The 53067-nt window shown below is 69.4% G+C and carries 44 protein-coding genes and 1 pseudogene; 29 read left to right on the top strand and 16 right to left on the bottom strand.

Going from position 1 to position 53067, the window contains the following annotated elements; translation table 11 throughout:
- The 7 genes from ACX9NE_RS26685 to ACX9NE_RS26655 form a co-directional block, all read left to right on the top strand.
- Positions 1-297 (top strand): acyl-CoA carboxylase subunit epsilon (locus tag ACX9NE_RS26685; RefSeq protein ID WP_459370853.1); only part of this gene is annotated, 297 nt, incomplete at its 5' end.
- Positions 294-935, top strand: coding sequence for a Maf family protein (locus ACX9NE_RS26680; protein ID WP_459364622.1), 642 nt, complete (start codon positions 294-296; stop codon positions 933-935). The genes ACX9NE_RS26685 and ACX9NE_RS26680, both read left to right, overlap by 4 nt.
- An 11-nt stretch (positions 936-946) precedes the next feature.
- The gene (locus ACX9NE_RS26675) at positions 947-1435 is read left to right on the top strand and encodes a pyridoxamine 5'-phosphate oxidase family protein (protein WP_459364623.1); all 489 of its coding nucleotides are present in this window, start codon (positions 947-949) and stop codon (positions 1433-1435) included.
- Between the two features lie 14 nt (positions 1436-1449).
- Entirely contained in the window at positions 1450-2343 is an 894-nt protein-coding gene (locus ACX9NE_RS26670) for a sulfurtransferase (RefSeq protein WP_459364624.1), read from the top strand.
- Positions 2344-2347: 4 nt separating this feature from the next.
- A complete protein-coding gene (locus tag ACX9NE_RS26665) occupies positions 2348-2767 on the top strand; it encodes a SufE family protein (RefSeq protein WP_459364625.1) in 420 nt (139 codons plus the stop codon).
- A 128-nt stretch (positions 2768-2895) separates the two neighbouring features.
- Positions 2896-4689 (top strand): acetyl/propionyl/methylcrotonyl-CoA carboxylase subunit alpha, encoded by a 1794-nt coding sequence (locus tag ACX9NE_RS26660; RefSeq protein ID WP_459364626.1) that lies wholly within the window; start codon positions 2896-2898, stop codon positions 4687-4689.
- A gap of 240 nt (positions 4690-4929) precedes the next feature.
- The gene (locus ACX9NE_RS26655; protein ID WP_459364627.1) at positions 4930-5334 is read left to right on the top strand and encodes an STAS domain-containing protein; all 405 of its coding nucleotides are present in this window, start codon (positions 4930-4932) and stop codon (positions 5332-5334) included.
- On the opposite strand, the gene ACX9NE_RS26650 is transcribed toward ACX9NE_RS26655, so the two are convergent.
- The 3 genes from ACX9NE_RS26650 to ACX9NE_RS26640 form a co-directional block, all read right to left on the bottom strand.
- Positions 5305-6093, bottom strand: a complete 789-nt coding sequence (locus ACX9NE_RS26650; RefSeq protein ID WP_459364628.1) for an RNA polymerase sigma factor SigF — start codon at positions 6091-6093, stop codon at positions 5305-5307. The two genes, ACX9NE_RS26655 and ACX9NE_RS26650, sit on opposite strands and share 30 nt — an antisense overlap.
- Before the next feature lie 7 nt (positions 6094-6100).
- Entirely contained in the window at positions 6101-6538 is a 438-nt protein-coding gene (locus ACX9NE_RS26645) for an ATP-binding protein (protein WP_459364629.1), read from the bottom strand.
- Between the two features lie 439 nt (positions 6539-6977).
- Positions 6978-7361, bottom strand: a complete 384-nt coding sequence (locus ACX9NE_RS26640) for a hypothetical protein (protein WP_459364630.1) — start codon at positions 7359-7361, stop codon at positions 6978-6980.
- A gap of 199 nt (positions 7362-7560) precedes the next feature.
- Between ACX9NE_RS26640 and ACX9NE_RS26635 the strand changes: the two genes are divergently transcribed.
- Genes ACX9NE_RS26635 through nei2 form a run of 3 tightly spaced genes read left to right on the top strand, consistent with a single transcriptional unit; the run spans position 7561 to position 13597 of the window.
- The gene (locus tag ACX9NE_RS26635; RefSeq protein WP_459364631.1) at positions 7561-8238 is read left to right on the top strand and encodes a TetR/AcrR family transcriptional regulator; all 678 of its coding nucleotides are present in this window, start codon (positions 7561-7563) and stop codon (positions 8236-8238) included.
- A 56-nt stretch (positions 8239-8294) separates the two neighbouring features.
- Positions 8295-12845, top strand: coding sequence for an ATP-dependent helicase (locus tag ACX9NE_RS26630; RefSeq protein ID WP_459364663.1), 4551 nt, complete (start codon positions 8295-8297; stop codon positions 12843-12845).
- Positions 12846-12847: 2 nt separating this feature from the next.
- A complete protein-coding gene (gene nei2 / locus ACX9NE_RS26625) occupies positions 12848-13597 on the top strand; it encodes an endonuclease VIII Nei2 (protein ID WP_459364632.1) in 750 nt (249 codons plus the stop codon).
- Positions 13598-13609: 12 nt separating this feature from the next.
- Here the strand turns inward: nei2 and ACX9NE_RS26620 are convergent, their stop codons facing one another.
- The 3 genes from ACX9NE_RS26620 to pstS form a co-directional block, all read right to left on the bottom strand.
- A complete protein-coding gene (locus ACX9NE_RS26620; RefSeq protein ID WP_459364664.1) occupies positions 13610-14527 on the bottom strand; it encodes an extracellular catalytic domain type 1 short-chain-length polyhydroxyalkanoate depolymerase in 918 nt (305 codons plus the stop codon).
- Positions 14528-14577: 50 nt separating this feature from the next.
- Complete coding sequence (locus ACX9NE_RS26615; RefSeq protein WP_459364633.1) at positions 14578-15798, bottom strand: PPE family protein; 1221 nt, start codon at positions 15796-15798, stop codon at positions 14578-14580.
- 99 nt (positions 15799-15897) lie between these two features.
- Positions 15898-17007, bottom strand: coding sequence for a phosphate ABC transporter substrate-binding protein PstS (gene pstS / locus ACX9NE_RS26610; protein ID WP_459364634.1), 1110 nt, complete (start codon positions 17005-17007; stop codon positions 15898-15900).
- Between the two features lie 275 nt (positions 17008-17282).
- Here pstS and ACX9NE_RS26605 point away from each other — a divergent pair, with 275 nt between their 5' ends.
- Both ACX9NE_RS26605 and ACX9NE_RS26600 read left to right on the top strand, forming a co-directional pair.
- Positions 17283-17630 (top strand): DUF732 domain-containing protein, encoded by a 348-nt coding sequence (locus ACX9NE_RS26605; RefSeq protein ID WP_459364635.1) that lies wholly within the window; start codon positions 17283-17285, stop codon positions 17628-17630.
- 28 nt (positions 17631-17658) lie between these two features.
- Positions 17659-17922, top strand: a complete 264-nt coding sequence (locus tag ACX9NE_RS26600; protein ID WP_459364636.1) for a hypothetical protein — start codon at positions 17659-17661, stop codon at positions 17920-17922.
- Here the strand turns inward: ACX9NE_RS26600 and ACX9NE_RS26595 are convergent.
- Genes ACX9NE_RS26595 through mgtA form a run of 3 tightly spaced genes read right to left on the bottom strand, consistent with a single transcriptional unit; the run spans position 17919 to position 24350 of the window.
- The gene (locus tag ACX9NE_RS26595; protein ID WP_459364637.1) at positions 17919-20819 is read right to left on the bottom strand and encodes an arylsulfatase; all 2901 of its coding nucleotides are present in this window, start codon (positions 20817-20819) and stop codon (positions 17919-17921) included. The two genes, ACX9NE_RS26600 and ACX9NE_RS26595, sit on opposite strands and share 4 nt — an antisense overlap.
- The gene (locus ACX9NE_RS26590) at positions 20816-21682 is read right to left on the bottom strand and encodes a pseudouridine synthase (protein WP_459364638.1); all 867 of its coding nucleotides are present in this window, start codon (positions 21680-21682) and stop codon (positions 20816-20818) included. The genes ACX9NE_RS26595 and ACX9NE_RS26590 overlap by 4 nt, the downstream gene beginning before the upstream one ends.
- Positions 21683-21728: 46 nt before the next feature.
- On the bottom strand, positions 21729-24350 hold the full coding sequence (gene mgtA / locus ACX9NE_RS26585; RefSeq protein WP_459364639.1) for a magnesium-translocating P-type ATPase: 2622 nt from the start codon (positions 24348-24350) through the stop codon (positions 21729-21731).
- 108 nt (positions 24351-24458) lie between these two features.
- Between mgtA and ACX9NE_RS26580 the strand changes: the two genes are divergently transcribed.
- Both ACX9NE_RS26580 and ACX9NE_RS26575 read left to right on the top strand, forming a co-directional pair.
- Entirely contained in the window at positions 24459-28802 is a 4344-nt protein-coding gene (locus tag ACX9NE_RS26580) for a cation-translocating P-type ATPase (RefSeq protein ID WP_459364640.1), read from the top strand.
- Positions 28803-28902: 100 nt separating this feature from the next.
- On the top strand, positions 28903-29520 hold the full coding sequence (locus tag ACX9NE_RS26575) for a DUF5994 family protein (protein WP_459364641.1): 618 nt from the start codon (positions 28903-28905) through the stop codon (positions 29518-29520).
- Between the two features lie 17 nt (positions 29521-29537).
- Here ACX9NE_RS26575 and ACX9NE_RS26570 read toward each other — a convergent pair whose 3' ends face one another.
- From ACX9NE_RS26570 to ACX9NE_RS26555, 4 genes are all read right to left on the bottom strand, one after another.
- A complete protein-coding gene (locus ACX9NE_RS26570) occupies positions 29538-32102 on the bottom strand; it encodes a PE family protein (RefSeq protein ID WP_459364642.1) in 2565 nt (854 codons plus the stop codon).
- A gap of 100 nt (positions 32103-32202) precedes the next feature.
- Positions 32203-33735, bottom strand: coding sequence for an FMN-binding glutamate synthase family protein (locus ACX9NE_RS26565; protein WP_459364643.1), 1533 nt, complete (start codon positions 33733-33735; stop codon positions 32203-32205).
- A 79-nt stretch (positions 33736-33814) separates the two neighbouring features.
- Positions 33815-35572: a glycerol-3-phosphate dehydrogenase/oxidase gene (locus ACX9NE_RS26560; protein WP_459364644.1), complete on the bottom strand. Its 1758-nt coding sequence runs from the start codon at positions 35570-35572 to the stop codon at positions 33815-33817.
- Between the two features lie 81 nt (positions 35573-35653).
- Positions 35654-37066: an NAD(P)H-quinone dehydrogenase gene (locus ACX9NE_RS26555; RefSeq protein WP_459364645.1), complete on the bottom strand. Its 1413-nt coding sequence runs from the start codon at positions 37064-37066 to the stop codon at positions 35654-35656.
- Positions 37067-37236: 170 nt separating this feature from the next.
- Between ACX9NE_RS26555 and ACX9NE_RS26550 the strand changes: the two genes are divergently transcribed.
- The 13 genes and pseudogenes from ACX9NE_RS26550 to ACX9NE_RS26490 all read left to right on the top strand — a co-directional run bounded on the left by ACX9NE_RS26550 (position 37237) and on the right by ACX9NE_RS26490 (position 47478).
- Positions 37237-37722: a gamma-glutamylcyclotransferase gene (locus ACX9NE_RS26550; RefSeq protein ID WP_459364646.1), complete on the top strand. Its 486-nt coding sequence runs from the start codon at positions 37237-37239 to the stop codon at positions 37720-37722.
- Positions 37723-38369: 647 nt separating this feature from the next.
- Complete coding sequence (locus ACX9NE_RS26545; protein ID WP_459364647.1) at positions 38370-38768, top strand: VOC family protein; 399 nt, start codon at positions 38370-38372, stop codon at positions 38766-38768.
- A gap of 130 nt (positions 38769-38898) precedes the next feature.
- Positions 38899-39051 (top strand): annotated as a pseudogene (locus ACX9NE_RS26540) (hypothetical protein); the annotation flags it as partial.
- A gap of 271 nt (positions 39052-39322) precedes the next feature.
- A complete protein-coding gene (locus tag ACX9NE_RS26535; RefSeq protein ID WP_459364648.1) occupies positions 39323-39436 on the top strand; it encodes a potassium-transporting ATPase subunit KdpA in 114 nt (37 codons plus the stop codon).
- A gap of 279 nt (positions 39437-39715) precedes the next feature.
- Positions 39716-40177, top strand: a complete 462-nt coding sequence (locus ACX9NE_RS26530; RefSeq protein WP_459364649.1) for an ATP synthase subunit B family protein — start codon at positions 39716-39718, stop codon at positions 40175-40177.
- Entirely contained in the window at positions 40174-41097 is a 924-nt protein-coding gene (locus ACX9NE_RS26525; RefSeq protein WP_459364650.1) for a hypothetical protein, read from the top strand. The genes ACX9NE_RS26530 and ACX9NE_RS26525 overlap by 4 nt, the downstream gene beginning before the upstream one ends.
- Positions 41098-41155: 58 nt before the next feature.
- Entirely contained in the window at positions 41156-42544 is a 1389-nt protein-coding gene (locus ACX9NE_RS26520) for a V-type ATPase 116kDa subunit family protein (RefSeq protein ID WP_459364651.1), read from the top strand.
- A complete protein-coding gene (locus ACX9NE_RS26515; protein WP_459364652.1) occupies positions 42538-42963 on the top strand; it encodes an ATP synthase subunit C in 426 nt (141 codons plus the stop codon). Before ACX9NE_RS26520 ends, ACX9NE_RS26515 begins: the two co-directional genes overlap by 7 nt.
- A 13-nt stretch (positions 42964-42976) precedes the next feature.
- Entirely contained in the window at positions 42977-43195 is a 219-nt protein-coding gene (locus tag ACX9NE_RS26510) for a hypothetical protein (protein WP_459364653.1), read from the top strand.
- The gene (locus ACX9NE_RS26505) at positions 43192-43716 is read left to right on the top strand and encodes a hypothetical protein (protein ID WP_459364654.1); all 525 of its coding nucleotides are present in this window, start codon (positions 43192-43194) and stop codon (positions 43714-43716) included. The genes ACX9NE_RS26510 and ACX9NE_RS26505 overlap by 4 nt, the downstream gene beginning before the upstream one ends.
- Positions 43707-45446 (top strand): V-type ATP synthase subunit A, encoded by a 1740-nt coding sequence (locus ACX9NE_RS26500; protein WP_459377743.1) that lies wholly within the window; start codon positions 43707-43709, stop codon positions 45444-45446. Before ACX9NE_RS26505 ends, ACX9NE_RS26500 begins: the two co-directional genes overlap by 10 nt.
- On the top strand, positions 45443-46840 hold the full coding sequence (locus ACX9NE_RS26495) for a V-type ATP synthase subunit B (protein WP_459364656.1): 1398 nt from the start codon (positions 45443-45445) through the stop codon (positions 46838-46840). The genes ACX9NE_RS26500 and ACX9NE_RS26495 overlap by 4 nt, the downstream gene beginning before the upstream one ends.
- Complete coding sequence (locus ACX9NE_RS26490) at positions 46840-47478, top strand: V-type ATP synthase subunit D (protein ID WP_459364657.1); 639 nt, start codon at positions 46840-46842, stop codon at positions 47476-47478. The genes ACX9NE_RS26495 and ACX9NE_RS26490 overlap by 1 nt, the downstream gene beginning before the upstream one ends.
- Positions 47479-47493: 15 nt before the next feature.
- On the opposite strand, the gene ACX9NE_RS26485 is transcribed toward ACX9NE_RS26490, so the two are convergent.
- The 3 genes from ACX9NE_RS26485 to ACX9NE_RS26475 are packed head-to-tail and all read right to left on the bottom strand — an operon-like array spanning position 47494 to position 50532.
- Complete coding sequence (locus ACX9NE_RS26485; RefSeq protein WP_459364658.1) at positions 47494-48666, bottom strand: M20 family metallopeptidase; 1173 nt, start codon at positions 48664-48666, stop codon at positions 47494-47496.
- A complete protein-coding gene (locus tag ACX9NE_RS26480; protein ID WP_459364659.1) occupies positions 48663-49847 on the bottom strand; it encodes a M20 family metallopeptidase in 1185 nt (394 codons plus the stop codon). Before ACX9NE_RS26480 ends, ACX9NE_RS26485 begins: the two co-directional genes overlap by 4 nt.
- A 22-nt stretch (positions 49848-49869) precedes the next feature.
- On the bottom strand, positions 49870-50532 hold the full coding sequence (locus ACX9NE_RS26475) for a cutinase family protein (protein WP_459364660.1): 663 nt from the start codon (positions 50530-50532) through the stop codon (positions 49870-49872).
- Here ACX9NE_RS26475 and ACX9NE_RS26470 point away from each other — a divergent pair.
- Together ACX9NE_RS26470 and ACX9NE_RS26465 are read left to right on the top strand one after the other, a co-directional pair.
- Entirely contained in the window at positions 50524-51378 is an 855-nt protein-coding gene (locus tag ACX9NE_RS26470; RefSeq protein ID WP_459364661.1) for a purine-nucleoside phosphorylase, read from the top strand. The two genes, ACX9NE_RS26475 and ACX9NE_RS26470, sit on opposite strands and share 9 nt — an antisense overlap.
- Before the next feature lie 4 nt (positions 51379-51382).
- Complete coding sequence (locus ACX9NE_RS26465; RefSeq protein ID WP_459364662.1) at positions 51383-52942, top strand: phospho-sugar mutase; 1560 nt, start codon at positions 51383-51385, stop codon at positions 52940-52942.
- Positions 52943-53067 lie beyond the last annotated feature (125 nt).

The raw sequence follows: 53067 nt of genomic DNA, 5'->3' as shown, positions 1-53067 counted from the left end.
AGCGAGATGAACGATCAAGCTGCTGTGAGTGAGGTGACTGACGTGACCGAACCGGCCGAAGGCACCGATAGCACCGAGGCGCCGCACCCGCACGACCCGCACCTCCAGGTCTTGCGCGGGCACCCCACCGACCAGGAGCTGGCCGCGCTGGTCGCGGTGCTGGGCACCATCGGCCACGCGCCGGAGCCGCCCCCGCCCGAGCCGTCCCGGTGGGGCCTACCGGTCGATAAGTTGCGCTACCCCGTCTACAGCTGGCAGCGCATCACCCTGCAGGAAATGACGCACATGCGCCAATGACGCGGCTGGTGCTCGGGTCGGCCTCTACGGGCCGGCTCAAGGTGCTGCGTCAGGCGGGGGTGGATCCGCTGGTGCGGGTCTCCGGCCTCGACGAGGACGGGCTGATCGCGGCGCTGGGACCCGGCGCCGCGCCTGAAGAGGTGGTGCGCGCGCTGGCCCGCGCCAAGGCCGAACACGTGGCGGACCTGCTCGATGAGCGCGACGTGACCGCGGATTGCGTTGTCCTGGGCTGTGATTCGATGCTCTACCTGGACGGTCAGTTGTGCGGCAAGCCGGCCTCCACCGAGGACGCCCGCCGGCAGTGGCGGTCGATGGCCGGGCGCGCCGGGCAATTGCACACCGGGCACTGCCTGATTCGTATGCAGAACCACGGCGTCGCCCGGGTGGAGGCGCAAACATCGATCACCACGGTGCATTTCGGCTCGCCGACGGAACCCGACCTGGAGGCCTACCTGGCCAGCGGTGAGCCGCTGCGGGTCGCGGGCGGGTTCACGCTCGACGGCCTGGGCGGCTGGTTCATCGACGGCGTCGACGGCGATCCGTCGACGGTGATCGGAGTGAGCCTGCCGCTGCTGCGCTCGCTGCTGGCACGGTGCGGTTTGTCGGTCGGCGACATCTGGGCGGCGAACGCGGCCTAGCCTGGCGAACCATGGCCACCTGGATCGAGTTCGTCGCGGCGGCGCCGCGGATCGCTGCAATCTTCGCCCGTCGCCATCGTGCCGCGCACAACCTGTGCATGCTGGCCACCCTGCGCTCCGACGGCTTCCCGCGGATCAGTCCGATGGAGCCCCGGATATTCGAGGACGAGTTGTGGATCTCCGGGATGCCCGACACCACCAAATACCGCGACCTGCAACGTGATCCGAGGTTGTGTCTGCACACCGCCACCGTCGACACCCAGGTGACCGAGGGCGATGCGAAGCTGTGGGGACGTGCCTACCTGGTCCCGTACGGCGCGCGCCACCAGCGCTTCGCCGATGCGCTGTTCGACGACATCGGGCTCGACCTGCGCGACCAGGAGTTCGACCTGATCGGTGTCGACATCACCGGAGCGTCGTCGGTGCAGGTGGCCGACGGCCACCTGGACATCACGATCTGGAAGCCCGGCCGGGCCGAACGGGTGGTGCGCAAACACTGAGTAGGCTTTGAGGCGTGCCGCTTCCTCCGGATCCAAGCCCCAGCCTGCAGGTCTACGCCCACCCCGAACGGCTCGTCACCGCCGACTGGCTGTCCGCCCACCTCGGGTCGCCCGGCCTGGCGATCGTCGAATCCGACGAGGACGTGCTCCTCTACGATGTCGGTCACATCCCCGGAGCCGTCAAGATCGACTGGCACACCGACCTCAACGACCCGCGCGTGCGCGACTACATCAACGGCGAGCAGTTCGCCGCGCTGATGGACAGCAAGGGCATCGCCCGCGACGACACCGTGGTGATCTACGGGGACAAGAGCAACTGGTGGGCTGCCTACGCGCTGTGGGTGTTCACCCTGTTCGGCCAGCCTGACGTGCGGTTGCTCAACGGCGGACGCGACCTCTGGCTGGCCGAGCGGCGCGACACCACGCTGGACGTCCCACACCGGACGTCGTCCGGCTACCCGGTCGTGCAACGCAACGACGCACCGATTCGCGCCTATAGAGACGACGTCCTGCAGGCCCTCGGTAGTGAGCCGCTGATCGACGTGCGCTCACCCGATGAATACACCGGCAAGCGCACCCACATGCCCGACTACCCCGAGGAAGGGGCGCTGCGCGCGGGCCACATCCCCACCGCGCGCTCCATTCCGTGGGGCAAGGCCGCCGACGAGAACGGGCGCTTTCGCAGCCGCGAGGAATTGGAAGAGCTGTATGACTTCCTGGGCCCCGACGACAAGACCATCGTCTACTGCCGCATCGGCGAGCGATCCAGCCACACCTGGTTCGTGTTGACCCACTTGCTGGGCAAGCCGGATGTGCGCAACTACGACGGCTCGTGGACCGAGTGGGGCAACACCGTGCGGGTGCCGATCGTCGCCGGTATTGAGCCAGGTGAAGCACCAGGGCGATGAACTGATGAGCATGCCAGCGCCCCTGGCCGAGGTGGTGTCCGACTTCGCCGAGGTCCAGGGTCAGGACAAACTGCAGCTCCTTCTGGAGTTCGCCGGAGACCTCCCCGCGCTGCCGCCCGAGCTGGCCGAGTCCGCGATGGAGCCGGTGCCCGAGTGCCAGTCACCGCTGTTTCTTCATGTCGACGCTTGCGATCCCGAGCGGGTGCGGCTGTATTTCAGCGCGCCGGCCGAAGCGCCCACCACCCGCGGATTCGCCGCCATACTGGCGGCCGGACTGGACGGGCAACCGGCCGACGCGATTCTCGCGGTACCCGAGGATTTCTACACAGAGCTGGGTCTGGCGGCTCTGATCAGCCCACTTCGGCTACGTGGCATGTCGGCGATGCTCGCGCGAATCAAGAGGCGGCTGCGCGACGGCGCCTGAATGGGGAACCGCGTGACCGGGTCCGCGGCGCGCCGCATAAACTGCCCACGATAAGACTTGTAAGAAATTCTCTTAGAGAGAAGTTTCTGCTACGACAGGCGAAGAAGACGTCGATACAGGAGGCGCTAGTGCCCAGCCACGCCAGCTCGAAGATCTCCAAGGTTCTGGTCGCAAACCGCGGTGAGATCGCAGTCCGGGTCATCCGGGCGGCCCGGGACGCCGGACTGGCCAGCGTGGCGGTCTACGCCGAACCCGACGCCGAGGCGCCGCACGTCCGGCTGGCCGACGAGGCGTTCGCGCTGGGCGGGCAGACCTCGGCCGAGTCCTACCTCGACTTCGGCAAGCTGCTGGACGCCGCCGCCAAGTCCGGCGCCAACGCCGTGCACCCCGGCTACGGATTCCTGTCGGAGAACGCCGGCTTCGCCCAGGCCGTGATCGACGCCGGCCTGATCTGGATCGGGCCCAGCCCGCAGTCCATCCGCGACCTCGGTGACAAGGTCACCGCCCGCCACATCGCCGCCCGCGCCCAGGCCCCGCTGGTGCCCGGCACACCGGACCCGGTCAAGGACGCCGACGAAGTCGTGGCGTTCGCCCAGGAATACGGGGTGCCGGTCGCGATCAAGGCCGCCTTCGGCGGCGGCGGCAAGGGCATGAAGGTGGCCCGCACCCTGGAAGAGATCCCGCACCTGTACGAGTCGGCGGTGCGCGAAGCGGTCGCCGCGTTCGGTCGCGGCGAGTGCTTCGTCGAGCGCTACCTGGACAAGCCCCGCCACGTCGAGGCACAGGTGATCGCCGACCAGCACGGCAATGTGGTGGTCGCGGGCACGCGGGACTGCTCGCTGCAGCGCCGCTTTCAGAAGCTGGTGGAGGAGGCCCCGGCGCCGTTCCTCACCGACGCGCAGCGCAAGGAGATCCACGAATCGGCCAAGCGGATCTGCAAGGAGGCGCACTACTACGGCGCCGGCACCGTCGAATACCTGGTCGGCCAGGACGGCCTGATCTCGTTCCTGGAGGTCAACACCCGTCTGCAGGTCGAGCACCCGGTCACCGAGGAGACCGCGGGCATCGATTTGGTGCTGCAGCAGTTCAAGATCGCCAACGGCGAGAAGCTGGACATCACCGAGGACCCGACGCCGCGCGGCCACGCCATCGAGTTCCGGATCAACGGGGAGGACGCCGGCCGCGGCTTCCTGCCCGCCCCCGGCCCGGTGACCAGGTTCCACCCGCCGAGCGGCCCCGGTGTGCGGCTGGACTCCGGCGTCGAGACGGGATCGGTGATCGGCGGGCAGTTCGATTCGATGCTGGCCAAGCTGATCGTGTACGGCGCCGACCGCCACGAGGCGCTGGCCCGGGCACGGCGCGCATTGGACGAATTCGAGGTCGAAGGCCTGGCCACGGTGATCCCGTTCCATCGTGCTGTGGTCGCCGACCCCGCGTTCATCGGCGACGACGAGGGTTTCACCGTGCACACGCGCTGGATCGAGACCGAGTGGGACAACACCATCGAGCCGTTCACCGGCGGCGAACCCGTGGACGAGGAGGAGAGCCGGCCGCGGCACAAGGTGGTCGTCGAGGTCGACGGCCGGCGCGTCGAGGTCTCGCTGCCCGGCGACCTGGCGCTGTCCAGCGGCGCGCCCGACGCCGTCGGGGTGGTGCGCCGCAAGCCCAAGCCGCGCAAGCGGGGCGCGCACGCCGGTGCGGGCGCCTCCGGTGACGCGGTGGTCGCACCGATGCAGGGCACCGTGGTCAAGGTCGCGGTCGAGGAAGGCCAGGAAGTCGCCGCGGGGGACCTGGTGGTCGTCCTGGAGGCGATGAAGATGGAGAACCCGGTCACCGCGCACAAGGACGGCGTCATCACCGGCCTGGCGGTGGAGCCCGGCGCTGCCATCACCCAGGGCACGGTGCTTGCCGAGATCAAATAGCGCTGGACAACGCCGGGTGTGTGCTGACGGCGACCGACACGCCGGCGGTTTCGCCTCAGCCGCACACTCGACCCTTCCTATGAATAGGGCCGCATCGTTTGTCGACCCTGCCCGCCGCGGGTAGGGTCGAAAGCAGGTTGAGTTCACAGCCGCCTGGAAACACCGTCTTGTAGGTGCGATTTCTGACCGCGGCGATTCGCACGCTCGATGTGATCCACAGCAACGAATGATCGTCGACTGATGGAGTTCACGATGCCCGTGACCCAAACCTGGCTGAAAGCCGATAACGCCGACTTCACCGCCCAGTGGGAAAACGGCGACGGCATGGTCAGTGCCTACGGCGAGCTCGACGCCGCCAACGCCGACCAGCTCGCGGAATACGTCGACCGCTGCCTCACGCAATGCCGTTGGCTGACCCTCGATCTCTCTGGACTGAAATTCATTGGCACTGCCGGCTTTTCGGCTCTGCACCGGATCAATGTGGCGTGTTCAGCGGCCGATGTGCGCTTGGCGATGGTGCCCAGCCTGGCCGTGTCGCGACTACTGCGGATCTGCGACCCGGATGGCGTGCTGCCGATCGCTGAGCAAAAACGCCACGGATCGGCACACCCGCGGCTACTCCAGCTGATCCCGGAGCCGAGCTAGCGACTTGGCCAGCAGCCGGGACACGTGCATCTGTGAGATGCCCACCCGCTCGGCGATCTGCGTCTGCGTCATCGACTCGAAGAACCTGAGCACCAACACCATTCGCTCCCGCTCCGGCAGCGCCTCCAGCAACGGCCGCAACGCCTCGCGGTTCTCGATACGGTCCAGACCCGAGTCGACATCCCCCAGCGTGTCAGCGATCGCGCGGGCGTCGTCGTCCTCGTTACCGCCACCGCTGTCAATGGACAGGGTGTTGTAGGAGCTGCCGGCCACCAGGCCCTCCACCACCTCGGCGCGGTCCATACCCAGCTCGGCGGCCAGCTCGGTCGCGGTGGGTGCCCGGCCCAGGCGCTGCGACAACTCTGCCGTAGCAGTGCCCAGCCGCAGGTGCAGTTCCTTCAGTCGGCGCGGCACCTTGACCGACCAGCTGTTGTCCCGGAAATGCCGCCGAACCTCGCCCATGATGGTGGGCACCGCGAAAGAGACAAAATCCGAACCGGTTTCGACATCGAACCGGACGACGGCATTGACCAGACCGACGCGAGCCACCTGGATCAAATCGTCGCGCGGTTCACCGCGACCCTCGAAGCGCCGCGCGATGTGATCGGCCAGCGGCAAGCAGCGCTCCACGATCTTGTCCTGATGACGCTGGAATTCCGCTGAACCGGCGGCGAAGCCGGCCAGCTCACGGAACATGTCCGGGACATCGGCGTATTCGTTGGGTCGCGAACTGGAACCGCCGGCAGTTTGCTCTGTCAACTGGCCGTCACTTACTGGGGGCCGCCCGCCGCGCTGTCAACGAGATGCCGAAGACACTGCCCGCTGCATCGGGCTTGCGACCGTCATGGAATGTCTGGACATCGTCGGCCAGTGAGGTCAGTACATGCCAACTGAAGCTTCCCGGCGCCACTACCTCGTGGGTATCGCACGCGGCGGACGCCTCGACCACGAGTTCGTCGTCTCGGGGGTCGACCACCAGAGTCAGGATCGCGTCGGGGGTGGCCGACCTGATCAGCCGAGTGCATGCCTCGTCCACGGCCAGGCGCAGATCGGCCACGGCGTCGAAATCCAGGTCTTCGAAGGTGCCGATGGCACCCACCAGGGTGCGCAGCATCGCCAGGTTCTCCAGGCGCGCAGCAACGTTCAGTTCGACAGCGCGATACCCGCGCTGGCGCCCGTTAGTGCGCTGATCCGCATCGGTCATGTGGCCTCCCGGCAATGTTCGACCGACACTACTCCTGGCAGAGGTCCGGTCTTCTGCGCCGGCTTGCGGCCCATTGTGGACCTCGGGGTCGAGTCGGTTGGTCATGATCGCCACCGGGTATTCAACCAGTTGCCGGCGAGGCAGACGTGACCGACATAGTACGCACGCGCCCAACGGGGCGCGCCGTGGTGGTTGCCGGGATGATGTTGCTGGTCGTTCTGGTCGTAGCGATCAGTGTCGGTGCTTTCGTGATTCTGTGCCCCACGATGGGGTGACCACGCCAATGCGAACGTGCCGGTACTCATCATGGTGCAGACCAGATACCCCGTTGTCGACGTGGATAAAACTCCGGCGAGCGAGTTTTCCGTTGTGATCTTTGCGACGCAAACCGCCCGACTGGCCGGTCGCCGACGCGGGGCACCGGTTTTGCCCGCGAACCTCAGATTGCGAGGGCCGGCCCGGCGATCGGCGGGACCCCCATCGACAGCGCGACGAGCATCAGCGTCAGCAGAAACCACCCGGCACCGTGCCAACCCCACCAGGTGCCCCGGTCGCGCCACACCCGGTAGGTGCGCACAAAAGCCCACACGCCGGCGAACAGCAGGATCAGCGGACCGCCGAACGCCAGCATCGTCCGCTCGGGCGCACCACACGCCACCGTGTCCACGCTGGCGCCGCCGCAGGTACTGACCCACAAGGCGGCGACGATCACGAAGCCCACCCCGGCGGCCGTGGCCAGCGCGGCGAACCGGAGGGCGGCGTGGACTTCCCTGTCGTCGCGACCGGCCCGGTCACCACGCAATTTCTCGTCTGCTGTATGCATCGGAGCACCTCTTGTATCTCGCGCATCGCTCGCGGCGGTTGCCGTTTGTTGATAGCCGCGACGCGTTTTTGAGTCAATACCCGGCGGGTACGCCCAGCAAACCGAGTGCGGTACGGCTCACAGCATCGCCACAGGCTGGGCCATCGCCGCCGACCTCGGGTGGCGGCAAACTTATGCCGCATGAGTAAGATCGGTTCTCATGGCGACAGCCAGGAGGCGGTTATCCCCCGAGGATCGACGCGCCGAACTGCTCGCTCTGGGGGCGGAGGTCTTCGGTAAGCGACCCTACGACGAGGTGCGGATCGACGAGATTGCCGAGCGTGCCGGGGTGTCGCGCGCGCTCATGTACCACTATTTCCCGGACAAGCGGGCATTCTTCGCCGCTGTCGTCAGGGATGAAGCGGACCGGCTGTACGCGGCAACCAACACCGAGCCGTCTCCGGGCATGACCATGTTCGAGGAGATCCGGATGGGTGTGCTGGCCTACATGGCCTACCACGAACAGAATCCGGAGGCCGCCTGGGCGGCGTACGTGGGCCTGGGCCGCTCGGACCCGGTTCTGCTCGGCATCGACGACGAAGCGAAAAACCGCCAGATGGAACACATCATGAACCGCATCACCGAGGTCGTGGGCGGGATACCGGGACAGGGCGCGCTGGAACCCGAGGTCGAACGCGACCTGCGGGTGGTCATCCACGGCTGGCTGGCGTTCACCTTCGAAACCTGTCGGCAGCGGATCATGGACCAGACGCTGGAAGCCGACCGGCTCGCGGATGCCTGCGCGCACACGCTGCTGGACTCGATCGCCAGGGTGCCGGAGATCCCGCCGCAGCTGGCCGAGGCCATGGCGACCGCCCGCTTCAAGCCGCAGGTGTAGCCGGCCGGCTCGGCTTGTCGGTACCCCTTGGCACCATGGCAGGGGTGAGCACTTCGATACCGGGCCCGGAGGTCGCATCGGCCCTGGCGCGGTTCAGCCCGATCACCCGCGATTGGTTCGCCAGCACCTTCGCCGCGCCCACCACCGCCCAGGCCCAGGCCTGGACGGCGATCGCCGACGGACACAACACGCTGGTCATCGCGCCCACCGGCTCGGGTAAGACGCTGGCGGCGTTCCTATGGGCGTTGGACAGCCTCGCCGGCCTGGCCGCACCGGACCGTCCCACCGGGACCCGGGTGTTGTATGTCTCCCCGCTCAAAGCGCTCGCCGTCGACGTCGAACGCAACCTGCGCACTCCGCTAACCGGGCTGACCCGGCTGGCGCAGGCCCGCGGCCTGCCCGCGCCCGCGATCAGTGTGGGCGTGCGTTCCGGAGATACTCCGCCCGCTCAGCGCCGCCAGCTCATCAACTCGCCGCCGGACGTGCTGATCACCACCCCCGAGTCGTTGTTCCTGATGTTGACCTCGGCGGCCCGGGAAATCCTGGCGGGCGTGCGAACCGTCATCGTCGACGAGATCCACGCGATCGCGGCCACCAAGCGCGGCGCGCACCTGGCGTTGTCGCTGGAGCGCCTGGACGAGCTGCGCAGCGGACCACCGGCCCAGCGCATCGGGCTTTCGGCCACGGTGCGACCGCCCGAAGAGCTGGCGCGGTTTCTGTCCGGGCAGTCCCCGACCACGATCGTCGCGCCGCCCTCAGCCAAGACCGTCGAGCTCTCGGTGCAGGTGCCGGTACCCGACATGGCCAACCTGACCAACAACTCGATCTGGCCGGACGTCGAGGCGCGGCTGGTCGACCTGATCGAATCGCACAACTCGACCATCGTGTTCGCCAACTCGCGGCGGCTGGCCGAGCGACTCACCGCACGGCTCAACGAGATTCACGCCGAACGCGCGGGAGTCGAGCTGCCTTCGGGCGGCAATGCGCAGGTGGCCGGTGGCGCGCCGGCCCATGTCATGGCCAGCGGCCAGACCTTCGGCGCCCCGACGCTGCTTGCCCGCGCTCACCACGGATCGGTGAGCAAGGAACAACGCGCAATCGTCGAGGAAGACCTCAAGAGCGGACAGCTCAAAGCGGTGGTGGCCACTTCCAGCCTCGAACTCGGCATCGACATGGGCGCTGTCGATCTGGTGATCCAGGTGGAGGCCCCACCATCGGTGGCCAGCGGTCTGCAGCGCATCGGGCGGGCCGGCCACCAGGTCGGTGAGGTCTCACGCGGGGTGTTGTTCCCCAAATACCGCACCGACCTGATCGGCTGCGCGGTGAGCGTGCAGCGCATGCTGACCGGGCAGATCGAAACCATGCGGGTGCCCGCCAACCCGCTGGACATCCTGGCCCAGCAGACGGTCGCGGCAGCCGCGCTCGAGCCACTTGACGCCGACCGCTGGTTCGACACCGTGCGGCGAAGCGCGCCGTTCGCGACACTGCCGCGCAGCGTGTTCGAAGCGACCCTGGATCTGCTGTCGGGCAAGTACCCGTCGACCGATTTCGCCGAGCTTCGGCCGCGGCTGGTCTACGACCGCGATCGCGGCACACTCACCGCGCGGCCCGGTGCACAGCGCCTGGCCGTCACCTCCGGCGGCGCCATACCCGACCGCGGGTTGTTCGCCGTCTACCTCGCCACCGACTCCGAGAAACCCTCGCGGGTGGGCGAACTCGACGAGGAGATGGTGTACGAGTCTCGCCCCGGTGATGTCATCTCACTGGGCGCCACCAGTTGGCGCATCGTCGAGATCACCCACGACCGCGTGCTGGTGGTACCCGCACCCGGACAGCCCGCGCGGTTGCCGTTCTGGCGCGGTGACAACGCCGGCCGTCCCGCGGAGCTCGGCGCCGCGCTCGGCGCGCTCACCGGAGAGCTGGCCGCGCTGACCCGGGAGGAATTCGACAAACGTTGTGCCGGTTTGGGTTTCGACGAGTACGCGACGGACAACCTGTGGCGGCTGCTGGACGAGCAGCGGGCCGCGACGCGAGTGGTTCCCACCGACGCCACGCTGCTGGTGGAACGGTTCCGAGACGAACTCGGTGACTGGCGGGTGGTCCTGCACTCGCCGTACGGATTGCAGGTGCACGGCCCCCTCGCGCTTGCGGTGGGGCGGCGGCTGCGCGAACGGTACGGCCTCGACGAGAAACCGACCGCGTCCGACGACGGCATCGTGGTGCGGCTGCCCGATACCGGATTCGGCGACGGGGACACCCCGCCGGCGGCCGAACTGTTCGTATTCGATCCCGACGAGATCGACCCGATCGTCACCGCGGAGGTCGGCGAGTCGGCGCTGTTCGCGTCGCGGTTCCGGGAGTCGGCCGCCCGCGCCCTGTTGCTGCCCCGCCGCCATCCCGGCCGGCGCTCCCCGCTGTGGCAGCAGCGGCAGCGTGCCGCCCGGCTGCTGGAGGTGGCGCGCAAATACCCCGACTTCCCGATCGTGCTGGAGACCATCCGGGAATGCCTGCAGGACGTGTACGACGTTCCCACCCTGTGCACCCTGATGGCGCAGATCGCCCAACGCAAGGTGCGGGTGTTTGAAGCCGAAACCGACCGTCCTTCACCGTTTGCCGCCTCACTGTTGTTCGGTTACGTCGGCGCCTTCATGTACGAGGGCGATGTCCCGCTGGCCGAGCGCCGCGCCGCGGCCCTGTCGCTGGACAGCACGCTGCTGGCCGAACTGCTGGGCCGCGTCGAACTGCGCGAGCTGCTTGATCCCGACGTCATCGCCGGCACCGGGCGCCAGCTGCAACACCTCTCGGCCGACCGGGCCGCCCGGGACGCCGAAGGCGTTGCCGATCTGCTGCGGCTGCTGGGTCCGCTGACCGAGCAGGAGGTGGCGGCCCGCGCGAACGCCGCGGACGTCGGGGGCTGGCTGGAAGGTCTGCGTGCCGCCCGCCGCGCACTGACCGTGTCGTTCGCAGGACAGCGCTGGTGGGTTGCCGTCGAGGACATCGGCCGGCTCCGCGACGGTGTCGGCGCGGCGGTGCCGGTGGGCCTGCCGGCGGCGTTCACCGAGTCGGTGGCCGATCCGCTGGGCGAGCTGCTCGGCCGCTTCGCCCGCACCAATACACCGTTCAGCACCGCACAGGCGGCCGCACGGTTCGGTTTGGGCTTGCGGGTGACCGCCGACGTGTTGGGCCGCCTGGCTGCCGACGGCCGTCTGGTGCGCGGCGAATTCGTCGCCGTGACTACCGGCGGCGCCGGATCCGAACAGTGGTGTGACGCCGACGTGTTGCGCATCCTGCGGCGCCGGTCGCTGGCCGCGCTGCGTGCTCAGGTCGAGCCGGTCAGCACCGCCGCATATGGCCGGTTCCTGCCGGCCTGGCACCAGGTGGGTACGTCCGAGGCCGGCGTGGACCGATTGGCGGCGGTCATCGATCAGCTGGCGGGGGTGCGGATCCCGGCGTCGGCGCTGGAACCGCTGGTACTTGGGCCGCGCGTACGCGACTACTCCCCCGCCCTGCTCGACGAGCTGCTGGCCACCGGTGAGGTCACCTGGTCGGGTGCCGGATCGATCTCGGGCAGCGACGGCTGGGTCGCGCTGCACCCCGCTGACTCCGCGGCGCTGACGCTGTCCCCACCTGCCGAGATCGAGTTCACCGATGTCCACCGCGGGATCTTGGACGCGCTGTCCGGCGGCGGAGCGTACTTCTTCCGCCAGCTTGCCGCGGCCGGCGGCTCGGAATCGGAGCTGAAAGCGGCGCTGTGGGAACTCGTCTGGGCCGGCTGGGTCACCGGCGACACGTTCGCCCCGGTGCGCGCGCTGCTGGGTGGCAGCACGGGCCCGCGCAGAAGGTCGGCACCCGCACACCGCACCCGGCGTGCACCGCGGCTGAGCCGTTACAGCGTCGCGCATCCGCAGCAACGCACCGCCGACCCGACGGTCGCCGGGCGATGGTCGGCGCTGCCTGCGCGAGAACCGGACTCCACGCTGCGGGCCCATTTCCAGGCCGAGTTGCTGCTGAACCGTCACGGCGTGCTGACCAAGGGCGCGGTGGCCGCCGAAGGTGTGCCGGGCGGCTTCGCCGCGCTGTACAAGGTGTTGAGCGCATTCGAAGACGCCGGCCGCTGCCAGCGCGGCTACTTCATCGAGTCCCTGGGAGGCGCGCAGTTCGCGGTCGCCTCGACCGTGGACCGGCTGCGCAGCTATCTCGACGGGGTGGATCCGCAGCGACCGGATTACCGCGCGGTGGTGCTGGCAGCCACCGACCCGGCTAATCCGTACGGCGCGGCGCTGCCGTGGCCCGATTCGGCGGCCGAGGGCTCAGCGCGGCCGGGTCGCAAAGCCGGGGCGCTGGTGGTGTTGGTGGACGGCCAGTTGTGCTGGTTCTCCGAACGCGGTGGCCGCTCCCTGCTGATGTTCACCGACGACCCCGACGCCAACCACGCGGCGGCCATCGCGCTGGCCGAACTGGTCTCCGGCCGGCGGGTGGCATCCCTGCTGGTCGAGCGGGCCAATGGGGTCTCCGTGCTGCAGCCGGACTCCCCGGCCGGGCCGGCGCTGGCCGCCCTGGCCGAGGCGGGGTTCGCGCGTACGCCCCGCGGATTGCGACTGCGGTAGTCATGCCCGAAGGTGACACCGTCTGGCACACCGCCGCCACGCTGCGCGAGCACCTGCAGGGACGCACCCTGACCCGTTGCGATGTGCGGGTGCCCAAATTCGCCACCGTAGACCTCACCGGTCACGTGGTCGACGAGGTGCTCAGCCGGGGCAAGCACCTGTTCATCCGAGTCGGGCCCGCCAGCATCCACTCCCATCTGAAAATGGACGGCAGCTGGCGGGTCGGCAGGCAGCGGGTCGATCACCGGGCACGAATCATCTTGGAAGCGGGTGAGATTCGGGCCGTCGGCATCGATCTGGGCGTGCTGGAGATCCTCGAGCGCGACCACGACACCACCGCTGTCGCGCATCTGGGGCCCGACCTGCTCGGCAACGACTGGGACGCCCGGGTTGCCGCCGCCAACCTGATCGCCGACCCGGATCGTCCGATCTCCGAGGCGTTGCTCGACCAGCGCGTGATGGCCGGGGTCGGCAACGTGTACAGCAACGAGTTGTGTTTCGTCAGCGGGCACCTGCCGACCGCGCCGGTGCGCGACATCGCCGATCCGCTGCGCCTGGTCTCGCGTGCCCGGGAGATGTTGTGGGCCAATCGCTCTCGCCGAAACCGCACCACCACCGGCGACACCCGGGCAGGCCGGCAGGTGTGGGTCTACGGGCGGGCCGGGCAACCGTGTCGGCGCTGCCGCACACCCATCGCCCACGACGGCGACGCGCAGCGGGTGCAGTACTGGTGCCCCTCCTGCCAGCGCTGAACCGGCGCCGGGTCAGTCGCGGCCGTGGCTCAGGAAGAACTCGGCGATCACCTGGGAGCCGTCGAACACCCGGGTGGTGGCCCCGATCACCGTCTTCGGCAGGTACTGCTTGCCGCCCGGCCAGGTGTGGCCACCCTTCTCGATCCGGTACAGAACCACTTCGGTGTTGTCCGCACACGCCGAGGCGGCATACCGGCGCACCACGGTTCCGTCGTTGACGCTGGGCAAATCCTCGACCGTGGGATTCCCCTGACAACGGTCGACGGCCCGCCACCGGTCCAGCAGACTAGTCACCGAGATGGCGTGGCTCAACCCGCCGCGGCCGCGAACGTCACCGCCGTTGTAGGGCACCACCGGATCACCGGTGCCGTGAGCGTCCAGCACCGACACCGGGCGGGACGGGTTGCATGCCACGCCGACGCCCAGGGTGCCGGAGATCGGTGCGATCGCGGCGAACATGTCGGCGCGGTCGCACGCCAGACGGTTGGACATGAATCCGCCGTTGGACATGCCGGTGGCGAAGATGTGCCCGGCCGGGACCTTGAAATCATCGCGAAGCTTATTCACCAGGGAGACCAGGAAACCGACGTCGTCCACACGTTTGCGGTCGGCCGGGGAGGCGCCCCGCCCGTCGGCCCAGCTCTTGTCGTAACCGTCGGGGTAAACAACCAGCAGGCCGTTGGCGTCGGCGACGGAGTCGAAGTCGGTCAGGTTACGCTGCCCGGCGCCGGTGCCGCCGCCGCCGTGCAGATTGAGCACCAACCCGACCGGCGGCCCCGGCGGCACATGTACCAGATACGTCCGGTTCAGCCCGCCATAGGGAAATATCCCCGCCTGGTCGCGCGCCCGGGCTGCCGCCACCTGCCGCTCGGTGCAGCCGGCCAGACAGGCCAGCAGCACGGTGAGCAAGAGCAATCGCGCCCATGGCATGCCGTCAAACGTACCGATCGATCCCGCGCCGTCGGTCCCGTCGTCGGCGCTCACCCCGCGGACGGCGGCCGGGTCATGAAGGTGCCCTTGAGTTCCAGCCCCATCGCGATGTCTTCGTACTTGGGCTCTTTGCGTTTCTTCCAGCCGCTGCCCGCCGAGATCGGCGGTGCCATCAGCGGCGGCAGCATCGGGAACCCGGCGCCGGCATCAGCACCGAGCTCAGCGGCGGGAATCGGGGTAGCCGCCGCCGCGAGTTGCACCGGCATGTGCGCGCCGGTCAATACCGCGGTCGCAGCCGGCGGCGCCGAAAGGTTGCCCATCGGCACGGCAACCCCCATCGCCGCTGCCGGTTCTGCCGAGCCCAGGGCGCTGACCGCGTTGGCAAAAGTCGCCGCACTCTCCCCGAAGGCTGACTCACCCTCCGACAGACCCGCCGCGATATCGGGAGCCACCGCCTGCAGCGCCTGGGCCGAGGTGTTCTGCGCCAGATAGCTAAGCATGTTGATCGGGAAACCCGACGAGATGAACTGGTTGGTGTAGGTGTTGGCCAATCCGAACCAGCCCTGGTTGGGGTCGAAGGTGACGCCGATCGCCTGCAGGATTGTGTCGATCGGGGATACCGGCGGCGCAACCGCGTCGGCGGGCGCCACTGCCGCAGCGGCATTGGCGAGCGCGGAGGACACGTTGGTGGACGTCGAGGAGGCCGACGCGGTCTGCACCGCCTGGGCCTGCGCGGCCGGCCCTTGCGGCGTTGTGATCGACGGCGGCGAGGCGAACAGCGGCAGCTGCAGGGCCTGCGCCGAAGCCGCCTGGTAGCGGTACATGGCGGCGGCGTTGTTCACCCACATGCGTTCGTACTGCGCCTCGGTCTCGGCGATCGCCGCCAGGTTCTTGCCCAGCCCGTTGGTGGCCAGCAACCGCGCGAGCTGGGCGCGGTTGGCGCTGACCGCTGACGGCGGCACCACGGCGGCGAGCACGGTACCGAACGCGCCGGCCGCGGTCCGGGCCGCCGAACCCACGGCCAGGCACTGCTGCGCGGTACCACCCAGCCAGGTGAGATAGGTCCCCACCGAGTCGATCATCGCGGTCGAGGCCGGCCCGCTCCAGGCTTCGGACACCGACGCCAGCACCGGCGAATAGGCACGGACAGACTCCTCCAGGTCGTAGCCGAGGCGCTGCCACGCATAGGAGGCCTCAACCAGAGGTTCGGCGCCCGGCCCGGAGTGAATCAGCGCCGACGTGACCTCGGGTGGCAGTCCGATGAAATCCATGCCCTACACAATGTCAACTCAGGTAAATTTTCGCGAAACATTGCGCGGACTTCGAAAGGAAATACCCAGGAACATTGCGCGTCGGTGGTCCGCCGACCCTCACGACAGCGCGTTGATCGCCGCCGCCAGCCGCGGCCGCAACCCGTCGGGTACCGGCGCGTATCCGTTGTCCGCCAGGCCGCTCTGGCCGGCACCGGTGGCGATTTTGAGGAACGCCTTCACGGCCGCACCGAGTTCGGAGTCCGGATACTTCGAGCAGACGATCTCGTACGTCGCCAGCACGATCGGATACGCGCCGGGCTGATTCGGCCGGTAGAACGAGATGGTGTCGAAGGCCAGGTCGTTGCCCTCCCTGATGAACCAGGCGGACGAGATCGTCTTGCCCACCGAATCGACGTCGACGCCGACCGGATCCGGTCCGGCTGAGGTGACGACCTTGGCTACGCTCAGGTGTTGCGCCAGGGCGAAGGACCACTCGACGTAAGTCACCGACCCTTCGGCCTGTGCCACCGCCGCGGCGACACCGTCGCTGCCCGCGGCGCCCTCCCCGACGCCGCCGTTGAACACCTTCCCCGCCCCCTTGCCCCAGGCGTCACCGCCGGCGGTATCGAGATATCTCTGGAAGTTGTCGGAGGTGCCGGACTGGTCGCTTCGAAACACCACCCGGATCGGCTCGGCGGGCAGGTTCACGCCGGCGTTGAGCGCCCGGATCGCAGGATCGTTCCACGTGGTGATCGCGCCGCCGAAGACCCTGGCTGCTGTGGGCCCGTCCAAGTTCAGCGAGGGTACCCCGGCGAGGTGGTAGGCGATGGCGATGGGTCCGAACACCACCGGCAGATTCCACACCGGTGACCCGCACCGCTGCTGCGCCCTGGCGTACTCGTTCTTGCTCAGCGGTGAATCCGAACCGGCGAAATCGGTTTGCCCGCGCAGGAACTCGCTGATTCCCGCGCCCGAACCGTTGGCGGTGTAGTTCACCGAATGACCGGGGCAGACCTGTTCGAAAGCCTTGGCGAAGCGGGTCATCGCGTTGGCCTGGGCGCTGGAGCCACTGGCCTTCAGCGTCGGCCGGCCCGCACAGTCCGCCCGGGCCGCAGCCGCTGCGGTGCTCGCGCCGGGCGCGGCGACCTTCTGATCGGCACACGCCGTCACAGCCGTGGCGCCGATGGCCAGAACAGCCAGCCAGGCGCCAAAACGATTGAGGTTCAATTCATTTCCTCGACGGATACCGGCGCAATCAGGGTCTTTCTCGCAGCCATGCGGAATGGTAGCAAGTTCGCGACGCCGGGATTTACCCTCAGCGGGTGGTGAACCCATTCGGATTCGATGATTTCAGCCGCAGTTTGCGACCGGTTCACTGTCCGGACAACTGACCCAACCACCGTCACGCAGTGCAGGGATGTCGCCCGCCACCCCTTGCCACGTGCGATGATCGTAATGTAAGCATCGCGTTACGTCACACTTGTCTGGGGGAGGTTCCAGCTATGGCTGTCCGTCGCACGCGCGCCCTGCTGCGAACGCTCGTCCTGAGCGCCGGTCTGTTGACTGCCCTGGCGGCTCTGACTGCGGTGGCAACACCGGCCGCCCGGGCCGACGCCATAGACAGCCAATTCCTGAACGCGCTGCAGGGCCACGGCATCAACTTCGGGTCACCACAGGCCGCGCTGCAGGCCGCGCACCAGGTGTGCGACGAACTCGACAACGGCAGGCAGAAGCCCGACGTCGCAAACGAGGTGGCGTCAAGCAGCAATCTGGACGGCTATCATGCCGGTTACTTCGTCGGCGTGAGCGTCGCCGCGTACTGCCCGCGGCATCATCACGCAAGTCCGTAGCAAATCCTTTACTGTGCCGTAACGCTCGATGCGGCACGAGTTTCTACTCTGGGAGGTACCCACGTCGCCGGGAGTGATCTGTTTGATCGGAAGAGTGTTGTCCTGCGTTGCCATCACCCTCAGCGCCGCGGTGGCAACCGCGAATCCGGCCGCCGCCGACCCCGATGTGTTCGGCGTCCTCAGCTGTGGCTGCGAAGGCGCCCCCGCGTTCCCGAGCCGGGGAACTATGCGCGAGCAAATCGAGGCAGGTATTCAACAAGGCCTGGACGACCTGCTGGGCGATTCGGGCTAACCGGCCGCTCCGCGTCCCACGGCCTGGACCGAGGCGTGTTTGTGCAACGCCATCTCGGTCTCCGGCGTCACCGGCATGAGGTCGAAGACAACCTCTTTGACGGTGCCGGTGAACGCATACGGCGCCTTGTCCTCGTAATCGCGGTCGACGACCAGCCCGTTGTCTCGACCGACGTCCAGCCCCGCGTACGACGTGAAGGACAGGCTGACCGTCTGCGGCAGTTCACCCTCGCCGATCTGACGGTCGCCGGCCCACAATGTCACCCGGCCGCCCGAACCGACGACGGGGCGCTGCGATTCGAACAGCATCCGGACGGTGACCTCGCCGGGGGGGATTGCTTCGGTGGACGTCTGCCGGTAGGTCTCAACTCCCAGGAAGGAATAGGTGTGGTGTAGCCGGCGATGCTCGTCGACCCAGAGGGCGAAGCCGCCCATGAAATCGGCGTTGGCGACGATCACGCCCTGCGCGTCCTCGGGGACCGTCAGGCGCGCTTCGATCGCGTAGGAGCGGCCGTAGATCCGCGGCACCATCCCACGTTGAATGTTCTGGACGTCGCCCCGGAAGGCGAACCGGGTGGTGGTCGGCAGCGGCGGCAGATCACCGAACATCACCGCGAGTCCGCCCAGCAACGGCAAGACCCGGTTGCGCTCGGCCTCTGCCCACCACAGCTCGCGCAGTTCGGTGAGCTTCTGCGGGTGTTCGGCCGCGATGTTCCTCGATTGCGAGAAGTCCTCGGGCAGGTAATAGAGTTCCCAGACGTCCTGCTCCGGGTCGTAATTGCCCGGCGCGAAACGCTGCATGGTCTCCGGTGACAGATCCCACGGCGCCCGGTCCAGCCGGGCACAGGCCCACCACCCGTCCTGATAGATCGCGCGGCTGCCGAACATCTCGAAATACTGCACGGTGCGGTGCTCTTGGGCTCCCGCATCGTCGAATGACGGCAGGAAACTCGTGCCGTCCATCGGCTCCTGTTCGAACCCGTCCACGCTGGTGGGCACCGGTAACCCGATGGCCTCCAACACCGTTGGCGCGATGTCGATGCAGTGGGTGAATTGGCCGCGCAGCCGGCCGTCGGGCTGGATCCGGCTCGGCCAGGCGACCACCATGGGGTCGCGGGTGCCGCCGAGATGGCTGGCCATCTGTTTGCCCCATTGGAACGGCGTGTTGTTGGCGTGCGCCCAGCCCGAGGCGAAATGCGGCGCGGTGAACTCATTGCCGAGCGCTTCGATGCCCCCGTACTGCTCGATCAGCGCCAGCTGCTGGTCGGCGTCGAGATCCAGACCGTTGAGGAAGGTCATCTCGTTGAACGAGCCGGTGTTGGTGCCTTCCATGCTGGCGCCGTTGTCGCCCCAGATGTAGATGACCAGCGTGTTGTCGGCCTCGCCGAGTTCTTCGATCGCGTCGAGCAGCCGGCCGACGTTCCAGTCCGCGTTCTCGGAGAACCCGGCGAACACCTCCATCTGCCGTGCGTAGAGCCTGCGCTGGTTGTCGGTGAGGCTGTCCCAGGCCGGGAAGAGGCCGGGCCGCTCGGTGAGTTCGGCGTCCGGCGGAATGATGCCCATTGCCTTCTGGCGTTCGAATGTCTTCTGCCGGTACACATCCCAGCCTTCGTCGAACTGCCCTTTGTACTTGTCGGCCCATTCCTTGAACACGTGGTGCGGCGCGTGGGTGGCGCCGGTGGCGTAGTACATCATCCACGGCTTGGTGGAGTTCTGGGCGCGCACGGTATGCAGCCATTCGACGGCCTTGTCGGTCAGGTCGTCGGGGAAGAAATACGGCCGCTCACCCGTCGCCTCCGGGATGCCGAAGACGGTGTTGTCCTGTGTGATGATCGGGTCGTACTGTCCGGCGGCGCCGCTCGGGAAGCCCCAGAAATGGTCGAATCCCCAACCCAGCGGCCAGTTGTCGAACGGCCCCGCCGCGCCCTGGACGTTGTCCGGGGTCAGATGCCATTTGCCGAAAGCGCCTGTCACGTAACCGTTGTCGCGCAGGATCCGGGGCAGTGCAGCGCAGCTGCGGGGGAGCACCGTGGCGTAGCCCGGGTAGGGGCCGGGAAATTCGCACACCGATCCGAACCCCACCCGGTGGTGGTTGCGCCCGGTCAGCAACGCCGCCCGGGTCGGCGAGCAGACAGCGGTCACGTGAAATCGGTTGTAGGTCAACCCCTTCTCGGCCACCCGGGACAGCGCCGGGGTGCTGATGCCGCCGCCGAAGGTGTCCGGGCCACCGAAGCCGGCGTCGTCGATCAACACGATCAGCACGTTGGGCGCGTTGTCCGGCGCACTGGCGCCGGGAACGATCGTCCAGTCCCCCACCGACTCGGCGACGGTGCGGCCGATGGTTCCGCCGAAGCTGCGCTGGGCTATCGGCAGCCTGGTGCGATCGGGGTTGAACTTGCCCATCGCCTCCTGCAGTGCCGAACCCAGCGCCCGCAGCGTCGAACGGCTCAGCTCGGCAACCGATTTCATCGGCGATCCGGCCATTGCCTGTTCCACCGTCAGCCGGCCCTGCGCCGGGGTCACCGCGATGATCAGGGCGCTGCCCGCCGACAGCGCTTCGCCGATCTTGTCCGCCAGTCCGCTCTTGATCCGATGGTGGGCGAAGGTTCCCGCCAGCGCGCCGGCCGCCGCGCCGAAGGCCGCACTGGCCAGCAACGCCGGTGAGAACAAGCCGACGGCCAGACCCGCGCCCGCGCCCCACGCGGCCCCGCGGCGACCGAGCTTGTTGCCGGTGTCCAGCAGCACCCCGTTGCCCCCGGCGTCCTTTCCGACCAGAATCGCACCCTGCAACGGCAACGTCTTGGCGTTGGCCTGTCCGGTCAGGTTCTCGAAGTCGCTGCGCGCGGTATCGATGTCCTGATAGCCCGCGACGATGACGAGCGCGTTGTCTTCACTCATATCCAGTTCTCCTCTCGACGGCTGACGAATTCGCGGTGCGACCCGGTGACCGGATCGTCGAATTCCATCCGGTGGGCCAGCAACCGCAGCGGCGTGCTGAAGTCATCGTCGGCGACGTCGACGATGTTGGGATACAACGGATCACCGGTGATCGGTAAGCCGAGGGACGCCATGTGCACCCGCAGTTGATGGGTGCGTCCGGTGCGCGGCGTCAAACGGTAGAGACCGTCGGGTGACCGGAGTTGCACCAACGTCTCGGCGTTGGCCGGCCCGGCCTCGGTCACCGCCTGTAACTGCCCGCGCCGCTTGATGATTCGGCTCCGCACCACCCGCGGAAACACCAGCTGCGGGTCGACCGCGGCACGGGCCAGATAGGTCTTGGCTACCAGCCCGCGGGCGAACAGTGTCTGGTAGGGCCCCCGCAGCTCGCGACGGGTGGTGAACAGCAACACCCCGGCGGTCAGCCGGTCCAGACGGTGGGCCGGGCTGAGCTCGGGCAGGCCCAGGCTGCAGCGCAACCGCACCAGCGCCGTCTGGGCCACGTGCCGGCCCCGCGGCGTGGTGGCCAGGAAGTGCGGCTTGTCGACCACGACGATGTCGTCGTCGCGGTAGAGCACCGGGACGTCGAACGGCACCGGGACTTCGTCGGGCAGATCCCGGTAGAGGTACACGCTGGATCCGCTGGGCATTACCGTCGCGCCGTCGATCACCGCGCCGTCGGCGTCGACCACTTCACCGGCCAGCACCTTCGCTGCGGCCCGGACACCGAAGCGGTCGGTCAATTCGGACAACACAGGCCCGCCCCGCAGTCGCACCCGAACCGGCCCCAAGGCGTCCCGAACGCCGATCAGTGCAGGCTCCATCGCGAGTGAGACTATCCACCCGAACGGGCGCGTGCGGCACAATTCGCTAGACACGGTGATGATAGAAACGGGCGGCGCGCCGGCGGATGCGGTGGGCCCGTCCCCGGGTGCGGTGTGGCTGGCCGGCGATGCGCACCGGTTCGGCATAGAACATCGCCTTGGCCAGCTCGACGAGAATCAGGTAGACCACGACGAAGCCGCCGAGGGCGGCGTAGAACTGCCACGGCAGCGTGGTGAAGCCCAGGGCGGCGGCCAGCGGGGACAATGTGAGGACGACAGCGATGGCGACCACCGTCAGGCTGGTGGCCGTCAGCAGGCCACTCGGCCGGCTGCGGAAGAACGGAACCTTGCGGGTGCGGATCGCGAAGATGATCAGTGTCTGCGTCGCAAGCGATTCCACGAACCAGCCGGTGCGGAACTCGACGGCGCCGGCGTCCAGCACGCCCAGCATCAACCCGAAGGTCATGAAGTCGAACAGTGAACTGATCGGTCCGAAGATCATCATGAACCGGCGGATGAACGCGACGTCCCAGTGCGAGGGCGCTTGCAGTTGTTCTTCGTCGACGCGGTCGGTCGCGATCGGCAACTGCGAGCTGTCGTAGAGCAGGTTGTTCAGCAGGATCTGGCTGGGCAGCATCGGCAGAAAGGGCAGCAGCGCCGAGGCCGCGGCGGCGCTGAACATATTGCCGAAGTTGCTGGAGGTACCCATCAGCACGTACTTGACGGTGTTGGCGAAGATCCGCCGGCCCTCGGCCACGCCGGTGGCCAGCACACCCAGGTCTTTTTCCAGCAGCAGCACATCGGCCGCATCCTTGGCGACGTCGGTGGCGCTGTCGACGGAGATACCGACGTCGGCGGCGTGCAGAGCCAGCGCGTCGTTGACGCCGTCGCCCAGGAAGCCCACCGACCGTCCGCTACGCCGCAGCGCCTCGATCAGGCGCGCCTTCTGCTCGGGAGAGATACGGGCGAAGATGGTGTGCTCACGAGCGGCGTCGGCGAACTCGTCGTCGTCGAGTTCCTCCAGCTCGACGCCACTGATAGTGCCGTGGGATGCCAAATGAAGTTCCGCGCAGACCTTTTCGGCTACCCGCGGATTGTCGCCGGTGGCGATCTTGAGTTCGATGCCCAGCCCGGCCAGGGTCGTCAGGGACTGGCGCGCGGCAGGTTTGGGTTCGTCGGCGAATACCAGCACACCGGCCAGCGTCAGCGCGCATTCGTCGTCGGGAGTGATCACGGTCAGCTGGTCCGCGGGTTTGACGGCCACCGCCACCACGCGGCGGCCCGCGGCGAACAGGGCGTCCAGCGTCTCGTGCACCGCCGCCGGCACCCCCTGGCACCGGCTCAGTACCTGTTCGGGCGCACCCTTGACGATGAGCAGACGGGTTGCGCCGTCATCGACCAACGCCGAGGTGGCCCGGCGCTCATGGTCGAAGGGCGACATCGCGACCCGGCGCGCGCCGCCGACCAGTCGCTGCGACCGCGGCGCCTCCCACAGCGCGGCATCGAGGGCATTGGCGCTGGCTCCGCCGCATTCCGGGTCGACGTCGGTGGCCAGCAGGCCGAGCCGCAGCACTGTGTCGCTGGGCGCGCCGGTCGCGTCGATCGTGTCGACCAGCCTGATCCGGCCCTCGGTGAGGGTGCCCGTCTTGTCCGTGATCAGGATGTCGATGTCGCCGAGGTCTTCGATGCAGACCAACCGCTTGACCAGCACCTTGGCCCGGGCCAGTTGCCTGGATCCGGTGGCCAGACTGGTGCTGACCACGGCGGGCAGCAATTGCGGGGTGATGCCCACCGCGATCGCCAGCGAGAACAGCACGGAATCGATCACCGGCTTTTCCAGCAGCAGATTGCTGGCCAAAATAACGACCATCAGCGCTATCGCCACCTGCAACAGCAGGTAGGAGAACCGCCGCAACCCGACCTGGAACTCCGTTTCGGGCTGCCGCGTGTCCAAACCGGCTGCGATACGCCCGAATTCGGCGTTCCTGCCGGTGGCGTACACCACCGCGGTGCCCTCTCCCGCGCTGACGATGGTGCCCATGAACGCCAGGTCGGTCAGGTCGCCCAGAGCCGTCGCCTCCGGCACCCGTTGCGGCGACTTCTCCACACCGGTCGATTCTCCGGTCAGGATGCCCTCGTCGCATTCCAGACCGGAGACCTCGATCAGCCGGACGTCGGCGGGCACCGCCTCGCCCAGCGACAACCGGATCACGTCGCCGCGGACGAGCTCGGTCACGTCGACGGTGACGAACTCGCCGTCGCGTCGCACCATCGCGCGATGATGGACACCGGCGTGCAACCGCGCCGCGGCGTTCTCGGCGCGGTATTCGTTGAAAAAGCTCAAACCGGTGCTGGCCACCAGGATGACGCCGATGATCAGGGCCTGCACGCTGTCGCCGAGGAAGTAGGACACAGCGGCTGTGACGGCCAGCAGAATGAGCACCGCGTTGCGCAGTTGGCGGGCGAGGATCGCCAGCGCATTCACGCGATGAGTCCGCACCACGTTTGCGCCGTAGCGCTGCAACCGGGCGGCCGCTGCACTGCTGGACAGACCGGCCGCCGAGCTGTCCAACCAGCGCAGCACGTCGTCAATCGGCGCAGCCGCAACCGAATTCGGGCGCAGGGGCTGGGAGATCGGCGCGTCGGTCACCTTCGGTGCTGACGCCATTGCGTGACTGTTTCGCATTCGGGCCGTTTACGCAAGTGACAAAGGGCATTGGAAGGTTCACCCAAACACTCCTGTGGGGGCACCGTTCGCCGGACTAGTGTTCAGTCTATGCGTCTGCCCGGTTTCGGCTTGGTAGCCGGCACGGCGCTGCTGGGTGGCGGCGCCACGACGGCCGTGGGCCGGTCCATTTCGCGGGCCATGCCCGATCTCCCGGCTCTGGCACGCACCGCCGCGGGCGTGGCGATCGAGACGGCGGGCGGACCCCCGCTACGCCGCACCAGTAGCAACGGTGCACGGCGCTGGATCGAGGTGCGCGGACTCGGTGACGAGCACGCGGCGACGACGTCAGCAAACGTGCTGGCCGCGGTCCGGGCCACGCCGGGGGTGCGCACGGCTCACCTGAACCACACCCTGGCCCGAGTGGTGGTCACCGTGAACACCGAGGCCGGGGCGCCCTCGACGGCGCAGCTGTGCCGGATCGTGGCAGATGCCGAACGGCGGGGGCGCCCCCGGCCGGCGCGGCAACTGCCGACGAGCCTGCCCGCTGATGACGCGGTGCTGCTGGGCCGCACCGCCGCGGCCACCGCGGCCACTGTGGGCCTTGGCCTTTCGCTGACCGGCAGCGTCTTGCGGCTGCCGCGGCTGCCCGACCTGCTGGCGGTGCCGCCCACCCTGGCCGACCACCTGCCGCGGCTGCGCCGGCAGGTACAGCGACGCCTCGGACCCGACGGCGCCGACCTGCTGTTCGGCGTGGTCAACGCCGCCGCGGCCGCGTTGACGGTGTCGCCGGCCGCGGCGGCCGCCGAGGCCGCCACCTGCGTGCTGCTGGCGGCTGAGGCGTGGAACGGTCGGCTCGCCTGGTACCGGCATGAGCCGGCGCTGGGCGACGACCCGGCATCCGGGCCGGTTATCGCCGAAGTCGCCTCCGATCCCCCCGACGGGCCGGCCGAACGGTATGCCGACCGGATCGGGGTGGCGGGAATCGGCGCGGCGACGGCCGTCGGTCTGATCTCGCGCAACCCGGACGCGGCCGGCGCAGCGGCGCTGGCCGCCGTGCCCAAGCCGCTGCGCGCCATCCGGGAGGCGTTCGGCTGCGGGATGAGCCGTGGCCTGACCGCCCAACACGACGCACTGGTCCTGCACCCCCGCGCGCTGCGGCTGCTCGACCGTGTCGACGCCATCATGATCGACCCCCGCGTGTTGTACACCGACGAGTTGACGGTGAGTCGCATTGTGGGCGTGCCTGATTCGCAGCGCACCGACATCTGGGAGGCGGTGCGCGCGGCACTGGGCAACGACGGGCTGGCGCCGGGGTGGCACGACATCGCCGGCATCCCGGGGGCCGGCGACGCCGGATCGGCGCTGATCAGCCCGGTGCGCGATCCGCTGGCCGCGGCGGTCATCACCGAGGCCCGCCGGTCACGGCCGCGGGTGCTGTGCCTCGAGGACGACGGATTACGTTCGCTGGCACAGGGATTCGACCACCTCTATCCGTTGGACGGATCGGTCGACGAGGCACTGGCGGCGGCCGTCGCGGACCTGAAAGACGGCGGCGCCACGGTGGCGTTGCTGACCACATCGGCGTTGCGGGGCGCGCACCGGTCCGACGTCACGGTGGGGGTATCGCGGCGGGGGGCCGCGCCGCCCTGGGGCGCCGACATCGTCGTCGCCGACCTCACCGGCGCCTGGCGGGTGCTGCACGCGCTGCCGGCCGCGCGCGCCGCCACCGAGAGCGCCATCCGGCTGTCGGCCTCAGCCTCGGCGATCGGGGCACTGATGCTGATCCCGGGAGTGCCCGGCCGCAGTTCGGTATCGGTCAATGTCGGCATGGCCGCCAGCCTCTGGTTCGGATTGCGTTCCGGCGCAAAGGTTTTCGTCGACCCGGTGCCCGAACCCGAGGCCGGACACGACTGGCACGGGCTGCCGGTGGACGAGGTGCAGCGGTTGCTGCCGCGCCCACCGGACGAACGTCCCGAAGCGACGCCGGGCCGGCGGTTGTCGCCGGTGCGCGCTGCGTTGCGGTCGTCGTGGCGACTCGCCCGCGACTTCGCCAACGAAATGCGCAACGATCTGTCGGACCCGATCACGCCGCTGCTGGCCACCGGCGCGGCGGCCAGCGCGCTGCTCGGATCACCGGTGGACGCGTTCCTGGTGGGCAACGTGCTGCTGCTCAACGCCGCGCTGTCGGCCGAGCAGCAGCTGCGCGCCGAGCGGATCCTCAACCGCCTGCTGGCGATTCAGGATCCGACCGCGCGGCGCCGGGTAGGTCCGCTGGCGGGCGGCCGGCGCGAGAAGGTACCCGCCGGACGACTGCGGCGCGGCGACATCATCGAGGTCCGCGCCGAGGAGGTGGTTCCCGCCGACGCGCGGCTGTTGCACACCTCGAATGTCGAGGTCGACGAATCCACGTTGACCGGCGAGTCGCTGCCGGTGTCCAAGCAGACGCGAGCGACACCGGGTGCGCCGCTGGCCGAGCGGACCTGCATGCTCTATGCCGGCACCACGGTGGTGGCCGGCACCGCAGTGGCCGTAGTCACCGCCGTCGGTTCGCGGACCGAGATGCGCCGCGCGCTGGCGATGACGCCGCGGAAGTCCCGGGAGATCGGCCTGCAGCGTCAACTGAGCCGAATCACCAAGCGGGCGTTGCCCTTCAGCGTCGCCGGTGGAGGGCTGGTCGGTGTGCTCAGCGTCGCCCGGGGTACCCCCCTGCGCGACGCGGTGTCCAGCGCCGTCACATTGATCGTCGCGGCCATTCCGGAGGGTTTGACGCTGGTCGTGACGCTGGCTCAGCTGGCCGCCGCGCGCCGGCTCAGCGGCGAGTCGGTGCTGATCCGCAACGCCCATGCCGTGGAGGCGCTGGCCCGGTTGAACGTGGTGTGCTTCGACAAGACGGGCACGCTGAGTGAGAATCGGCTGAAGGTGAAAACGGTTCGCCCGTCGACGGGTTTCGCCGCCGGGCAGGTGCTGGACGCGGCGCTGAGCACGACCTACTCCAGGCACTCCCACCGGGTCGAACATGCCACCGACGACGCCATCGTCCGAGCGGCCGACGATCCGTCGCTGCGCGCGGACGGCTCTCCGGCGCAACCGCGGTTGACCCGTGAGGCGTTCCTGCCATTCCAGTCCGGTCGCCCGTTCGCGGCCGCGCTCGTCGGCAACCGGCTGACCATCAAGGGATCGCCGGAGGTGTTGACGTCGGCGTTGGACCGCGAAGACGGACCGCTGGCCCGGGCGGTCGAGGAGATGGCCAAAGACGGCTTCCGGGTGCTGACGGTGGCCGAGCGGCGGCTCACCCGCTCGCAGGCGAAGGCAGCGGCGGCCGATCCGGACCTGCTGGAAGCGCTATGCGGCTACGGACTCACCCCGGTCGGACTGCTCGGGCTGGCTGACACGCCACGGCCGCTGGCCCGGTCCGTCCTCACCGGCCTGGCCGAGCGCGACATCGGGGTGCGGCTGATCACCGGTGATCATCCCGCCACCGCCACCGCGATCGCCCGGGATCTGGGCATCGACGTCGCCGCCGGCCAGGTGATGACCGGCAACGACTGGGAGGCTCTGCCGGCCACGCAACGTGCGGAGGCGGTCCGGTCGCGCCTGGTGTTCGCCCGGATGTCGCCGGAACACAAGGTGGAGGTGGTCCAGACGCTGGAGCGAGCCGGGCTGGTCACCGCGATGGTCGGCGACGGCGTCAACGACGCCGCCGCGATCCGGGCCGCAAGCGTGGGCATCGGGATGGCCGCGCGCGGCAGCGACGCCGCGCGAACGGCCGCTGACATGGTGTTGCTCGACGGGCGGATCGAGGCGCTGATGGACGCTCTCGACGAGGGCCGGGAGCTGTGGCAGCGCGTGCATTCGGCGGTGTCGGTGCTGTTGGGCGGCAACACCGGCGAGCTGTGCTTCGCGTTGGTCACCACCCTGCTGACCGGCCGGTCGGTGCTCAACGCCCGGCAGATGCTGTTGGTCAACATGCTCACCGATGCGCTGCCGGCGGCCGCCCTTGCCGTCAGCCCGCAGCGCCGCAACGGCGAGGTCGAACACGACGAGGCGGCGATGTGGCGCGCGATCGGCATTCGTGGCGTCGCCACCACCACCGGGGCCATGCTGGCGTGGCTGATGGCCCGCGTCACCGGTACCCGGCGGCGCGCGGCGACGGTCGCGCTGATCGGACTGGTCGCCACCCAGCTGTTGCAGACGCTGGCCGACTCGCGCAGCGGGCTGGTGGTCGCCACGGCGGTGGGCTCCCTCGTCGTGCTCGGTGTGGTGGTGTCGACCCCGGGTCTGAGCCGGCTGTTCGGCTGCACTCCGGTGGGCCCGGTCGGTTGGGGCCAGGCGCTGCTGGCCGCGACGGCGGCGAGTCTGGTGGCGGTGCTGGCGCCCGACCTGATGGAGCGTGCGTCGCGGGCGGTGCGCGGCCTGATCTCCGGCGTGAACGATCTCGCACCGAGCGCTTAACCGAAAGTTCGCCCGCCGTTGGGCCGCTGCGCTCGCGAGCTATTCCCGGCGACCGTACCGTGGGGTCACTCAGGGCACTCGGTGGACAGGTGGTGAGACAATGCAGGGCCCAACCCGGTTGGAGATCAAGCCCTTTCGCCCGGTTTCGGAGCACATCGACGGAGCCTGGTGGCCGCGGTCCAAGCGGCTGGTCGACGAACTGCCGGGCCTGATCACGTCGATGTCGGAACAGCTGGGACCGATCGCGATGGTCGGCTACCACCACAACGGCTGGGATGCCGTGCCGGCGGCGATCGAGGTCGACGGGCGCACCGTCGAATTGCTCGGCTTCAGCGGTGACGAGCCGGCCAGCATCATCCTGATCGGTCAGGACGGCCACCATCTGAGCCTGCAGGTCATCTCGCCAGACGCCGCCGACCACAGTGGCGAACAGGCCCTGCAGGACGTACGTTCGGGCGCCGGCGACGATGTCACCGCCGCGAGCCGTTCCCTGACCGCGCGATCTGTTGCCGACGTCGCAGAGAAGCTGGCCCAGCACGAAGGCCGCGGCGACGAGCAGCGCACCGCCCAGCTACGGCCGCAGATTCTGCAATGGTGTGAAGAAGCCGCCCAGCAGTTCGTCGACGCCCCGGTGCAGACGTTCGTCCCGATTCTCGTCGAGCACCTGGTGCGCAACCGCCTGCTGGAGTCGCGGGCGGCGGCCGGGTCGGGTCATTAAGGCGTCAGCACCGCGCCTCAGCCACCGTCGGGTCCCGCGACGCCATTGAGTCCGGTCGCGCCGGCGTTTCCCTGTCCCACCGGGCCGGCACTCGGTCCGCCGGCCCCGCCGGCGGCGCCCAGTCCTCCGGCTCCGCCGTCTCCGACGAGCCCGGCGGCCCCACCGTTACCGCCGTTGCCGCCGTTACCTCCGGAATGGCCGGCCCGGTAGGAGTTGCCGCCGGCCCCGCCGGCCCCGCCGACGCCGCCGTTGTTGGGGCTGCCGCCGTTGCCGGCGGCACCGCCCGCGCCGCCGGGACCGCCATCGCCGTACCCGCCTCCGGGGTTGCCGCTGCCGCCCATGCCGCCGGCGCCACCGGCTCCGCCGGTCCCGAAGAGCAATGCCCCCAACCCGCCGGTGCCGCCCGTGCCGCCGGCCCCGCCGCTGACCAACCCGCTGGCCCCGCCGGCCCCGCCGGCCCCGCCGTCGCCGCCCGGCCCGAACAACCCGGCGACACCTCCGACGCCGCCGGCACCGCCCATCCCGCCATGCAAACCTCCGGCGGCGGCGTTACCGCCACCTCCGGCCCCACCGGCGCCACCGGCCGCTGAAATCCCATACAGCAACCCGGCACCGCCTCCGACGCCGCCGGCGCCGCCACTGCCGCCGGCAACCCCAATAACCAGTGTCGTGGCGTTTTTACCGCCCGCGGCACCACCCTGGCCGCCCAGTCCGCCGGCCCCGCCGTCCCCGAACAACCCGGCCCTGCCCCCGGCCCCACCGGTCCCGCCGTTGGCCCCGTTGAAGCCCACCGCACCCGGTGCGGCGTTGCCGCCGGCCCCGCCGGCCCCGCCGGTGCCGAACAGATAACCGCCATGGCCACCCGCCCCACCGGCGCCACCCAGCCAGCCGGCCCCGCCGGCCCCGCCGGACCCGATCAACCCCGCCGCACCCCCCGCTCCACCGGTTCGACTCGACGTGCCGCCGATATAGCTGAACCCTGCACCGCCATTGCCGTACAGCAACCCCCCGGGCCGCCCATCGGGACTCGACGCCGTCCCGGCGGCACCGTCACCGACCAACGGCCGCCCCAACAACGCCTCGGTGGGAGAGTTCAGCGCCCCCAGCACACCCTGTTGCAGCGGGGAGCCGGAGGGGTGCCAGGTGCCGGCGAGCGCAGCGGGGTCCCCGAACGCCAGCCCGGTGGTTCCCGGGACGCCGTTGAGTCCGCCCGCGCCGGCGTTTCCCTGTCCCACCGGGCCGGCACTCGGTCCACCGGCCCCGCCGGTGGCGCCCAGTCCACCGGGGCCGCCGGTACCGATCAGCCTGGCGGCCCCACCGTTACCGCCGCTTCCGGCGTTAGCTCCGGAATGGCCCGGTTCGTAGGAGTCGCCGCCGGCCCCACCGGCCCCGCCGGCACCACCATTGCCGTACGACCAGCCCCCGGCCCCGCCGTCGCCCCCGGCGCCGCCGGCGCCGCCATCGCCGTACCCGCCGATAACGCTGCCGCTGGCGCCCGCGCCGCCCACTCCGCCGGCCCCACCGGCACCGAACAGCAACGCCCCGGTTCCACCGGTTCCGCCCGTCCCGCCGGCGCCGCCGCTCACCAACCCGCTGGCCCCGCCGGCCCCGCCGGTGCCGCCTTCGCCGCCCGGCCCGGACAACAACCCGGCCACACCGCCCAGACCGCCGACGCCGCCCGCCCCGCCATACAGCCCTCCGGCGCCGGCGTTACCGTCGCCCCCGGCCCCACCGGCGCCACCGGCTCCCGAAACGCCGTACAGGAACCCGCCACCGCCACCGGTCCCCCCGGCACCGCCACTGCCGCCGGCCGTGCCGTTGACCAGTGTCGTGGGGTTCAGACCGCCCGCGGCCCCACCCTGGCCACCCTGCCCGCCGGCCCCGCCGTCCCCGAACAACCCGGCCCGGCCCGCGGCCCCGCCGGTCCCGCCGTTGGCACCGTTGAAACCCGCCGCACCCGGCGCTCCGCTCCCGCCGGCCCCACCGGCCCCGCCGGTGCCGAATAAGTAACCGCCACGGCCCCCAGCGCCACCGGCGCCACCCAGCCAGCCGGCCCCGCCGGCCCCACCGGACCCGATCAACCCCGCCGCACCCCCCGCACCACCGGTCTGAGTTGTGGTGCCGCCGGTATAGCTGAACCCCGCACCGCCGTTGCCGTACAACACACCCCCGGGCTGCCCGTCGGGGCTCGACGCCGTCCCGGCAGCACCATTACCGATCAACGGCCGCCCCAACAACGCCTCGGTCGGAGCATTCAGCGCCCCCGACACGAGCCGTCCCGCCGCCTGCAACGGCGAGGCGGCGGCGGCCTCGGCAGCCGCGTATGACGCGCCGGCGGCGGCTAAAGTCTGGACGAACTGCTGGTCGAACCGAGCGGCTTGCGCGCTCAACTGCTGATAGGCCTGCCCATAGGAGCCGAACATCTCTGCGATCGCCGCCGAAACCTCGTCCTGGGCCGCGACAATCACGCTGGTGGTCGGTAACGCAGCGGCCGCACGAGCCGCGCTGATCGCCGAGCCGATCCCGGCGACCTCCACGGCTGCCCCCGCCATGGCGTCGGGCGCCGCTGACACATACGACATCTGCCACCAACCGTTCACTCGTACGCGTCACATCCACCGGAAGGGCCCCGGCGTCATCGGACCGCGGGGCCACTCGGTGTAATCCTGACGGGTCGCTCGATCACGCGCCGGGAAATGGAAAAAGCGCCGCGGTGGTCGATTCCGGTCCGGGCAGACCCCAATCGGGCTTGTAGTCGAACAACTCCTCGGCCGGGACCGACCGCAGGTCGACGTACAGGATTTCGATGGCGTTCAGCGGAACGAGTGCGGGGTGCGGGTACCCACATGCCCGTGCCAGGCTCATCAGCTCGAAGCGCAGGGTGGCCAGATAGTTGGCGCAGCGCACCGACTTCAGCGCCGGGTCCAGGCCGTGCTGCAGCCAGGGCGACTGGGTCGCCACACCGGTCGGGCAGCGACCGGTGTGGCAGCGCTGGGCCTGGATGCAGCCGATGGAGAACATCGCGGTGCGGCCGACATTGATCATGTCGCAGCCCAGGGCCAGCGCCAGCAGCGCGTTCTCCGGGATGCCGAGTTTGCCGGACCCGATGAACACGACGTCGTGGTGCAGGCCCTGCTCGGCGAACGCGCGGTAGACGCGCGGAAAGGCAGATTTGAAGGGCAAGGCGACATGGTCGCTGAACACCAGCGGCGCCGCCCCGGTGCCACCCTCTCCGCCGTCGACGGTGATGAAGTCGACGCCGGTGCCGGTGCGGGCCATCCGCGCGGCCAACTCCAGCCAGAACGCCTGCTCCCCCACCGCCGACTTGATGCCCACCGGCAGCCCCGTTTCGGCGGCGATCGTCTCGACGAATTCCAGCAGCCCGTCCACGTCGTGGAAGGCGGAGTGCCCGGCCGGGCTCTTGCAGTCCACCCCGGGCGCGATACCGCGGATCCCGGCGATCTCCTCGGTGACCTTGGCGCCCGGCAACATGCCGCCCAACCCGGGTTTGGCACCCTGGCTGAGTTTGATCTCGATTGCCCTGATCGACGGCGTGGCGGCCACCCGGTCGACCAGCCGGGGCAGACAGAAGGAGCCGTCGTCATTGCGGCAGCCGAAGTACCCGGTGCCGATCTGCCAGACCAGGTCGCCGCCGTTGAGGTGGTAGGGCGACACCCCGCCCTCACCGGTGCTCTGCATGGCGCCGGCCAGCGCGACGCCCTTGTTCAGAGCGGTGATCGCCGCACCGCCGAGCGCGCCGAAACTCATCCCGGACACGTTGACCAACGACGCGGGCCGAAAAGCCCCGGCGCGCTTGCGCGCTGCGCCGAGCACCTTCGCTGCGGGCAACGGGACCTTCGGGTCGGGGTGGGCCGGCTCGCCGTCCGGGGCTGACATCGGAAACGCCGCATGCTTGACGATCGGGTAGTTGTGCGCGCGCTCCAGATCGTTGTCGGTGCCGAAGCCGAAGTACCGGTTGCTCATCTTCGACGACGTGTAGACCCAGCGCCGCTGATCGCGGCTGAACGGCCTCTCCGCGTTGTTGTCGGTCACGATGTACTGGCGCAGTTCCGGCCCGACCGCCTCGAGAATGAACCGCAGATGCCCCACGATCGGGAAGTTGCGCAGGATGGTGTGGCGGTGCTGCCATAGGTCCCAGCCGGCCAACCCGGCCAGACCCGTTCCCAGCACAGCACTCGCGGAGCGTCGTTTCACGCCCCCATGCTCACCCGAGCCACCGACACCTGGCTAGTGACCTGAGTCCTCGGAAGGTCCTCGGAAGGTCCTCAATCGTTCAGTTGAGAGGCACCGGTTCGAGGATCTCCGCACGTGCCTCGGGCGCGCTGGCCCGCAACTCGTCGGCCGACACGTCGTCGGGCTGTGCCTGTGAGAGCACCTCGGCCTCGACCCGCGCCTTATAGTTGGCGACCTCACGGTTGACGTCCTCAGCGCTCCAGCCCAGCACCGGCGCCACCAGTTCGGCGACCTCGCGGGCGCAGTCGACGCCGCGGTGAGAGTACTCGATGGAGATGCGCATGCGGCGGGCCAGGATGTCCTCGAGGTGCAGCGCCCCCTCGGCCGCGGCGGCGTAGACGGCTTCCACCTTCAAGTAGCCCGGCGCGTCCTTGATGGGGCTGAGCAGGCCGGGATTGCCGGCGGCCATGCCCAGCACGCCGCCGATCAGCGAACCGTAGCGATCCAGCAGGTGTCGTACGCGGTACGGGTGCAGCCCTTGGAGCGAACCGACGTTCTCGGTCTGATTGATCAGGGCGAAATAGCCCTCGGCGCCCATCAGCGGCACCTTCTCCGTGATGGACGGCGCGACCCGCGCCGGGATGAACTCGGCCGCTGCGTCGATGGCGTCCTGGGCCATCACCCGGTAGGTGGTGTACTTCCCGCCGGCGATGGCGACCAGTCCGGCCGCCGGGACGGCCACCGCGTGCTCGCGGGACAGCTTGGAGGTCTCGTCGCTCTCGCCCGCCAGCAGTGGACGCAACCCGGCATAGACGCCGTCGATATCGGCGTGCGTCAACGGAGTTGCCAGCACCGCGTTGACGGTGCTGAGGATGTAGTCGATGTCCGCCTTGGTCGCGGCGGGGTGCGCGAGATCGAGGTTCCAGTCGGTATCGGTGGTGCCGATGATCCAGTGGCTTCCCCACGGGATGATGAACATCACCGACTTCTCGGTCCGCAGGATCATTGCGACGTCACTGACGATCCGGTCCCGCGGCACCACCACGTGCACGCCCTTGGACGCGCGTACCTGAAAGCGGCCCCGCTGCTTGGACAGTGCCTGGATCTCGTCGGTCCACACCCCGGTCGCGTTGACCACCACGTGGCCTCGGACCTCGGTGATCGCACCGTCCTCGGAATCGCGCACCCGCACCCCGGTGACGCGATCGCCCTCACGCAGCAGCGCTACCACCTGAGTGGAGGACCGCACGACCGCGCCGTAATGCGCGGCGGTGCGCGCCACCGTCATGGTGTGCCGGGCGTCGTCGACAACGGTGTCGTAGTAGCGGATACCGCCGATCAGGGCGCTGCGCTTGAGCCCGGGGCTGAGCCTCAGTGCCCCGGCTCGGGTCAGATGCTTTTGCGCCGGAACGGATTTCGCCCCGCCGAGCTGGTCGTATAGGAAGATGCCGGCGGCGACGTAGGGACGTTCCCACCAGCGCTTGGTCAGTGGGAACAGGAACGGCAGCGGTTTGACCAGGTGCGGCGCCAGCGTGGTCAACGACAGCTCGCGTTCGAAGAGCGCCTCGCGCACCAGCCCGAACTCCAGTTGCTCGAGGTAACGCAGGCCACCGTGGAACATCTTGGACGACCGACTGGAGGTGCCCGACGCGAAGTCGCGGGCCTCGACCAGCGCGACCTTGAGCCCGCGGGTGGCGGCATCCAGCGCGCAACCCGAGCCGACCACTCCGCCGCCGATGACCACCACGTCGAATTGCTCGTTACCCAGCCGCTCCCAAGCCAAAGCGCGTTGCTGCGGACCCAGCGATGAAGCCACCCAGGTCTGCGCGCTCGCCGGTGCTTGAATCGGGTTGCTCACGACGATGGACTCCTGTCGGTTACTTGTCGGTAGGCATTACTGACCCAAGGCTAGTTCGTCTGGCGCCCGGACAGTCGGCCTTCAGTCCAGATCGTCATGGGCCATCAGGCGGCGGGCCGCCTCGGTGATCGAACCGGATAACGAGGGGTAAACGGCGAGCGTCTGGGCCACTTCGTTGACCGTGAGCCGGTTGCTGACGGCCACCGCGATCGGCAGGATCAGCTCCGAGGCGATCGGGGCCACCACCACGCCGCCGATGACGACGCCGGTGGACTTGCGGCAGAAGATCTTGACGAAACCCTGCCGCAGCCCCGACATCTTCGCCCTCGCGTTGGTGTGCAGCGGCAGCATGATGGTCCGCGCGCTGAACGACCCGTCGTCGATCGCCGACTGCGGGACGCCGACGGCGGCGATCTCGGGCCGGGTGAAGACCGTTGCGGCCACGGTGCGCAGGCGGATCGGGGACACGCCCTCGCCCAGCGCGTGATACATCGCGATGCGGCCCTGCATCGCCGCCACCGACGCCAGCAGGAGCAGACCGGTGCAGTCGCCGGCGGCATAGATGCCGGGCACCGAGGTCCGTGACACCCGGTCCACCTTCAGGTAGTCACCGGGCCCCAGGTCGATGCCGACGCGTTCCAGCCCCAGCCCGCTGGTGTTGGGAATCGAGCCGATGGTCATCAGGGCGTGGCTGCCCTCGATGGTGCGTCCGTCGGTCATCGTGACCAGGACGCCGTCCTTGGTGCGAGTGACGGACTCCGCCCGTGCGTTCTTGAAGAGGTTGACCCCGCGTTCGGCGAAGGATTCTTCCAGTACCGCCGCGGCGTCGGCGTCCTCGTAAGGCAGCACCCGGTCCCGGCTGGCCGCCACGGACACCTGCACCCCGAGCTCGGTGTAGGCGTGCACGAATTCGGCGCCGGTGACCCCCGAGCCGACCACGACGAGGTGTTCGGGCAGTTCGTTGAGGTCGTACAGCTGACGCCAGGTGAGGATGCGCTCGCCGTCAGGCGGCGCCGAGGGCAGGATGCGCGGGCTGGCGCCGGTGGCGATCAGCACGAAGTCGGCGTCATGCTCGGTGACGGTGCCGTCCGGCGCCGTCGCCCGGAGCCGGTGTCGGGCCAGGCCGAGGGTGGGGTCGACGAGCTCGCCGCGGCCGTGCACCAGCTTCACCCCCACGGCGCGCAGTTGGGTGGCGATGTCGTCGGACTGCTCGGCGGCAAGGTTTCTGACCCGCGCGTGGATCTGCGGAAGGTCGATTTTGGCGTCGTCGATGTCGATGTCGAAACCCAGCCGCGGCGCGCGGCGCAGCTCGGTGCGCAGCCAGGTGGAGGCGATGAAGGTCTTGGACGGCACACAGTCGGCCAGAACGGCGGCGCCGCCGACACCATCGGAATCGATGATGGTGACTTCAGCCGCAGAGCTTGCATTGGCGGCCACCAGGGCGGCTTCGTAGCCGGCCGGGCCGCCACCGAGGATCACGATGCGGGTCACCACAGCCCATAACCTAGTCCGGCGACGATGCACTCCGCAGGGCGGAGTGAGGAGGAGCCGGACAATCCGACCTAGTCCGGCGACGATGCACTCCGCAGGGCGGAGTGAGGAGCCGGACAATCCGACCCGGCGGCTGACGACCCGCTCCGCAGGGCGGAGTTTAAGCTTTCCCCGTGCCGCTCTACGCCGCCTACGGGTCGAACATGCATCCCGAGCAGATGCTCAAGCGTGCGCCCCATTCTCCGATGGCGGGAACCGGCTGGTTACCGGGGTGGCGGCTGACGTTCGGTGGCGAGGACATCGGCTGGGAAGGCGCGCTGGCCACCATCGTCGAGGACCCGAATTCTCGGGTATTCGTCGTGCTGTACGACATGACACCGGCCGACGAGATGAACCTCGACCGGTGGGAGGGCTCGGAGTTCGGCGTCCACAAGAAGATCCGCTGCCGGGTCGAGCGCGAGTCCTCGGACACCGACATCGACCCGGTGCTGGCGTGGCTCTACGTGCTGGACGCCTGGGAGGGCGGCCTGCCCTCGGCGCAGTATCTGGGCGTGATGGCCGACGCCGCCGAGATAGCCGGCGCTCCTGCGGATTACGTGCATGACCTGCGCACCCGGCCGGCCCGCAACATCGGTCCCGGGCCCAGCACTCCGGAGTGACAGCGGCTCGGGCTCTGGGCCCTCTCGGCCCTCTCGGCGCAAGCGCACCCACAGTCGCGGCGAACGTCCGCGTCTGTCCGGCAACGCCGCTCCGGCTGGCAATTTGGGCACGCGCGGGTGCGGTATTCGGGCCGGGGCAGGCATAAGCAGCAGCGGCGGCAGTACCGATGCGCCGGCTAGTGAACGCGCATGTCGCCGATTCGGCAAGTGGATTCAGTCCTCCCGACACGACACCACGGCGACCGCCACACCACCAGCCTCAACCGAACGGCGCTCGAAAAAATCCAGTTGCTACGCGTATGGACTGCGTTCGGAGCGCAGCGCGCGTTCGCGGTTCGGCGTAGACCTCAATGCATGGACCGCAGTCCAAGCGGGGCCGGGTCCGAGCAGCAGTCGGTGCTGGTACCTGGATCGCCGAGGCGCTCAACCAGCCGAACTCGGCAACGAACATCGACCACTCGATCACGACCCCACGGTCGCCGGCAATGTTGTGGTCGAGCCAAGAGAAGACCAGAGACACCGATTGCCGAACGGCCGGCTGGCCGGGAACGCGTTCCTGCTGTGGTGACTGAAGCGGGCCGCACCCTTCGATGCGGCGGGTGGGACCGCAGGTCGACGACGCGTCTGGCAGCGGTGAGAATGTTCGAGTGCCAACGTTGACGGGAATCCACCACGTGAGTGTGCCGACCAACGATCCGCTGGCCGCCAGCGACTGGTACATGCAGGTATTCGGATTCGCCACCCTGTTGGTCGAGGAGCACGAAAACGACGTAGTGGCCGTGCTGCTGCATCATCCGTGCGGTGCCCGTGTGCTGTTGCGCCGCGCCGCCGCGCAGGTGACCGCATTGCGCGGATACCTGTTGTTCGCTCTGAGTGTGGCGAGCTACACCGAGCTGCTGCACTGGGTAGAACACCTCACCACGGTCGGCGCCGACCACAGCGCGGTACACCCGGCGCATCTAGGCTGGGCGGTGACCGTAACCGGCCCGGACCTGATTCGTATCCAACTCCGCACGGACGATGGACCCAGCGGCGAAGACGAGTAGGTGCTCGCATGCCGCACAGCCGACATGGGTGGGAGCGCTGACACCGGAGTTGTCGGCGGCGACGAGCGCGAGCCACGGCGGTTCGTCTTCACAGATGCCGTCGAGCCCCAGCGGCCCTCGGCTACGCCAAGGCCACCCGTGGGAACGATTGCTGCACAACCAAAGCGCGCTGCGCCTCAAATCGCGGCTGTTGTTTCAGCCCGCTCTCATGGTCACCAGCGTCCCTTATCAGCTCCAGCCCTTCGAACGCGACACCGCGACGGGCACCGCGCCACCTGCCTAGCCAGTCCGTCACCCCGACTGGGCCGACGGGGGCGCCACCGACCGATCACCGAGCTCCGGGATGTGATCAGTCAGCTGGATCCCGTCGGGCCGCGAGCAAGATCGACGCAGGTCCGACAAACATGGCGATGTTGTGCGGGAGGTTAGCGCGCGCCCGGCACACGAGCCGTAAGAATCGCATCAGGGTCGGAGACTTTCCGCGGCCTAAATTCGAACCGATTGCGTTGTTGGTTTGAGAGGAGTCGCGTCCATCAACGATCCATCTCGCTGGGGTGTCGCACCGACCCACCTTCATCCTGCTCATCGTCGGTGTGACCCTGATCACGGTGGGGTTGGAAAACCTGCCGGCGCTGGCCCTCGGTCCGATCGCCGATGGGGTCGGTTAGGCGTCGATGGCATGACGGCCGGTGACGGTTGATTTCGAGTCGATCATGTCCGGCAGCCGCGTCCTTCCCCATTGCAATGTCGACGGCTGGGACCAATCCGCAGCAGGGCCATTGGACTCTGTTCGTTGTTGACCTGCCTCGATTAGCGTGAACGCTGCAGGTTTGGGTTGCGGGTCGGTGGTGCACGTCGGCCGTCGATCTTCGCGTCGGGATTGCCGAAAACATCTCCCGCGTAACGCTTTTCAACCCATCATGGGGTGCTCGGAAGGGAGGATTTCGGTGCCGCAGTGGCAAACTGTCCTGGACCGCTTCCGTCCGGCTGGCACGCCTGGTGCCGCCGGCCGTCCCGGCATCCCGGCGGACCGTAGCGCCGACGCGGCGGCCGAGCTCACCGAAGTACTGGCACTTCTGGACGATGCGCAAGAGGAGGCAGCGCGGACCCGCCAGGCCGCCATCGACCGGGCGCAGCAGATCCGTCGCACCGCCCACCGTCAGGCGGCCGAAATCGTCGCGAAAGCCCGTCACGACGCCGAGCGGGTGCGAGCCCAATCCGAAGCGGACGCGCTGCGCGAAGCCGGTGCCGATGAGGACGACATGCGACGCCAGGCGGAGGCCGAGATCGCCCGGCTGCGCGAGCGGGCCGGTGAGCGATTGGCGCGCGACGTCGACGCTGTGGCCGGTCAGGCGCGCGGGTGGCTCGATGCCCTCACGCCCCCGTTGACGGCGGAGAGCGATAGGTGAGCGCTCAGTGGGTCGCGGGCAACGTGCGCGCCAGAGCCCTGCTCAACCGGCGGTTGGGCGCTGCGCGCGCCCGCGCCCTCGCGGCGATGAACTCGCTGACCGACGCGCAACACGCGCTGGCAGCCACTGCGTATGGCCGCGACATCTCCGTGGGACAGCCCGCACTCGACAGCGACCATGCGGTGTGCGCCGCGCTGTTATGGCATCTACGGGTGCTGGCCGGATGGCAACCGGCGCCGGGCGCGCAGGCCATCCGCGCGCTGGCGGCGGGCTTCGAAGCCAACAACATCGCCGCCCACGCCCGGCGGTTGGCGGGCACGCAGCCCCGCCCGCCCTACACGCTGGGCGCACTGGCGACCGCGTGGCCACGGCTGTGCGAGACCTCCTCGCTGGCGCAGCTGCGGCACATCCTGAACCAGACGATGTGGGGCGACTCGGGATCGGAATCACCATCGGACATCGCGCTGGCGGTGCAGATCGGCTGGGCGGCGCGGGTGGCCAGCGCGGTTCCCGAGGCGCGGGCTTGGGCGCAGGCGCAGTTGGCTTTGACTGTGGCGCGTCGACGGTTTGTGGAACAGCGTGAATTGCCCGAGCCGGTGCTGATGCGCGCCCGGCCGATGTTGGGCGCTTCGGCAACAGCGGCCAGTGACCTGGCCTCGTTCACCGATGCGTTTGCGACGCGGCTGCGCTGGTTGTTTGACGGCATCACCACGGCCGACGACTTGTGGACTGCGGAGGCGCGCTGGTGGGCGCGGGTGGAAGCCGACGGGCTGACCATGCTCGGCAGCGGCCAGTTCACCCGGGCCCGAACGATCGGGGCGGTCGCGATGTTGGGCGCCGACGCCTGGCGATGCCGCGCTGCAGTGGCACTGGCGTCGCGCGGCGGCGGCCCGATGGATGTCTACGATGTCATCACCTGAATGGACTGAACGGCCTCAACGGCTGCGCGCCTTCGCGCGGCGTATTACCCCGGCCCGTATGCAGCGCATCGCGGTGGTGGCGCGGACGGACACACTGCGCGACGCGCTGGTGGTGGTGGCCGGATCCGGCAGCGTCGAGCTCGACGACCCCGGCGACAGCAGCGGTGCACCGGGTCAGGCGGCACGGGCGCTGCAGCGGATGGGCGCGCACCCCGATTCGGCGCACGGCGGCGCGGCGGTGATGTTGTCGGCCACCGCGCCGGACGTCGCCGACCTGGAGCGGACTGGGCGAGCGGATCTACTGGCCGGCGAGGCGCAGTTGCAGCAGTACGCTGCAGCCGCGGTGCGCCGTGGTGCCGTCGCAGCGATGCCGGGCTGGTGCCCGGCCGATGAGCTGTCCATGCTGGGCGATCGCCTGGATGCGGCCGGGGCCGCCGCGGTGCCGATGCCCAACCCGCGCGGGGTGGATCCGCCAACGCTGCTCAACATCGAAAAGGGGCTTTCCGGCAGCTTCTCGGCGCTGGTGCGCACCTACGGCACCGTTCCCTACCACGACATCGACCCCACCGTGTGGGCCGGGCTGGCCTATGTGGCGATGTTCGGAATGATGTTCGGTGACGTCGGCCACGGACTGCTGCTTGTCGTCGCCGCGGTCATGATCAGGCTGGGCTGGATCCGCCGGTTCCCGTCGCTGCGGCCGATGTGGAGTTTCGTCGGCGCCGCCGGGATTGCGGCAAGCGTCTTCGGCGTCCTGTACGGGGAATGCTTCGGCCCGACCGGGATCGTGCCGGTGGTGTGGCTGGCCCCGTTGGATGATCCGATGCGGCTACTGCTGGTTGCGTTGGCGGTCGGGGCGGTGTTGCTCGGGGTCGCCTACACCGTGGGAGCGATCAACCGCTGGCGCGAGGGCGGATTTCGGCTGGCCGTCTACGCGCCGTCGGGGATCGCGGGGGCGACGGTTTTCACCGGTGCTGGTGCCGTCCTGGGCGGCTACATGATCGGCCCCCGGCTACTGGTGGCGGTTGGGCTGCTGCTGTGCGCGGCCGGACTGCTGCTCGCGCTGATCGGTCTGTATGCCGAGTCCGGTGGCGGCGCGGCCGGACTGCTGCAGGCCGCGATCGGCGGGCTGGACTTGGTGGTGCGTCTCGGGTCCAACCTGGTGTCGTTCGCCCGTCTCGCAGCGTTCGGCATGACTCACGCCGCACTTGGCTGGGTGGTGTGGCGCGGGACGACGGCACTGTGGGCACACAGCTGGATCGGTGCAGTCGGGGCGGTGGTGCTGTTCATCGTGGGCAACGCCGTGGCGTTCGCGCTGGAGGCGTTGGTGGCAGGCGTGCAGGCGCTGCGGCTGGAATTCTATGAATTGTTTTCGCGGATATTCATCGGCGAGGGTCGGCCGTTCCGGCCCTGGACTGTCCCGGTGGTCGAAATGGAGGCGGCATGTTGACCTGGGTTATCGCTTCACCGGCGCTGATCACCGGATTCGCGGTCAGCTTGATGCTCTTGCGGCGCCGCGACCGACTGGCGGTCCAGCTGTTCTGGGCAGTCAATGCGGTGGTGGTGGTCGCGGCGATGGTGGTGCTGGTGCAGGCGTTGACCGCGTCGCCGGCGGCGGCGGAAACGGCCGCGGCGGCCGGACCGGGCGGCGCGGGCGGCAACTGGGCGGCGCTACTGGGCGCGGCGATCGCGGTCGCGGGGTCGTCGATCGGCGCGGCAATCGCCGTGGCGTATACCGGCGCGGCGGCCCTGGCGGCCCTGAGCGAGCGCCCAGAGCTGTTTGGCCGGGCCATGGTGATCGTCGGGTTGGCCGAGGGCATCGCCATCTACGGGCTTGTCGTGGCGGTCATATTGATCCAGCGGGCCTGACGTGGGGGCTTGAATGGGAGTAATTGTCGCGATCGGTGAGCCGGCGTTGGTGGCCGGCTATGCGATGGCTGGCGTGACCACAATGCCTGCCCGGGGCGCGGATGAGGTGCGCCGAGCCTGGGAGCGCCTGCCATCCGGCGTAACCATGGTCATCCTGACCGCGGCAGCCGCTGCCGAGTTGGGCGACCGGATGAGCGGGGGCGGCCCGCTGACCGCCGTGATGCCTGCATGAGCGCGCTGAACGCCGAGCAGGCGATGGCGGCGTTGCAGCCGTTGCGGCGGCGCTTGCTGGAGTGCGCGCGGGGTGACGCCGAACGCGAGATCGCCGAGGCCGAGCAGGAAGCCCAATGCGTTCTCGCTGAGGCCCGTAACCACGCCGCACAGCTGGCCGACACGGCCCGTGCCGCAGGGCGGGCCGGGGCGGAAACGGTGAGCGCGCAGCGACGTGCTGCGCTGCAGCGGGAACTGCGCGGTGCGGTGCTGGCGGCCCGACTCGACATTCACCAGCTGTGGTGTCGCCACGGCACCGAGGCCGTGCTGCGGCTGCGTGACGACCCCGCCTACCCGCACTGGGCCGCCGCCCTGCGGTCCGCCGCCCAGGCGACACTGGGCGCCGACGCGCTGCTGCGCGAACATCCCACCGGCGGAGTGGTGGCCGAGTCCGGTCAGCGGCGCATCGACCTAAGCCTGGCCGGCATTGCCGCGCGGGTGCTCGACGACACCGCTGCCGATGTGGGTGACCCGTGGGCGTAGGCGAAACAGCAGGGGTGACGCAGGTGGTGCGGGTGTCGGGACCGCTGGTGGAAATCGGCGTCACCGCCCCGCTGGCGATGCATGAGCTGGTAACGCTGGGAACCGAGCGAATTCCCGCCGAGGTGGTCGCGATCCGCGGTGAGCAGGTGACGCTACAGGCCTACGAGTACACCGGCGGCCTGGGGCCCGGCGCCGGCGTGGTGGCGCTGGGCCGCCCACTATCGGCGTCGCTGGGACCCGGGCTGCTGGGCGGGGTGTTCGACGGGCTGCTGCGGCCCCTGCACAGCGCGCCAACCTGGTTGACACCCGGCCATGACAGTGAAATCGACCACTCGACATGGCATTTCGAGCCGAAAACAACTATCGGCAACGAAGTGACGGCCGGCACCGTGCTGGGCGTGGTGCCCGGCGCCGGATCGGTGCAGCACCGTGTACAGGTTCCCGCCGGGCTGTCGGGCACGCTGGACTGGATCGCCGCCGCCGGTGACTACGCCGCCGATGAGGCGATCGCCTCAGTTGGCGGACAGCCGGTGTCCATCGCGGCGCTGTGGCCGGTGCGCCAGGCGCGACCGCATCGTCGTCGACGCGACGACGCCGTTGCGCTGACCACCGGCCAGCGCGTAGTCGACTTGCTGTTTCCGATCGCCCGGGGCAGCACCGCGGCTGTGCCGGGTGGATTCGGTACCGGCAAAACGGTGCTGTTACAACAGATCGCGAAGTGGTGCGACGCCGACGTCATCGTGTATGTCGGCTGCGGAGAGCGCGGCAACGAGATGGCCGAGATCGTTGCCGACATGCGCGAGTTGACCGATCCGCGCACCGGCGGGCGGCTGGTGGACCGCACCGTGATCATCGCCAACACCTCGAACATGCCGATGATGGCCCGCGAGGCCTGTATCTACACCGGCGTTACGGTCGCGGAGTACTACCGCGACATGGGTTATCACGTCGTGGTGATCGCCGACTCCACTTCTCGGTGGGCAGAAGCACTGCGCGAGTTCGGGTCACGGCTGGGAGAGCTGCCTGCCGAGGAGGGTTATCCGGCCAACCTGTCCTCCGAACTTGCGGCGTTCTATGAGCGCGCCGGCCACGTCGACACTCTTGGCGGAGACATCGGGTCGGTGACGGTGTTGGGAGCGGTGTCGCCGCCCGGTGGCGACCTGTCCGAGCCGGTCACTGTCAACACCGAGCGTTTTGTGCGCTGTCGGTGGTCGCTGGACCGGGACCTGGCCTACTCGCGTCATTACCCTGCGGTGTCGTGGTCGGCGTCGTTTTCCCGGGACGCCGAAGGGCTCGGCACCGCCCGCGTTGTTGCCGGCGACGACACCGGCTGGGCTGCCCGGCGCGCTCGGGTGCTGGATCTGCTGACCGAGTCCGACCGGCTGGCCGCGCTGACCGAGTTGGTCGGGGTTACAGCACTGCCCGATAGCGAGCGGATGGTGCTGTTGGCCGGGCGGCTGCTGCGGGAAGCCGTACTGGCGCAGAATGCCCAAAACCCCAACGACGCCCACTGCGGACCGGTGAAGACCGCGGCGCTCGTTGACGCGGTGTTGGCGGTAATCGACACCTGCCGTGAACTGGTCGCCGCCGGTGTAGCTGCGCAGCTGATCGAGGAGACCGACTTCGGCAAGCTGATCCGCGCCCGCGACGACAGCGGACCCGACGACACCGCGGTGGTGGTCGAACGCCGGGATCAGATCGTCGAGACGCTGCGTGAATTGCCGCGATGAGCCGACCGTTGCCGCAATGGGTGGAATACCGCGGTGTGCGTGAGTTGCGCGGTCCGCTGGCCGTGGTCGGCGGTGTCGCCGGTGTGGGGTGGGATGAGTACGTAGTCATTAGCCTGGCCGACGGTTCGGTGCGGCACGGGCTGGTGCTGGACGTGAACCGCGACATGGCGCTCGTGCAGGTCATGGAAGGCACGTCGGGAATGGACGCGGTCGGGGCTGCATACCGGTTCAGCGGCGAACCCCTGCGCGTTCCGGTGGGAACCGCCTGGCTGGGCCGCACCTGCAACGGACGCGGCGAACCGATCGACGGGGGCCCGCCGGTGACCGGGGCGCGGCGGGTGTCGGTCAACGGCGATCCGCTCAACCCCATGCAACGCGAGGCTCCCTCGGAGCCGGTGTTGACCGGCGTGTCGGTAATCGATGCGCTGACGACCCTGGTCCGAGGTCAAAAACTGCCCGTCTTCTCGCTGCCCGGGCTGCCGCACCTGCGCCTGGCGTGTCAGATCGCCGCGCAGGCCAGTGCCGGGGGCGAGCCGTTCAGCGTAGTGTTCGCCGGCATCGGGCTTACCCACACCGACATCACCTATGCGCGCAACGTGCTCGAATCACGGGCCGCAGCAGGCGAGTTGGTACTGCTGCTGAACGCCGCCGACGACCCAGTCATCGAGCGGATCCTCACCCCGCGCATCGCGCTGACGATCGCCGAACACCTGGCGTTCGACACGGAGCGGCACGTATTGGTGGTCATGACTGACATGACCAGTTACGCCGAGGCGCTGCGTGAGGTCTCGGCAGCCCGCGGTGAAATGCCGGCCCGGCGCGCCTATCCGGGATATCTTTACACTGACCTGGCCTCGTTGTACGAGCGGTGCGGCAAAATCGTCGGACGGCCCGGATCGGTAACTGTGCTGCCCGTGTTGACGATGCCCGGAGGCGACATCACCCACCCGGTGCCGGACCTGACCGGCTACATCACCGAAGGGCAGGTCATCTTCTCCGCGGAGATGCATCTGCACAACATCTACCCGCCAGTGGATGCCTTGTCGTCGCTGTCGCGGCTGATGCGCCGCGGCGCGGGCGCTGGCCGCACCCGTGACGATCACCTTCCGCTGTCAGCGCAGTTGCTCGCCTCGCTGGCCCGCGCGCGGCAAGTGGGCGCGCTGGCCGAGCTGATCGGGCCCGATGCGCTCACCGCCACCGACCGCAGCTATCTGCTGTTCGAGGATGACTTCGCCGCGAAGTTGGTCAATCAACGTCCGGACGAGGCACGACCGCTCGACGAAACCCTCAACCGGGCATGGGAGGTACTCGCTCGGCTGCCACGCAGTGAACTGGCGATGCTGCCCTCCGGCCTGCTCGAAGCACACCGGTCCGACAGCGTGCAGGAGGCCTGATGGCGGCGTTGGCGGTTCCCCCTGGGCGGATGGGTCGGCTGTGGGTGCTCGACCGGCTCCTCCTCGCCGAGCGCGGGGTGACGCTGCTCGAGCAGAAGCTGCACTTGCTGACCGCGCTGCAAGGCGAGCTGCAGCGCAGGGCCGAACAAAACAGCCACGACTGGCAGCAGGCGTGCCGCGAGGCCGACACGTGGGGGTTGCGGTCGGTGCTGCTGGGCGGCCAGCGCGCGATCGACCTTGCCGCCGCCACCGCGCCGGCGTCGGTCACCGTGGAGTGGGCCGTCACCGCCGGGGTGCGCTACCCCGACGGCGCCGCCTGCGAATTGCCGCCCGAGGACGATCCGGCCGTCACATACACGACCTCGGCGTCTGCGCAGGCCGCGCGGGCATATCGAGCGGCCGTCTTCGCGGCGGCCGAATGCGCTGCTGCGCAATCGGCTATGAAAACCATCGAGCGAGAGGTCAACACGACCCGACTGCGGGTGCGCGCTCTGAGCAGACACTGGCTACCGCTGCTACGGCAGGAGTTGGCCCGCATCGAGTTAGAGCTGGAAGAGCAGGATCGCGACGGCGCGATCCGGGTGCGACTCGTCGGCCGTCAGCGCGGGTTAGAGCCCGGACAGGCGCAGCGGCACTGACAGCGGGCTCGCGAGCTAAGGGATAAGAGCGGACTGCTCGATGATGTTGACCATCACCCGCACGCCGATAGCCAGCGCGCGCTCGTCGAGGTCGAACGTCGGCTGATGCAGGTCCAGCTGCGGGCCCTCGCCGGACCACACTCCCAGCCGCGCCATCGCGCCGGGGACTTCTTCCAGATACCAGGAGAAGTCCTCTCCGCCGCCGGACTGCCGGGTATCGGCCAGTACGTCGGGGCCGACGGCCTCGATGGCGTGGGTGAGGATGCGCGTCGAGAGGTCCTCGTTGACCACCGGCGGCACCCCCCGCCGGTACTGCAGCGTGTGTTCGATGGCCAGCGGCGACAGCAAGCCGGTGACCGCTTCGCGGATGATCGCCTCCAGGTCGATCCAGGTCTGGCGGCTCGCCGTGCGCACGGTGCCGGCCAGCACACCGGACTGAGGTATCGCGTTGGGAGCCACGCCCGCATTCACCGCGCCCCACACCAGCACCGTGCTGTTACGCGGGTCGATGCGGCGGGAAAGCACACCGGGCAGCCCGGTGATCACCGTGCCCAGCCCGTAGACCAGGTCGGCGGTAAGGTGCGGGCGCGAGGTGTGCCCGCCGGGTGAATACAGGGTGATCTCGAGCTGGTCGGCCGCCGAGGTGATGGGCCCGAGCCGGACGGCGACCTTGCCGACCTCGAGCCGGGGATCGCAGTGCAGCGCGAAGATTCGCGATACCCCGGTCAATGCGCCGGCCGCGATGGCGTCGATCGCGCCGCCCGGCATGAGCTCCTCGGCGGCCTGAAAGATCAACCGGACCCCGACCGGTAGTTCGGGCACCGAGGCCAGCGCGAGCGCGGTTCCCACCAGGATGGCGGTATGGGCATCGTGTCCGCAGGCGTGCGCGATGTTGGGCATCGTCGAGGTGTACGGTGCGCCGGTCCGCTCGGCCATCGGCAACGCGTCCATGTCAGCCCGCAGCGCGATCCTGGGCTGGTGCTCGGGACCGAAGTCGCACACCAGACCGGTTCCGCCGGGCAGCACCTTCGGGTTCAGCCCGGCATCGGCCAGCCGTTCGGCGACGAATTGAGTGGTGGCGAATTCCTGGCGTCCCAGCTCGGGGTAACGGTGGATGTGCCGGCGCCAGGCGACCAGGTCATCGGCGTGCGCGGCCAGCCACGACTCCGCACTGTCGACCAGGCTCACAGCACGCCCGCCCGCCGCTGCTGGGTCGTGAGCACCCGGTTGCGCTGATCCGGATCCGCGGCGAGCGTAACGACGGTGCGCGCCAGCATGATCGCTCCCTCGACCACAGCGCGGTCGGCGCTGGGTCCGGCCGCCGCGGCCGCGAAGGCGCGCTGGTGTACCGTCGCGCCACCGGCGTCGACCCCGATCACCGGGTGGATACCGGGCAGCACGTGCGTCACGTTACCCATGTCCGTGCTACCCAACGGCAGCCCCGCCTCCACGGCGGCGGGCACCGGCTCGCGCCCCAGCCTGCGCATCTCCTCGCGGCATACGTCGGCCAGCCACTGATCAGGCCGCAGTTCCGCGTACGGAGGTCCGGCTTCGTCGATGTCGTATTCGCAGCCCGCCGCCAGAGCACCCGCGGCGAAGCACGCATACATCCTGCCCTCGAGCTCGGTCAACGAGCCGGACTCCACAGCGCGCATCGCGTACTTCAAGGTTGCCTGGCCGGGGATCACGTTGACGGCCTGCCCGCCGTTGGTGACGATGCCGTGCATCATCTGTCCGGGCGCCAGTTGCTGACGCAGCAGACCGATGGCCACCTGCGCGACGGTCACCGCGTCGGCGGCGTTGAGTCCCAGGTGCGGTGCGACGGCGGCGTGCGATTCCCTGCCCCGGTAGCGGACGGTGACCTCGGACAAGGCCAGCGACCGGGCGCCGGCGATGTCGGTGGGCCCTGGGTGCACCATCACCGCGACCGCGACGTCGTCGAACGTCCCCGCCCGCAGCATCAGCGCCTTGCCGCCGCCGGATTCCTCGGCCGGAGTACCCAGCAGGGCCACCGTCAGGCCCAGCTCGTCGGCCACCTCGGCCAGCGCCAGCGCGGTGCCCACCCCCGATGCCGCAATGATGTTGTGCCCGCAGGCGTGCCCGATTTCGGGCAACGCGTCGTACTCGGCGCAAACGCCGACGACCAGCGGCCCGTCGCCGAAGTCGGCGCGGAACGCCGTGTCCAGGCCGGCGACCGGGGCGATCGCGAAACCACGTTGGGCGACAAGCTCTTTGGCCTTGGCGCAGCTACGGTGTTCGTCGAACGCCAGCTCGGGTTGCGCGTGGATGGCGTGGGACAGCTCGACCAGGTCGCCACCGCGGCGCCGCACTGTCGCCTCGACGGTGTCCAGTGGGCTGATGGCGGGCATCCACGCAGTATCTCACCGACGGTCAAACACGACCGGCGATGAACCCGGCCGCCTGGACGGGATACGGCGGATCCGCGTACTCGCGGTGCGCCAGCCGGTCGCGCCCGCCGACCGTGCAGACCGGGTCACCAGGGCTGCACAGGTCGATCGCCCGGCCGGCGAACTGACCCGTGGACGACAGTGGCACGTTGAAGCGGATGCCCGGGTTGCCGAACACCGCGACCGCAGCGACCCGCTGGGCCAGCACCGGATCGAGCTCGGGGGCCGAGCCGAATTCGCCGACGGTGTCCCCCAGCGGCGGCACCCCCGCCAGCATCGAGACCGCAGCGGCGCCTTGGGAGAAGCCACCCAGCACGATCCGCGTTTTCGGGCACTGATCGGCCATGTAGGCGATGTGGTCGCGCGCGTCGTTGGCTCCGTCGGCCGTGGTCAGGAAGTTGTAACTGGCCGCGTAGTTGACCGGGTACACGCCGAGGCTCCGTGCGCCCAGCGCCGGCCGCAGTGCGGCCTCCAGCGCGTCGCCCACCACCCCCATTCCCGGCGGCTCCGCGGTCCCCCGGGCGAAGACCAGCTCGACGTTGGGGCAGTCGTCGGCGACCGACTTCGGGATCGGGCCGCCGAGCAGCGCGCCGGCGGCCAGCAGGGCGGCCGCGGCGAAGACGAAAAGCGATTTGTGATGCCGCACAGGGCAGATCATCACACACGCCGGGCGGCGGTGCCGGAGCAAGTAGTCTCGCCGAGTGTGACCAGCGAACTCGCCGTCCAGGCAGCGGCCGTCATCGCCGAACGCACCGGCATCGTCGCACACGACGTCGCCGTGGTGCTGGGTTCGGGGTGGTCGCCGGCCGTTGCCGCGCTGGGCGCTCCGACCGCCGTCCTGGCCCAGGCCGAGGTGCCCGGTTTCACTCCCCCCCGGGCGGCAGGACATGCTGGTGAAGTCCTGTCGGTGCCGGTCGGGGCACACCGGGTGCTGGTCCTGGCCGGGCGTATCCACGCCTACGAAGGCCATGATCTGCAACACGTCGTGCACCCGGTTCGCGTGGCGTGCGCAGCAGGGGCGCGGATCGTCGTGCTCACCAACGCCGCCGGCGGATTGCGGCCCGATATGAGCGTGGGCCAGCCGGTACTGATCAACGACCACCTGAACCTGACGGCCCGTTCGCCACTGGTGGGAGCGCAGTTCGTCGACCTGACCGACGCCTACTCACCGCGCCTGCGCGCGCTGGCCCGTGACTGCGACCCGGAACTGGCCGAAGGTGTGTACGCCGGCCTGCCGGGTCCGCACTACGAGACGCCGGCCGAGATCCGGATGCTGCGGTTGCTGGGCGCCGACCTGGTCGGCATGTCGACGGTGCACGAGACGATCGCGGCGCGGGCGGCCGGCGCCGAGGTGCTGGGGGTATCGCTGGTGACCAACCTGGCGGCCGGGATCACCGGTGAGCCGCTCAGCCACGCCGAGGTGCTGGCCGCCGGCGCGGCGTCGGCCGTTCGGATGGGATCGCTGCTGGCCGACGTGATAGCCCGGTTCTGACCCCGTGACGCCCGAGGACTGGATCGCTCACGACCCCGATCCCCGCACTGCGGCCGAACTGGCCGCGCTGGATCCCGCCGAGCTCGCCGCGCGGTTCGCGCACCCCTTGGGCTTCGGCACCGCGGGCCTGCGTGGACCGGTGCGCGGCGGGCCGGACGCGATGAACCTGGCGGTGGTGGTGCGGGCCACCTGGGCGCTGAGCCGGGTACTCGAGCCGTCCACGCGGGTGATCGTGGGGCGCGACGCCCGGCACGGCTCGGCCGAGTTCGCTACGGGGGCTGCTGAAGTTCTTGCCGCACAAGGCTTTTCGGTGCAACTGTTTCCCGGTCCGGTGCCGACGCCGGTGGTGGCGTTCGCGGTGCGGGCCACCGGAGCGGCGGCCGGGATCCAGATCACCGCGTCACACAATCCGGCTACCGACAACGGCTACAAGGTGTATCTCGACGGCGGCATCCAGATCGTCTCCCCCACCGACCGCAAGATCGAAGCCGCCATGGCGCACGCGCCGCCGGCCGACCAGATCGCCCGGACACCGATTGAGCCCGCCGAAACCGACCTGCTCGAGCGGTACATCCGGCGCGCGGCCGGGGTCCGTCGGGCCGCCGGTTCGGTGCGGGTGGCGCTGACCGCGATGCACGGGGTGGGCGGCGCCGTCGCCGTCGAGACCTTGCGCCGGGCCGGCTTCTCCGACGTGCACGTGGTCGACGCGCAATTCGCGCCGGATCCCGACTTTCCCACCGTCGCGTTCCCGAATCCCGAGGAGCCCGGCGCCGCGGACGCCTTGCTCACCCTGGCCGCCGACGTCGACGCCGATGTGGCGATCGCGCTCGACCCCGACGCGGACCGCTGCGCGGTGGGGATCCCCGGCCCGGCCGGGTGGCGGATGCTGTCGGGCGACGAAACCGGTTGGCTGCTGGGCGATTACATCCTTTCGCAGCCCACCAGCGGGCCCAGGACGGTAGCCAGCACGGTGGTGTCCTCCCGCATGCTGGCCGCGATCGCCGCGCAGCACGGTGCGGAGCACGTCGAGACCCTCACCGGCTTCAAGTGGCTGGCGCGCGCCGACGCCGACCGCCCCGGGACACTCGTCTATGCCTACGAGGAGGCGATCGGACACTGCGTGGACCCGCAAGCCGTACGGGACAAGGACGGGATCAGCGCCGCGGTGTTGGTGTGCGACCTGGTCGCCGCACTGCACGGCCGTCAAGTGCCTGACCTGCTCGACGATCTCGCCCGTCGCTACGGCGTGCACGACGTGGCCGCGGTGCCGCGGCGCGTCTCCGACACCGAGGAGGCCGCCGCCGTGCTGCGCCGGCTCCGAGAAGAGCCACCGGACCGGCTGGCCGGTTTCGCCGCGACCCGCACCGACATCGCCGACGTCCTGATCCTGACCGGCGGCGACGAGCGGACGTCGGTGCGGGTGGTGGTGCGCCCGTCGGGCACCGAGCCGAAACTGAAGTGCTACGTGGAAGTTCGGTGCAGGGTAAGTGGTGAACTGGCGGTGGCCCGGCAGCGCGCCCGGGCACTGCGCGAGAAGTTGGTCGCCCAGGTATTGCAGTGGTGATGTGGGCATATGGGCGGCTCAAGCGTACGGCGGCGACCCCCGGCGCCCGGCTTCGCCGCGCTTGCGATCGCCGCTCAGCCATATGGCGGCGACCCCCGGCGCCCGGCTTCGCCGCGCTTGCGATC

The organism is Mycobacterium sp. ML4 (genome assembly GCF_054515735.1).
Note: the sequence above shows the minus strand (reverse complement) of the source record. Positions and strands in the feature narration are given on the sequence as shown.

Excerpts from the sequence above, each read along its gene's own strand:
- ACX9NE_RS26580 (WP_459364640.1), top strand. The coding sequence starts at position 24,459 with ATGCGTCTGCCCGGTTTCGGCTTGGTAGCCGGCACGGCGCTGCTGGGT.
- ACX9NE_RS26615 (WP_459364633.1), bottom strand. The coding sequence starts at position 15,798 with ATGGATTTCATCGGACTGCCACCCGAGGTCACGTCGGCGCTGATTCAC.
- ACX9NE_RS26645 (WP_459364629.1), bottom strand. The coding sequence starts at position 6,538 with ATGACCGATGCGGATCAGCGCACTAACGGGCGCCAGCGCGGGTATCGC.
- ACX9NE_RS26665 (WP_459364625.1), top strand. The coding sequence starts at position 2,348 with ATGAGCATGCCAGCGCCCCTGGCCGAGGTGGTGTCCGACTTCGCCGAG.
- ACX9NE_RS26495 (WP_459364656.1), top strand. The coding sequence starts at position 45,443 with ATGAGCCGACCGTTGCCGCAATGGGTGGAATACCGCGGTGTGCGTGAG.
- ACX9NE_RS26620 (WP_459364664.1), bottom strand. The coding sequence starts at position 14,527 with ATGCCATGGGCGCGATTGCTCTTGCTCACCGTGCTGCTGGCCTGTCTG.
- ACX9NE_RS26595 (WP_459364637.1), bottom strand. The coding sequence starts at position 20,819 with ATGAGTGAAGACAACGCGCTCGTCATCGTCGCGGGCTATCAGGACATC.
- ACX9NE_RS26520 (WP_459364651.1), top strand. The coding sequence starts at position 41,156 with ATGCAGCGCATCGCGGTGGTGGCGCGGACGGACACACTGCGCGACGCG.
- ACX9NE_RS26480 (WP_459364659.1), bottom strand. The coding sequence starts at position 49,847 with ATGCCCGCCATCAGCCCACTGGACACCGTCGAGGCGACAGTGCGGCGC.
- ACX9NE_RS26570 (WP_459364642.1), bottom strand. The coding sequence starts at position 32,102 with ATGTCGTATGTGTCAGCGGCGCCCGACGCCATGGCGGGGGCAGCCGTG.
- ACX9NE_RS26675 (WP_459364623.1), top strand. The coding sequence starts at position 947 with ATGGCCACCTGGATCGAGTTCGTCGCGGCGGCGCCGCGGATCGCTGCA.
- ACX9NE_RS26515 (WP_459364652.1), top strand. The coding sequence starts at position 42,538 with ATGTTGACCTGGGTTATCGCTTCACCGGCGCTGATCACCGGATTCGCG.
- ACX9NE_RS26635 (WP_459364631.1), top strand. The coding sequence starts at position 7,561 with ATGGCGACAGCCAGGAGGCGGTTATCCCCCGAGGATCGACGCGCCGAA.
- ACX9NE_RS26510 (WP_459364653.1), top strand. The coding sequence starts at position 42,977 with ATGGGAGTAATTGTCGCGATCGGTGAGCCGGCGTTGGTGGCCGGCTAT.
- ACX9NE_RS26600 (WP_459364636.1), top strand. The coding sequence starts at position 17,659 with ATGCGGCACGAGTTTCTACTCTGGGAGGTACCCACGTCGCCGGGAGTG.
- ACX9NE_RS26680 (WP_459364622.1), top strand. The coding sequence starts at position 294 with ATGACGCGGCTGGTGCTCGGGTCGGCCTCTACGGGCCGGCTCAAGGTG.
- ACX9NE_RS26575 (WP_459364641.1), top strand. The coding sequence starts at position 28,903 with ATGCAGGGCCCAACCCGGTTGGAGATCAAGCCCTTTCGCCCGGTTTCG.
- ACX9NE_RS26640 (WP_459364630.1), bottom strand. The coding sequence starts at position 7,361 with ATGCATACAGCAGACGAGAAATTGCGTGGTGACCGGGCCGGTCGCGAC.
- ACX9NE_RS26470 (WP_459364661.1), top strand. The coding sequence starts at position 50,524 with ATGCCGCACAGGGCAGATCATCACACACGCCGGGCGGCGGTGCCGGAG.
- ACX9NE_RS26655 (WP_459364627.1), top strand. The coding sequence starts at position 4,930 with ATGGAGTTCACGATGCCCGTGACCCAAACCTGGCTGAAAGCCGATAAC.
- nei2 (WP_459364632.1), top strand. The coding sequence starts at position 12,848 with ATGCCCGAAGGTGACACCGTCTGGCACACCGCCGCCACGCTGCGCGAG.
- ACX9NE_RS26590 (WP_459364638.1), bottom strand. The coding sequence starts at position 21,682 with ATGGAGCCTGCACTGATCGGCGTTCGGGACGCCTTGGGGCCGGTTCGG.
- mgtA (WP_459364639.1), bottom strand. The coding sequence starts at position 24,350 with ATGGCGTCAGCACCGAAGGTGACCGACGCGCCGATCTCCCAGCCCCTG.
- ACX9NE_RS26605 (WP_459364635.1), top strand. The coding sequence starts at position 17,283 with ATGGCTGTCCGTCGCACGCGCGCCCTGCTGCGAACGCTCGTCCTGAGC.
- ACX9NE_RS26505 (WP_459364654.1), top strand. The coding sequence starts at position 43,192 with ATGAGCGCGCTGAACGCCGAGCAGGCGATGGCGGCGTTGCAGCCGTTG.
- ACX9NE_RS26490 (WP_459364657.1), top strand. The coding sequence starts at position 46,840 with ATGGCGGCGTTGGCGGTTCCCCCTGGGCGGATGGGTCGGCTGTGGGTG.